Source organism: Nitrososphaerota archaeon (genome assembly GCA_027887005.1).
Lineage (GTDB): Archaea > Thermoproteota > Nitrososphaeria > Nitrososphaerales > Gagatemarchaeaceae > UBA183.
The window spans coordinates 1-57,671 of the sequence record JAPCJI010000001.1; the positions used below are offsets into that span (position 1 = coordinate 1).

Here is a 57,671-nt window from a genome sequence, read left to right on the forward strand (position 1 = left end):
AACTCCGGGTCGGCCCCGGCCCCTATCGCGAAAGCTCTTGCCTTGGTGTCCAATCGCTCACCCTCCGTGCGAGAAGGGAATGAGCACTACGTTTTCACCGTCCCTGACGGTCCTGTGGCCTGAAGCTGGAACAAACGCCTCACCGTCTTCAATCATTATCAGAGTGTTATACTTCGTAAACCCAGGGTCGGGCTTCCCAGAGAGCACCCTCAACCTTTCTACGATTTCCGCGGCGTCCAGGTCCGAATCCTCAAGCTTGACCACCTTGGCGCCCAGGCTTGTGCCGATATGTCCTAGGCATCTCACCATGATCATGGCGAGTTGAGTAGGAGGAGCCTTTCCTTATACCTTCGACCTCCGTAAAGTGAATTCGCGGGGAGCAGCTTGCTCCTCGACGCCGCCAGTCTTCGACGGAGCTCTGTCCCGGTCAGGTCCTCCAGTTCCGCGAGCGGGAAGTTCATTGCCACCGGCCTGGGGTCGATCGTGTGCATCGATGTCTTGCACGGGAAGAACCGTCCTGTTCGAGCCGCTCGCACCACGTCGTCCTTGGTCAACCGCTGGACAAGGATAAGGACAGCTGTCGGATCCTGCAACGCTGAATCGATTTCGTCTTCAGGGACAAACTCCCTGGCCCATCCCGCGCTCAGTGCGAACGCATCGAATCTCCGGACGACTTCGAACGCTTCTGGGAGTCCGATGTGTGATTCAGGCAGGTAGACGCCCTCTGAGCTGAACGCCGCGAGCCCGCATGCGCGTCCTTCCAGCTCCAGGAACGCGTCGGCGATGGTAGTGACTTTCGTCAGTCCGAGGTCGGTCAGCAAACGTGATGTTTCGTCTCGAAGAGGGGAGGAGTAGACCCTGGCCCATCTGTTCAGTCTCACCGCCTTAGAGCTGTAGTCGATTGAGCAGCAAATGACGTTCCCGATCTTGAGCTTCTTGAACGCAGCCAGTCGGTGCATTCCGTCAAGGACAGTTCCGCTTTCCGCGTCAACCACGATTGGATCCTTCTGAAGGGCATCCTGCATCAGCTGTTTCGTAATTCGCTCTACGTGTGAGGGAATCGTTTCTTCATGCGGCAGCAGCGACGAGACGGGCCTTACATCTAACCTGACCCCAGTTCCTTCCAGGGCCAAGTGCTACTCCTCGGTCACTTCACCTTTGGTTTCTTCTTCAGGCCCTTCTTCCGTCGTCGTGTCTTCCTTGAGCGACTTTGTTATGTACCCGGCAATGTGGTTCCTCAACTGCTTCGAAGGAATCAGGGCGAGTTCAAAGAGGGCCTTCTTGTTCTTCTGGTAGTCGGAGCTGAAGGCCTCGGGATGTCTCTGTAGAATCAGCTCGGAAAGCCTTCTAGTCCTGTCCAATCGATTTCATCCCCAAGTTGGCAGGGTGATTAACCTTTGGTTCCTGAACCGAGGTAGGCGAGGCTGTTCGCCAGGACCGCTTGGGCGCATTCGTCGAACGTCGTTCCCCAAAGTTCCGAGATCCGGAACACCACGCTCGGGATGAGAGTGGGTCCGCTGGCCCTACCCAGTGCGGCAAAGGGAACGGGCCCGTCGGTCTCAACCAGTACCAGCCCTCGGGGGTAGGACTGGACCATCCGCTGCAGTCTCCCTGATGAGAGCAGGGCGGGACCGAAGGATACGAAATAGCCCCTTTCCTCCGTCTCTCGGAGCAGCTCCTCCCCCTGGAACCAGTGGAGCTGGACCGACCCAAGATGGAAGCTTGAGAGGACCTCCAGGCATTCCTTCTCGGCTCCCCTGGAGTGGACCTGGACAGGCTTCCTGGAGGCTTCGCCGGCTGAAAGCAGGTCGCTGAATGTGCTAAGCTGGGCTTCCATCGGCGATTCATTCTTGTATTTCGGGTCGAGACCTATCTCGCCCACTCCGTCTGCGCTAGAGATGTACTCGGAGACCCACGAAAGGCCCTCCCCCTTACCCGCCTCAGCAGGGTGGACGCCTATGAAGGGTCTGATAGTCTGGGGGAACTCCTTGGCTAGGGCCAGAGTTCGCATCGAACTCGCCTTCCCTATCCCTGACGAGACGAGAACCATGTCTAACGCGACCGCCGCCTCCACCACACTCTCTGGGTCTTCATACTCTCCCAGATGTAGATGGGAGTCGATGAAACGCACGCCCTGCCCTCCCGATGGTGGTATTTCAGACCACTCCTCGCACTACCGACGCAAAAGCGGGACGCAGAGGGTTCCAAGCACGATTTTCCCACCTCTTTTCCAAATAGGGGCGAGTTGAGCCTCCGGAGCGCCAAATAGGGCCTGCGGAGCTCGTTTTTCAGCCCAAAGGTTTTTAAATACACCCCTCCATTCTGAATAGACGATGTCCAGTTCGGAGTTCGGCCTAGCGGCTGTCTACAGGGTAATCAAGAAGGCAGGCGCAGACAGGGTTGGGGACGACGCGGCCATGGAACTTAGGACGGAGCTCGAGACAGTGGGCCTACAGATATCAAAGGCTGCGGTCGAGCTGGCGGCCCACGCTGGTAGAAAGACGGTCAAGCCTTCGGACATCAAGCTGGCCGCTAAATCTGTCCTCAAGCAGAACTCATAGGAACACCGCCTAGGCCGGCAGCAAGGTCTTCCTGCACACTTGTCTTGGGATAATGCGAGCAACAAGGATCTTCAGCCTGAGGTCCATGAGTTTGGGCCCCCTGAAGCTGCCGGGCTCTGATTTTCGCCGACCTAGACTTCGACCCCGCCATGACAACCCTCCGTGTAAGGCTTCTGACTTGAATTCCGAAGCCTTCGCCAGAACAGTGATCTCAAGTTAGGAGTGGGTCATCAGGGGTCTTTGACGATGGTTCACGCTTCAGACGATCTTGTCTGCATTGTGGCTTGATGGGAGTATCGCCGACGGTCATGGCTGAATGACGGTTCCGATGAAACGCTTGCGGTGGCTTCGGCTTCTTCTACTTGGAAACGACCGTCGTCCCGGCCATGGTGTCAGTGTACTTCTGCCGGGCGCCCTTCGACATGGCAAGGCCGCCTATGATATCCAGTAGGAGGAGCAACCAGTAAATCTTGCTGATGTTCCTGATGAACGCCTCTGTTATGTTCGGCTTTCCGCCACTTTTCGACACCACTTTCAGCCCCATCACTCCCTTTCCAATGGTGGCACCTCTACTCGACTCCATGAATGCGAAATACAGAAGGAACAGGAAGCCGAAGAGGAAAATGAACCCTCCGAAGAAGAGACCGTAGCCGAACACCCCCCCCAGGAGGAAGGAGGAGAGCGCGAATAACGCGATTATGTACAGGACCACGTACACTAGGATGCCGTCGATTATCAGTGCGGCAAAGCGCTTTACCCACAGCTGCTGGACAGCTTGGTCCTTCGCCAACGTGTCGAAACCTGTGGTGCTGGGCGCAGCTGATGCCGATGAAGATTGAGTTGCCACGCCTACGGGGGCCCCACAATTCGGGCAGAATGCGACGCCCGCAGGAACTTCCTTTCCACAGCTCGCACAGAAAGCCAAGTCTCGCCGTCAATGTGTTTTGTTAGGGTATTTAACGGATTTTCAAATGTCACGGGGGCCATGATTTCGTGGCAGCCGAGACACGGTACCGACAAACCCCAGCCTAGGGCCCGGATGCTGGTAATCCCCGGGGCAAGGTAGGGGGCAGGTGTTCAAAACTCGCGGCCCCTAAACGGTGCTGTCTGTGACCCTTGCAACATCACAGTAATCTCCAGAACGACGCTAAACAACTCCTCTTTGAATACTGGCCAATCCATGGTGGGGCACACAGGAAGACTGGAGCCCTTCATGGCTTCCTCCTCCGCGAATGGCCAACGTTGACGTGCAAAATCACTTTAACCACACGTCTTGATGCCCTCGCCGAGCCCCGGTGGTGTAGCCCGGTCAAGCATGTTACCCTCTCGAGGTAGCGACGCGAGTTCAAATCTCGCCCGGGGCACTTGAGGATCCATTGTCTGATTCCGGCATTTCTTCGGGCTAGATTTCCAAAGGTTCCATGGGTTTCCCAAGTCCGATTGGTTTCAAGGAACCATTCTCACAGCCTCCGGACGGGCAACCTTCAAAAGCCGCTCAAACCTGTTCCACCTCGTGGTGGCAGAAGGTGTCAAGGGGTCAGTCGATGCGCGAGAAGTGCTAGTGAAGATTACGGTAAGCGACCCCACGAAGTCGCGAGATTGGTATTCGCGACTCTTTGGGAGAGGCCCTGACCTGGAACCCTTTCCCGGAAACGTTGAGTACAAGGTCGGGGGTGCATGGGTGCAAATCGTGGGCGGCAGGGTGCAGGCTTCGAGTTGGGCCCTTGAGTTGGAGGTCGGAGACCTATCTCGCGAGCGAGAGCGGCTCCGGGAGGGCGGGATCGCAGCGACAGAGATCAACACCGTTCCTGAGGTGATCAGTTATTTTGATCTCAGCGACCCAGATGGCAATCGGATGAGGTGGTTCGAGGTGTTGACCTCCGACCCCAAGGTCACTGGCGCCCGTGGGTAGAAACAGGAATCTGTTCCTGAAGCGGAAGTCCACGTTTCCCAGTTTCGAAACTCACGATAGAGAGACCGTCTGTCATCCAATTTCTGGGAGACCCTAGTTTGTTCAGACGCATGTGGAATGTGTCGAGACTACCGGCGGAGGAGCTCGAAGAATTCCTGCCTCGATTTCGCGTCCTGGAATTGGCCCCTTATCTCGGAAGTGATTATCTTGCTTCCGTTCTTCACCCCCCTCATCCTCATGCAGAGGTGTTCGGCTTCGACCACAACTATCACTCCCAAAGGCGAGAGGGTCGAGTCTATCGCTTCCGCCAGCTGCTTGGTCATTCGCTCCTGGAGCTGGAGCCTCTTCGAGTACCCGTCCACGAGTCTGACAAGCTTCGAAAGCCCCACGACCTTTCCTCTGGGGATGTAGCCGATGTGGACCTTGCCGAAGAAGGGCAGCAGATGATGCTCGCAGAGACTGAAGAATTCCACGTCCTTGCAGATTACGATTCCTGTTGTTTCGTTGAACTCAACTTGGAGCACCTTCTTCGGGTCCATCGAATACCCCTCCGTAAGTTCCTCCAGGGCCTCTGCCACCCTCCTCGGAGTGCCCCTGAGGCCTTCCCTCTGGGGGTCCTGCCCCAGCGAGTCAAGTATCGACCTCACAGAGGCTTCAATTCGCCCTTTGTTCTTCATCTATCCTGACCGCCGCCTGATTCCCAGTTATAGAATTGTCCCTGGAGCACGGCTGAACTGCGGTGCCGGGGCCCGCCTTCTAAGAGCCGCCCGCGAACGCGAGCAGGATTCCACTGGCAAAGAAGTATGTCCCGAAGGTCAGCAGTACGCACCCAGCCAGCAGGTCGAGTGCCCACCTCGGGAACCTGATCAGGTAGTCATAGGACACCGCCGAGATCAAGACTATGAGTATCAGGCTCACCGCAGCTCCGGTGAGCGTCCACTGCAGGTTGATGGTCCCCGCGGCTGCGAGGACGAGGCTCGCCTCGAAACCTTCCGTCAACGTTATCGTGAACACGGGAAGTGCATTCAGCGGGGAAAAGGGTAGGACGTCCGGCCTCTTGTCGCCGTAGTGTTCCATATCCTTCTCCACGACCTCGGATTCGACCTTCTCCATTTTTGCCCGGAACGACTTCTTCCCAAAGTAGTATCGCTTGAACCCCCGAAGGAACCTGTAGGAAAAGTACAGGATGACCGTCCCCGTGGCGACATCGATGACCGCTTCGGGGAAGAACAGGAAGACCTGGCGCACCCCGACGAAGAGAAAGACAGAGGCGGCGCCCCCGGCGAGGACCCCAAGGAGGACGTTGTTCTTACCGAGCTGCTTCACTGTTGCCAATGAAAGTATGGCGACCTCGCTCCCCTCGACAAGGATAGCCTTGAAGGCGAGGAGGAAAGACGCGACGATTACAACAGTGTCGGTCAAGGCGATTCCGCCTCCCGCCTTGGCGATTTAGCTCTTGTCGCGAGAGCAAGACATAAGATTGCGAGTGCCGAAACTGACCCGTGGCGCGTGCCGTCGCGGTCTCAGATTTCACGCTGTATTCGATGCTCTCGGAACCCAGCCTTTCGCCGGACGGCAATAAGGTGGCCTTCTCCGCAAGGCGGGCCAACCTGAAGGAGGACGGCTATGATTCAGAGGTGTACGTGGCCGATACCAAGAGGGGGAATCCAGAACTCTTCACCACCGGGAAGAAGGACTATGACCCCAGGTGGTCCCCAGACGGGAAATCAATCCTGTTTCTCTCGAGGCGCCTCTTCGAGAAGGAGGACAAGGGGAACGCGCTCTACGTGATAGGGGTCAAGGGGGGCGAGGCCAGGCTGGTCTTCAAGTCGAAGGACGGCATCGACAACCCACAGTGGTCCCCGGATTGCCGGACCATCTACTTCCTTTCCTTCGTTTCGAAGAAGCAGAAGGAGGACGTCAAGGTGATCAGGAGGCTGACCTTCTGGTTCAACGGTATCGGGTTCATCTACAATCGAAGGAAGCACCTTTTCAAGGCCGACATCAGGACCGGAAAGGTCAAGCAGCTGACCAAGGGCCAATTCGACGTCGCAGATTTCGCCCTCTCTAACGACGGCAAGAGAATCGCCTATCTTTCATCCTCGGACGACCTGAAGCCGTACATCGCCGACGTGTATGTGGCCGACCTCTCCTCGGGCAATAGGAAGAAGCTCACGCGGTCCGACATGGAGATCACAGCTCTTGCCTGGGCCCCAGACGACAACTCGATTGCCATCTGTGGGGACGAGCTCCCAGCGGGGTTCGCCTCTCACGTCCGCATCTGGACTCTCGAAGTGAGGACCCGAAAGCTCTCGAAGGCCGAGTCCGTGGACAGGAACAAGGCGAATGCTCTGAACAGTGACGCGCGGGCGAAGGCCCACGGCCCTGGCAACATCATCTGGTCCAAGGAAGGCATCTACTACCTCCAGGCGGACGCAGGCTCGGTACACGTCTACAGGGCGAGGCCGGGGGGAGAGCCAGAACTCGTCGTGGGCGGCAAGAGGAGCGTAGAGGGATACGATGTCAGAGACGGAAAGATCGCCTTCGTCGCCATGGACGACAGCCACCTCGAGGAGCTCTACCTGAAGTCGGGGAGGGAACGGGCTCTCTCTGCCCTCAACCAGAAGGTCTACGAGGAGTTGAACATACTTCAGCCGCGGCAGGTCTCCTTCAAGGCGAGCGACGGCGAATCCATAGACGGCTGGGTCCTGATGCCTGAGCGGAAAGGAAAGGTACCGGGGCTATTGTATGTGCACGGAGGACCGAAGACCGCGTTCGGGGACGCCTACATGCACGAATTCCAGGCCTTCGCTGCGGCTGGCTATGCAGTCGTCTACTTCAACCCTAGGGGGAGCGACGGTTACTCTGAGAAGTTTGCAGACATTCGAGGTAGGTACGGCACCAGGGACTACGACGACCTCATGGAGGGTCTTGACTGGGTCCTGAAGAAGTTCCCCCAGATTGACGGACGGCGGCTCGCAATCGCGGGAGGTTCATATGGCGGATTCATGACCAACTGGGCAATCGGGCACACCAAGAGGTTCAGGGCTGCCGTGGCGGACAGGAGCATCGCGAACTGGATCAGCTTCTGGGGGACTTCGGACATCGGGCCCCACTTCACAGAGGACCAGGTGGGCGGAGACCCATGGAGCGCCGAAGAGAAGCTGCTCAACGATTCGCCGCTCAGATACGCCCCCAACGTGGTAACGCCCCTGCTCTTGGTCCACTCCATGGAGGACTACAGATGCTGGATGGTTGAAGGGCTCGAGTTCTTCACCGCACTCAAGAAACTGGGGAAGGAGGCAGAACTGGTGCTCTTCCCAGGCGAGAGCCATGACCTCTCAAGGGTGGGCAAGCCGAAGCACCGGGTCTCGAGGCTGAACCACTACATCCGCTGGTTAGACGAACACCTGAAGCGCAACAATTAGGCGATTCAAGGTTGGACGGGATCACCATCGGGGTTTTCGGGAGCGAACCTGAAGCTCGGACCGCCTTCGCGTCCTCCGTCGGGAAGAAGAGTGAGGCCGAGGGGATAATCGTCTATCACAGGACTGAGGGGGGGAGAAGGGTGTCGTTCCTAGATACTGCCGACTTCCCCGACCGGATCCAGGGGTACGCTCGGATAGGCTCGATCGTCGACCGCGCCTTGTACCTCTTCCCGAAGTCTGGGAAGCTAACCGCGCCTGACGGGGAGCTCGCGATCCTGCTGGGGTCCATGGGGCTGAAAGGGACCCTGGAACTCCTGGATGCGTCGGCCAGCCCCGAGATGGCTAGAGGCGCACTGCAGGGCACGTCAGTTTCAGAGTTCCCCATCGAGGAGCGGAACTCTTCTTCGTCGGTCATCGACCTCTCAAACGCTACGCCACGCGGAGGCCAGCCTCGTAAAGGGACCCTGGTCTATGTCGACCGGGTCTTCAGCGTCAAGGGCGTCGGGACGGTTGCCCTTGGTTTCGTCCTTTGCGGGAGCGTATCAATCCACGACCAGCTTCGACCCATCCCAGGCCCAGAAGAGTTGCGGCTCGATGTGAGGGGAATCCAGATCAACGACCAGGACTTCGATAGCGCAGGCAGGGGAATCCGCGTTGGACTCTCACTGCGCGGAGCGGAAGCCAAGGACCTTGACAGGAGCCATTGGCTTGACGACGGCTCCTTCGGACTTGCGGATACCATGAACCTGGACTTCCTGAAGTCCCCGTTCTACCGCCTCGGGGTTGAGGACCGAGACATGCACCTGCAACTTCCGGGAGAGCTCGTGACAGCAGGGCTCCGTTCCGCGGCGGGTGGGCTCCTCCAAGCCAAACTGCCCATCCAAGTGCCGGTCTGGGAAGGGATGAGAGCTACAGTACTCGACCTGAATGGGAAAGGGCTCCGAATTGCAGGCGGGTCAACCCTCAAGCTTTAATGGAGCCGATTCGATATGGATCCAATGACTGAAAGAGAGACCGCGACATTCGGGAGCGGCTGCTTCTGGTGCTCGGAGGCGGTGTTCAGCGAACTCGAAGGAGTCGTGAAGGTGGAGCCTGGGTACGCAGGAGGGAGTCAGCCCAACCCCACCTATGAGCAGGTCTGCACCGACGAGACAGGCCACGCCGAGGTCGCCCAGGTCACCTTCGACCCAGGCTCGATTTCCTACCGGGAGCTGCTCGAAGTCTTCTTCTCTACTCACGACCCGACCACACTCAACCGCCAGGGAGCAGACGAAGGGTCGCAATACAGGTCGGTCATCTTCTACACCGACGATTCCCAGAAGCTCGAGGCTCACAACATGATAACCGAACTCGGCGAAGAAAAGGTCTTCCGAAAGCCAATTGTCACGGAGGTTTCGCCATTGGAGAAGTTCTACCCAGCAGAGGGCTACCACAGAGAGTACTACAAGCTGAACCAGAACAAGCCCTACTGCCAGGTGGTCATAGCACCCAAGCTCTCGAAGTTCAGGGCGCACTTCCAGTTCAAGCTGAAGAAGCAATTGGCCAGGCAGACCTGAAGCGCGTAATGGGTACGCGTCGCGTTGGAAAACTTCTTGGGATCACTGGAACTCCCGGGACTGGCAAGAAGTCCGTAGCTCCACTCGTTGCGACGAGGTTAGGTCTTACCTGCTACTCTCTCAATGATCTTGCTGGGGCGAATGGCCTGGCATCCCCGGAATCGGGGACGGGTGAAGTGGACACCGGAGTCTTGAGGCGGATCGTGTCCAACACCATCCTTGAACCCGCGGTGATCTACGGGCACCTCCTGCCCTACGTAGTCGATAGGACATGGATCTCAAAAGTGGTCGTCCTGCGGTGCGACCCTCTGGCCCTGAAGTCGCGTCTTCGCGCCCGGGGGTACCCGCTGAACAAGGTGTTCGAAAACGTCGAAGCGGAGCTCATCGGCCTGATCTCGGTTGACACTCTCAAGGCATTCGGGAGAGAGAAGACCTTCGAGTTCGACACGACAGTGTCTCGTCCAGGCCCTTCCTCGGCCTCGATAGCTGCAGCACTGTCGGGCCCCTATCGATCTCCCCAGGTGATAGATTGGCTCGAGAACTACGGCTCGGAGTCAAAGCTCCGCTCTTTGCTCTCAGGCAGGACCGGCGAGTCTGCCCTTACTCTTCCTACGCCCAAGAGTTAAAACAACAGAACGGACAAGCTTGAGTTCCCTTGAGACGGATATCAGGCCTCGTAAAGGTGCAGGACATACACGCCCGAGCCTCCGATGACATCGTTTCTATCGTCCATTCTATGGGGAGAGGCGGCGGGTTCATGGCGAAGAACCTTGCCGATACCGCAAGCATCCTGGATTCGATGGTCGCCCGCGAGAGCTGCACGAAGTTCCTCTCGTTCCCTGCAGCCTTGGTCGCGACCGGGACCCGGGGGCTCCTCATCGACCTGGTCAAGGCAGGCATGGTCGACGTGATCATAACCGCGAGCGGGACCCTCGACCACGACATCTCGAGGACCCTCGCAGATTACTACCACGGGGACTTCGATATGGACGACGTGAAGCTCCACAAGGACGGATACCATCGCCTCGGGAACGTCCTTGTCCCACTCGACGACTACGGCCCGCTGATAGAGAGGAGAATGCAGGCGCTCCTCGAGAAGTTGTACGGCCGAGGCGAAAAGGCCCCGACCACCGAGGAGCTTTGCAAAGAGATCGGCCGCGACCTCGGTTCGGAGAAATCACTGCTCTATTGGGCCTACAAGAAGCACGTCCCAGTCTTCGTCCCAGGGATAACCGACGGGGCAGTTGGGAGCCAGCTCTGGCTCTTCGCCGAGCGTCACAGGGACTTTCGGGTCGACCTGATTGGCGACGAGAGGAGGCTTTCGGACATTACCTCGGAGGCCAAGTCGACCGGGGCACTGGTGCTGGGGGGCGGCATCTCCAAGCATCACGTGCTATGGTGGAACCAGTTCCGAGGAGGCCTGGACTACGCGTGCTACATCACTACCGCTTCAGAGTTCGATGGTTCGCTTAGCGGGGCCCAGGTGAGAGAGGCCGTCTCTTGGGGCAAGGTGAAGGAAAGAGCGAAGCGCTCCAACCTCTATGCTGACGTGACTGCGGTTCTCCCCTTCCTGGTCTCCTACCTCCTCACCAAGCGGCACCGACGTTCGCGTTAGGCTCTCATCGTTCGAAGTCCTTATAAAACGAAAACCGAGGCGCCATGAAACGTTTGGTCTTAGACTACGGTTTCCTTGCCCTCGGCGTCTCCGTCGTAGCGCTGTTATACGCCCTCGCCCTCTGGGCCTACCTCAGGCGTCAGAGCAAGGGCACTCAGAAGATGACCGAAATCTCCGACGCAGTAAGACAGGGCGCAGTCGCGTTCCTTGGGAAGGAGTACAAGGTGATCTCGCCCATTGCCATTGTGATAACCATCCTGATCTTCGGGCTAATTGACCTGCCCAACGGGACCGGGGGTGCAACGGCGGCTGGGTTCGCCCTCGGGGCGACACTGTCAGCAGTCGCCGGCTACGTCGGCATGGCTGTAACCGTCAGAACGAGCTCGCGGGCGGCCGAAGCTGCGAAGCAGGGCCTTGGAAGCGCCCTGGCCCTGGCATTCAAGGGCGGTGGAGTCATGGGAATGACCGTCGTCGGGCTAGACTTGCTCGGTCTGTCCGTGTACTATCTCGCTTTCTCCAGCGCAATCCTCAAGACGCCGGTAATCCTGGCGGGATTGGGATTCGGCGCCTCTCTTATCGCCATGTTCATGAGGGTGTCAGGAGGAATCTACACCAAGGCCGCGGACGTTGGTGCCGACCTTGTTGGAAAGGTCGAGGCGGGCATCCCAGAAGACGACCCTCGTAACCCTGCAGTGATAGCGGACAACGTGGGCGACAATGTGGGAGACTGCGCTGGAATGGGGGCAGACGTCTACGAGTCGTACGTGGTCACGGCCATAGCTGTGATGATACTGGGCGCTCTGCTGTCCGCGGGAGGGGCGCTGACCCTCTTGGTGTACCCCCTGCTGCTCGGGGCATCAGGCATCGTCGGAGCGATAGTCGCGAGCTTCTATGTGAGGAAAACTGTAAGGTCGAACCCGCTCAGAGTGCTGAACATCACCTTGCTGATCGCGGCAGCCATCACTGTGGTCTTGGATTACTTCCTTGGCCAGGCCCTCTTCGGGGGTTCGTCCCTTTCTAACTATCTGCTCGCGAGTGCCATCGTCGGGGTTGCGGTGGTCGTGGCAATTGAGAATGTCGCGAACTACTTCACTTCTTACAACTACTCGCCAGTGCGAGAGATCGCAGAATCAAGTAAGACGGGAGCGGCCACCAACTTCCTTTCAGGGTTCTCGAACGGGCTTTCGAGCACCGCCCCTTCTGCGGTCGTTCTGGTCTTGGCGATAATCGTGTCCTACTTCCTGGGGTACGCCGGGTCAGGAGGGAATCAGCTGACCGGGGTCTACAGCACTGCAGTCGCTACGATGTCGATGCTCTCCCTGACCGGGGTTATCATGTCAATTGACTCGTTCGGCCCCATCACCGACAACGCCAACGGCATTGTTGAGATGGCCGGGCTGGAGTCCAGCGTCAGGACGGTGACCGACGAACTCGACGCGGTCGGAAACACGACCAAGGCCACGACCAAGGCCTTCGCAGTGACTTCTGCCGCGCTCGCGGCCGTCGCGATCTTCGAGGCGTTCCAGAACGAGGTCAGCAACATAATCAGGAACGGTGGCTCGGCACTTGCAAGCAGGTACTCCTCGCACCTAGTAAACGGCCAGCTGAACTTCAGCCTGTCGGACCCCTACGTAGTCATTGGGCTACTGATCGGAGGCCTTCTCCCGTTCTACTTCTCGAGCTTCCTGATCAAAGCGGTGGGAAGAACTGCCTACACCATCGTGAACGAGGTCAGACGGCAGTTCAAGGAAATACCCGGCATTATGGAGGGGACCGCCAAGCCTGACTACGCAAAGTGCGTCGGCATATGCACCAGCGCGGCAATAAAGGAGCTTGCGAAGCCAGGGGCCCTGGCCGTCGCGACTCCCCTCGTAGTCGGCCTCGTGCTTGGACCGCTAGCTCTCGGCGGCCTCCTGATCGGCACTGTGGTCTCGGGAGTCTTCCTCGCGTTCACCATGACCAACGGCGGAGCTGCCTGGGACAACGCAAAGAAGTATATCGAAACAGGCCAACTGGGGGGCAAGGGCTCAGACGCCCACAAGGCCGCAGTGATGGGGGACACGGTGGGGGACCCCTTCAAGGACACCGCCGGACCGGCGATCAACTCCTTGATCAAGGTCGTGAACACGATTTCGATAGTTTTCGTCTCCGCGATAGTATTGTATGCGCTCTTCGTGTGAACTTTTACTCTAATGAGGTGGGGGTGGGAGACCCGGCTGCCGGGCTGCGTGCCCGGCGGCACTCGGACCCACGTGAATGCGCTCACTGACGGGTTCCACTGCAGGCGCACGCGTAACCGCTCCGCCACCCCACCGCAATCGGGCCTCGAAGGTCTGAACTAATTATGCGTTCCAGAGTCGCCGAAAACCACGACCAATCGGCGAACGTCGTTTCCATAAAATCGTCCAACTTTCCTTCAGAAGTCCCAAAGCTTATAACCGCAATTTGGGCTGGTTTCCTGCGCACGACCTAATGTATTCGGGTATCCTGTCATCCCTGCCCTCGACGGTGGCAACCTATGACTTCCTCTTCAACTGGTACCTCTTCTTCGGCGTGGGCGCAGCGGTTGTCGTAATCTCGCTCCTCGTGTTCTTCATGTACAGGTACCGATACAGGGGCGAAAGCGGACCTCCCCCGGTGCACAAGACCGAGGGGTGGAAGATAGTCCTGGTGACGGTCCTGATCAGCATCTCCGTCCTCACTGCGGCCGAGTATCAGACCTTCGCTAGCTTCGGAAACATCGAGATGCCCAGCCAGTGCTCCGCCATCCCCGACCCCTGCGTGACCATCCGCCTCTCCGCATTCCAGTGGGGCTGGAACTTCACCTACCCCGACGGCAAGTTCGCGGTATCGACCCAGAACCAGCCTCTGACGGTCCCGGCAGGTACGATTGTGATCATGAACATCACGAGCAAGGACGTGTTCCATTCGTTCGGGATCCCCATGCTGGACGTGAAGGAGGACGCTGTCCCCGGCAAGGTGAACCAGCTCTGGTTCATGGCTTCGAACACTGGATTCTACACCGACGCCATCAGATGCTTCGAGCTCTGCGGCGTGGGCCATGCGTTCATGCTGGGCAACGTCAGCGTCATCGACGCTGCGACCTGGCAGACCCAGTTCGGCGGAGTGAAACCCTAGTTGGTTTCGTGGCTCAACCGCTGGCTCTACACCACGAACCACAAGGACGTCGGCATGCTCTACTTCTTCACCTCCCTCTACTTCGGTTTCGTAGGTGCCATCCTGGCCCTTCTCATGAGGGTCCAGCTGTCCGTTCCCAACAACAACTTCCTCTCGGCAGTCTACTACAACCAGGCTCTGACCATGCACGGTCTGATCATGATCTTCTGGTTCCTTTCACCGGTAGCACTCGGCCTCGCGAACTACTTCGTGCCCCTGCAGATAGGCGCCGACGACCTCGCCTTCCCCCGACTCAACGCCATGAGCTACTGGCTCTACCTCGCCGGTGGCGTCCTTGCGGTGCTGAGCTTCTTCGTTCCCGGCGGGACTGCGAACGCAGGGTGGACAACCTACCAGCCCCTGGCCGTGCTCACCCCCGGCACCGGGCCAACCCTCGCCTACCTCGGCATGGTCCTCCTCGCCGCTTCGGTCACCCTCGGCAGCGTCAACTTCCTCGTCTCGATTATCTGGCTCAGGGCCCCGGGAATGACCCTGTCCAAGCTGCCCATGTTCACCTGGTTCATGCTCTTCACGATAATCGCCATGCTCTTCGCATTCCCCACCCTTATCGCGGCCTTCGTTCTCGCTTCCTCGGACAGAATCCTGGGGACGGTCTTCTTCACATCTACGGGCATACAGCCTTCGATCCTCTGGGACAACCTGTTCTGGTTCTTCGGCCACCCTGAGGTCTACATCGTGCTCCTCCCCGGCTTCGGGATAATCGCCAACATCCTCCCCTCGTTCACCGGCCGCCCCCTCGCTGCGAAGAACGCAATCCTGATCGCAACGGGTCTGATCGTTATCCCTCTGAGCTTCGGAGTCTGGATGCACCACATGTTCCTCACAGGCATCCCCGTGGCCTTGCAGGGAGCCTTCAGCGTGGCCACCATAGCCATCTCGATACCCTTCGACGTGATCACCCTCTCCTTCATCGAGTCCCTCATCCGCGGCAGGGTGAAGTTCGCCACCCCCATGCTCTTCGCTCTGGGGGCGATCATCCTCTTCATCATCGGGGGAATCACGGGCGTCTTCCTCTCTTCGCCGGTCCTCGACAGGGCCTTCAGAGGGTCATACTTCGTCGTGGCCCACTTCCACTACGTCATGGTCGGCGCAGCGATCTTCGGGATCATCGCCGGCATCTACTACTGGCTCCCCCGGATGACCGGCAAGATGTACAACGAAAGGCTCGGCAAGGTCCACTTCCTCATCTCCTTCGTGGGGTTCAACATCCTGTACTTCCCGATGAACCTGCTCGTCGACATGCCTCGGAGGATTTTCACCTACCAGAACGTCAGCGACTGGGCGACCCTGAACGGGATCGCCTCGGTGGGCGCGTTCATCTTCGCCGGGGCCCAGATTCTCCTGGCCTACAATCTCCTCTTCACCTGGTACCGGGGCCCCATAGCTCCGGCGAACCCCTGGGGCTCCCCCGACCTGGAATGGACTTCGCAGGCCGAAGGAATCGCCCCGGCCGTAGAGTCCGGGGCCACACCGCCTGTCGGAGGCTGGATCGGGCAGCTCGCGGCCGCACCTTCTCCCGCAGCCGAAGCGCACGGTCACTACGCTCACCTGAGCTCGAGGCCAATCCAGATATCCCTTGGAGCCATGCTCTTCCTAATCGGAGCCGCCTTCTATCCGGACATCCTGGGGCTGGGCCTCCTTGGCCTGGGGGGGATCGTAGTGGTCTATTCCTTCTACGGCTGGGCCCGGGACGACCTCCGCGGCAGGTTCCAGATTCCCCCTGAGCCAGAGGGGGACCGCTGGCCCTTCTCTGCCGTCCCCAAGATGAAGCTGGGCATGTGGGTCTTCCTCTCATCGGAGGTCGTGCTCTTCGGGAGTTTCCTCGGAGCCTACATCTTCATCCGAGCTGCGTCCGGCATCTGGCCCATCGCAGGGAGCATCCACGAAGTCCCCCTCGGCACCTTCAACACTCTGGTGCTCGTGACCAGCGGCCTGACCATGTTCATGTCGCTTCAGGCCATACGAAACGGGGACCAGCGCGGGTCCATCAGCTGGATGGCAGTCACATTCGTCCTCGGGGCGGTGTTCATGGGCGTAAAGGTCTCTGAATGGACCAACCTCGGGGCCACCGGCTTCGCCCTGACCTCCGCCAACCCCGGGATAGGCCTCGCAGCCAGCGCCTACTACATAATCGTCGGCCTCCACGGCGCCCACGTGACCGCGGGGCTCCTGATGATGGTCTACCTGATGAAAAAGTCCGCGAGCGGCTTCTACACCAAAGACTCCCATGAGGCGATCGAGAACTTCGGGCTCTACTGGGCCTTCGTCGACATCGTCTGGTGCTTCGTCTTCCCGCTCTTCTACCTCCTGTGAGATTGAGAAAATGAGAACCTGGGTCGCGTTCGGAGTCTGGGCGTACATGATGGCGGCCGTGCTGGCAGAGGTGGAGACGTTCTACCTGATCGGCAGCTTCTCCACCGTCGCTGCGATCGTCCTGATCCTCGCCGCAAGCCAGGCGGTGGCGATCGTCACGTTTTACATGAACCTGAAGGACGAGCCAGGCTCCCTCCGGCTCTTCGCGCTAATCCCCATCATGTTCCTCGCGGCCCTCGTAATCGCCATGCTGGCGTCCCTAGGGTGAGCTAGATGGAGACAGAAGAGCCGACCAAGCCGGGCAATGGATTCCTGTGGGCCCTTGGCATAGTAGCCATCCTGCTGGGTGCGCTCGTCGCTGCCGAGCTGGCCATCCCGCTCCAGCCGGGGCTCGGTGCGGGGGGCGCTTGCCCCTCAGTGTCCTCCTGCGTCGCCATGCCTCCGAACGCTGCGTCGGCCGGGTTTTCGTCGGACAACATCACGGTCATCGTGGGGGTCAACAACACGGTCATCTGGACGAACCAGGACACCGTGGCCCACACCGTGGTCTCGACTCAGGTCCCCCAGGGGGCCTCCACCTTCGCATCGGTCGTCCTTGCCAAGGGGGACACCTTCAGCCAGTCCTTCACGACCCCGGGGGTCTACAGCTACGAGTGCAGCATCCATCCGCTCACGATGAAGGGGACGGTCGTCGTCAAGCCCGCCTAGCCCCTTACCGCAACTTATTTACCCACGGACGCCGCGCTCCGCCCTAGCTCTCCCCCTTGGACAACAAAGAAGAGCCGAACGTCTTCCCCGGAAACTGGGACATAGTGTCGGAGACGCTCCTCAAGACCTACGAACTCTGGTTCCCCCAGAACTGGAGCCCGGTCGACCTTCCCTGGGAGGAGTGCGACGCCAAGAACTTCTCCTCCGACGAGGCAGTCGCCCAGGCGTACTGGCTCTCCAAGCTGGCGCTCTTCGAGAAGTCTGGAATCGGCGCCTTCGGCATGGCAGCCGTCCAGGCAGCCACCCACGGCTACGAGGACCCGACGAAGAAGTTCCTCTCCGCGGTGGCCTTCGACGAATGCAGACACGACGAGGTCTGCAGGCGCGCCTGCGCCCGGGTCTGCCCCAACTTCCCCTACAGGTTCAAGCCCCAGAACACCCTCGAGGCCAAGGCCCACGCCAACATCATGGCTCTCTATGACAACGGCAAGAGGTACTGGAGCGCGTTCAACCAGGCCTGGGGCAAGTACCCTCTCGAGCTCATATTCTCCAGCTTCTTCTTCGCAGAGATCGGCGCCCAGCTCATCTTCAAGGAAGTGGGCGAACGGTCGTCGAACAAGGTCTACGCCTCCGCCTTCAGGAACATAACCAGGGACGAATCGAGGCATCTCACGGGAACCCTGGCCATGCTCGAGAGGGTGGCCGAACGCATGACCGATGAGCAGAAGCTGATGGTCTCGCGCCAGCTCAAGCACGGCTTCATCTACCTCTCCCCACTGCTCTTCAAGCCCATGACCGACTTTTGGAAGCTCCCCAACGACTTCTTCGAGTACGACCAGAAGCTCGAGTACCTTGCCGCCAAGTCCGGACTGGGCGTCCCCAAGGTCGAGGACCGGAGCGACGCCTGGATGAAGGCGATAACCCGGCACAGGTCGAAGATCGAGGAGCTTGGAATCCCGGTCCCGGAGATCAAGGAGATCGGCGTGGCGGGGCTGGAAGTCAGCGTGAAAAAGGGGGACGAGATCATCGCTACGCCGCTCTAGTCGCCGACCCCTTCCTTCAAGGCCAGCAGCGGGACCGTGAAGAGGAGCGCGAGGAGCGCGCCCCCCAACCAGGCATAGGAGTACCCGGAGACCCCGACCAGATAGGCGAAGACCAGTGGCGGCCAGAACGAGCCGAAGAGCCCGATGCAGTTGACCCAGGCTATCGCAAGCGAATCGTACTCCGGGCCCGCCCGGTTGATGTCTCTGGCGGCGGCGAAGGCCACGGTGAAGCTGATGCTCGCGGCGATCCCCAACGCTACGGTGCATACCAAGGCGGCGAGGATGCTCGGCACCGAGCAGACGACGAGCGCCGCCACCACTCCCAGATTGCCAAGGAGCATTAGCAGCCTGGGCCTCGGGAGCCTATCGTAGACCCTCCCTCCCCAGAGCGTGGAGAAGATTGCGACTGCGAAGACCATCCCACCGACCAGCCCCGCCACAGCGGGCTGCACGCCTAGAGAATTGACCAAGTAGTAGACGACGAACCCGGCGACGAGGTTCATCCCAATGTCCGTTCCGAGGACCCCCAGCCCTATGAGGATCAGCCTCTTCTCCTTCAGCACCCCCACGAGTTTCGGAAGGATAACGCCTCCGTCTCCCTGGGGTGTATCCCCAGGCACAGTTAGCAGGACCAAAGCACCGGTGCCAATGCCGATGGCGCCGCTAAGGAAGAGGCTCGGCCTCCACCCTTCGTAGCCTGCGACCACGATCCAGGCGAAGGTCCCGAGGATCCCCCCTATGTCGAAGGCCGAATTGTACAGTCCTGCCGCCATCCCGGACCTCCTCCCCGACATGAACCTCGCCACGAGCACCACCGCCGGCGCGAAGACGAAAGCCATGCCTGCGCCTACCACGAACCTGAAGACCGCCGCCTCGAGAAGAAACCCGGATGCAGACGTCCCCAGGACCGCAAAGGAGGACATCATTATCCCGAGAGTGACCACTCGCCGGGGCCCCCAGCGGGCGGCCAGCACTCCCCCCGGCACTTGGAAGATTCCTAGGCCCATGAAGAACGCGGCCGTCAGGACCCCGAGGCCGCCGACCCCTGCGTGGAGGTCCGGCTCCATCAGAGTGTAGATCGGTCCGAGGTTTACCCAGTTGACCGCGTAGATTATCCGGGCAGCGACGAGGGAGGCTACCGAGTAAAGACTCCGCCTCGACTCGAACAAATCCGCTCCACGACCTGCGCCCCTGGCTCTATAATTCAATCGCCCCCACGCGGGACGACAACAAGTTGAATTCAAGCCGCTAGGCACCGTCCAAGCGTTTTTCTCACCCATTCTGACCGAATCGGACATCTCGCAAGGTCGAGTCGGACGGGGGTTCTCTTGGGGCCCTGCCTGGATTGTGCAACGAGGGGATGACAGACGGTCGAAGCCTTCAATCGCTGGCGATTCTGGAAGCATCGGGGGCTCCCCAACCTTGACCTCGAGCCTGCGCATACCAGAATCGCCCTCGGACTAGCGTCCTGGCCCTAAAACCCCCAATTCGAGCCGTTTAGGTCATGTTTATATATCAAATCGAGCGAATTGGAGCCGAGGAAACCAGCAATGGTAACCGGATACTGTGTGTACGAAAAGAAGAAGAACAGGGAGATCAAGAATCCCAAGCAAATCAAACTGAAGAACGGCAGGCCGGCAATCAAGGGGACATGCGCCTCTTGCGGCAAGCAGATCTTCAGGATAGGTAAGCTCAAGTAATTCCATCTCCCGTTCCTTTTATTTTCCATCTTGTCACAGGGTAGGTGCTAGCATTTGCTCAGATTGTACAACAGCATGGGTCGGACGGTGCAGCCCTTCAGACCGATCAGGGATGGCGAGGTCCGGATGTACACCTGCGGTCCCACCGTCTGGAACTACGCCCACATCGGGAACTTCAGGACCTACGCCTTCGAGGATCTGCTGAGGAGGTTCCTGCTCTTCAAGGGCTTCAGGGTGACCCAGGTGATGAACATCACCGACGTCGAAGACAACATCATCAAGGGGATCAAGCTCTCCGGCAAACCCCTGGGCGCGCTGACGTCATTCTACACAACCGCGTTCATGGAGGACCTGTCAGCCCTCGGGATCCAGAAAGCCGAGGTCTATCCCAGAGCCACCGAGCACATCAAGGAAATGGTCGCCCTGGTCCTACGACTCCTCGCGAAGGGCGACGCCTACAGGGCTCCCGACGGGTCCGTGTACTTCGACGTCTCCAAGTTCAAGGAATACGGCGCCCTCTCCGGCGTAAAGCCTGGCGCAGGGAAGGCGGCAGGAAGGGTGGCCCAGGACCACTACGAGGAGAAGATGGAGGCCGCCGACTTCGCCCTCTGGAAGGCCTGGGACGCGGACGACGGCGAGGTATTCTGGGAGACCGAGCTAGGCAAAGGACGGCCCGGCTGGCACATCGAATGCTCGGCCATGTCGATGAAGTACCTGGGTGACACCTTCGACATCCACACCGGCGGGCTTGACAACAAGTTCCCCCACCACGAGAACGAGATAGCACAGTCGGAGGCCGCGACCGGGAAGAAGTTCGTCAACTACTGGCTCCACTCGGCCTTCCTGACGGTTGGTGGAGAGGCGATGCACAAGTCGGTGGGGAACGTCGTCTATCTCCGCGACCTGATGAAGAAGGGCTGGGACCCGCTGACCGTCCGTCTATTCCTGCTCTCCTCGAGGTACAGGGACCCGGTCGACCTTACCGACAAGGCCCTCAAGCAGTCCCGGGCCCAGCGGGAACGCCTTCAGGATTTCATCGATCGGCTCAAGCGGGTCAAAGGAGGGCCCAGGGCGAAGGGGGACCTGGCCGCTGGTCTTCTCTCGAGATTTGAAGGAGCGATGGACGACGACCTGAACGCGCCTCAGGCGCTGGCCGTGCTGTTCACCTTCGTCAAGAGCGTCAACGGGAAGATCGACTCTTCCAGCCTAGGCAGGAGTGGAGCGTCGGAAATACTGGCCGCCCTTGAACGAGTCAACTCGGTCCTAGGGGTCATGAAGTTCGAGGGGGAGGGTGAGCTGCCCCCGGAGCTTTCCAACCTCCTCGACCAGAGGAACGAAGCAAAGAAGCGGAAGGACTTCGCAGAGGCGGACAGGCTGAGGGAGGCCCTGCTGGCAAATGGGATCCTCCTGGAGGACACGCCCTCGGGGACGCGGTGGAAGCGGGCGAAAAGTGGTTAACACTCCGAACGTAGTAGCTCAAGTTCAGTGAATCCTCCCGATATTATGCGATGAAGGACACCTCAGGATGGCTTGGGAGTCACCGAAGAGGCGGTCCAAGGCAGAGGTCAGGGCATAAGGTCGTCCGCGATCAGGAAGGCCATCTCGCTGAAGTCGAACGGCCTCAGGATAGCTGTCGAACCGGACAGCTCGGTCCGGTCCTTCGATTCCCTTGAGGAGGGAAGGTCCCTGTTCGGCTGGGACCACCTATGGATCTACAAAGTCAAGTCTGGGATAGTGATACCGTCGGGAAGGACCGACTGGTCGCTCAGGCCCGCTCCCAGGTCCGTTCAGTTCAGTGGGAAGGTCTTCGATTCCATAGAGGTCTCGCAGTCCATCGACTTCTACCAGGGCACTTCCGCCGGCTACCTGAGGCGGGTCAGCATGAAGAATTCAGGGACCGCCCCGGCCACCATACGCCTGATTTCGATGCTCGACCCGACCGCAGCCCAGCTCGGAGTCGAGGCGGACACCCGGGGCTCCCTGGGCATAAACGCCTTCAATCGGGGGAGCCACATCGCCATGGACGAGATATCAGACCCTCCCTCGGCGAGGGTCATCGGCTCGGTGCCTGAGCCCAGGAAGTTCTTCATGACCGCCGACAAGACCAGAGCCCTCGACCTGCTCCAGTCAGGCGAGCTCCCAGATTCCACCGCCGGGATGTCAGGCCAGGTGGTCATAATGTCGTTGCACGAGCTGGAGCTCTCCCCTTCAGAGGCCAAGGAAGTCATGTTCGCAGCGCTTTACAACAAGTCGAGACTCGAGGAGGCCCTGGCTGCCTTCGGTCGGCTCCAGTCGGGTCTGAAGACGCCGGCACCCAGGGTTCCTGGCTTCGCCTGCTCCAGCCAGGCCGTGACAGACGCAGCTGGATGGGCCATTTCCGCCCTCGACGGACTCGGTTTCGTCTCCGACCACCTCGACAGGTACGAAGCGCTGAAGGCCGCCGCCCTAGTCGACCCAGAGGGGACGAAGTCGATTCTCCAGTCAGCGAAGTCGAAGCTGCGACGGGACGGCTCCGTACCTCACTCCCTCAATCAGACCACCCCCGGCGTGCTGGAATCGGCACTCTTCCTGGAAGGGGAATCGGCGTTCTTGCTCCGGTCAGGGGACAAGAAGCTGGCCCGTTCGCTCTACCCGCAGCTGAGAAAAGTCTCGTCCTACCTGCTCGGGGCCTCCAAGGAAGCTACCGTGCTGACCGACCCAGCGCTCCCCCAGGGCTGGCGTCGACTCACCGGGAGGGGATATCCCACAGGGGAGATCCCAGAGGTTTCCCTCGCCACCGCGGCAGGCCTTTCCAGCGCCGCCAAGGTGGCCAGGATGCTGTCGAAGTCAGGGGACTCAGGGAGCTTCCGGGAGCGCTCTGACATGATCGTCGACCGGGTGAGGAAGCATCTCCTAGACGAGAGGGGATTCCTGTGCCACAGCCTCGACTCCTCTGGGCGACTGAGGATCGACGAGACCATCGACATGGCCGTCGCCGCGGCACGACACCCGTTCATGGAGTCGGCGGAGCAGGCGGCAGCCCACAGGCTCCTCGAGAGGGACTTCGAGACCCCCTACGGCCCGAGGACGGTCCCGCAGTCAAACAAACTCTACTTCAACCCTAGCTACGGCCAGGGACAGCTCGGAGGGTTCTGGACCAGGGCTGCCCTTGCCCACGCCCTGCTCTGCTACAGAGTGGGGTTGGCGGGGATTGGAAGCCTCGCCATAGAACGGGTCGCCAAGCTCGTCATGGAGGATTCGGTCAAGCTCGGCTCCTCTCCAGGGGACTTCCCCACCTGGGTGAACGTCGAGGCGAAGGAGGCCCACGGCAAGGACAGCGACGTCGTCGCCGCCTCCCGGTTCATCGAATGCCTCGCGGAAGGAGAGCTGGGCATGAAGCTCGAAGACGGCCAGACGACCTTCTCCCCCGCGCTGACGTCGAGTCTCAAGTGGGCCCTCGCCGCAGAGATCTGGACCGAGGGGAAGACGACGGTCTTCGCGGGAAGGGGAGGAGGGAAGGTCCACGCGTTCGCCGGGGGGAGCCGGGTCTCCGTGGAAAAAGGGGCTGGATACTCGAACGCGGAACAGCTCGACCCCCCCGCGAGGGGCCTCCACGCCGTCTCCCTCTTTGGGCCAGGCCAGGTAATCTGCGTCGGCAGCTCCTCGGCCCTGCCCGTCCGAGGTGCGCTGAGATTCACCCCGCGGGCGCCTGAGCTCGCGAAGCGGCTCAGCACTCCCCTGGAGGAATATGACCGGACTAAGAGCTCCTGGGTCAAGGTCGCGAGCCTTCGGGTGTTCCCGACGATGACCTTCGACGTCGCCGTGCAGCCAGGCGATTGGAAAGCGTTCAGGGTCTCGACAGCTTAAAAATCCAGCCCGCAATCTGCTGACAAGACTTGGGAGGCGCAAAGGTCTCTTCCAACGGCGGCATTCAGGTCGACGCCGACGGGACTAGGTTCATCCTCGACCCCCGGGGCGCCGTCAGGGCAGACTACGCCTTCGTCTCGCACGCCCACCTCGACCACATGCACAACCCTTCGAGGACCGAGCGTGTAATCGCATCAGACGCAACCAGGGACCTCGCCAAGGCGAGAGGGTACGACCTGGGCCAGACTGTCGAAGAGGTCGAAGGGGTGGAGCTCCTGGACTCTGGGCACATCCTGGGCTCCAGGGCCATCCGCATAGCCGACGAAGTCTACTACACTGGCGACGCTTCGGGAAGAGAAAGGGCCTTCCTCGGCAAGTGCAAGACGAGGCGGGCGCGCATCCTCATCATGGAGACAACCTACGGGAGCCCCGAGTACCACTTCCCTCAGACCGCGAAGCTCGTCAAGGAGGTCAACAGCGTTATCGGAGGGGCATACGACAGAGGAAAGCCGGTGGTCCTGATGGGCTATCCCCTAGGCAAGGCCCAGCTCCTCTCCTACTACTTCTCCAGCTGGGAGCCGCTCTTCTTCCACGAGAAGGTGGCTGCGATGAACAAGGTGCACGTCGACTACGGGGTCCCACTGAAGGAGGGGTCGGTCTTCGACCCCCTGAAGGACTCCGACTCCCTCCCCGACGGACCCTGGCTGATGGTATCGCCCATGTCCAGCGGGAGGAGCAGGCTGATGTCGCACCTGAAGAAGCGCCACGGGGCCGTTCTCATCGCCTTCAGCGGCTGGGCTGTCGGGGGAGGCTACAGCTTCTCCATGGGGGCGGACTACGCCTTCCCCCTGAGCGACCACTGCGACTATCCTGAGCTCATCAGATTGGTCGAGGCGGTCTCCCCGGAGCTGGTCTATACCACCCACGGGTTCGCTGCCGAGTTCGCCTCAGACCTCCGAAAGATGGGATTCTCCGCCCGCACCCTCTCCGCCTACCAGTCCTCCCTGTCAGACTACCCGTAGAGCTGCTGCACCGACTTTATAGCCCGACCTTCTTGGCATGGACGCTTCCTCAATGGATAGCGCAGCAAAGGTAGCCAGGGGAGTGGCCGCCCTCTACCTCGCCAACATCCTCACCTTCCTTCTCAACACACTCTTCCTCGTGCTCCTGACGAACTTCTCGGCCGCTGCCCTGGTGGGGCAGTTCTCCCTCCTGAACGTCTTCGTTGTCTCCGCCGCCACCCTCGCAGTCCTGGCGCTCCCGATGACCGGGGCAGGTGCCTCTGCCACCCCTCCCGCCGTGACGCGTTTTCTTGCCGGGACAGAGGAGCCAGGGGAGGCGTCCCCGAGGCGCATCCTCGCGATCTCCGCTTCTGTCTGCGGCCTCGTTTCTCTCCTGATCCTGACCGCGACCGCGCTGCAGGGAGGCGCTTCCGTGCTGTGGGCGGGGGCGGATGCGGTGGCCTTCTCCTTCGTACAGCTTGGGGGCTACTCGCTTCTCGGAGCGCACCGGCCCACGCTCGCTGGGAAGGTCATGATCTCCTCCGGCTTGCTGAGGTACTTCCTCGCGGCCCTGTTCCTCCTCGGCAACTTCGGGCTCCCCGGGGTCTTCTTCGGCTTCGCCCTGGGGGACGGGGTGGTGGCTGTCTACGCGAACCTCGAAGCGTCCAGGCAGGTGGTATCCACGAAGGCGACGGTGGGGTCCCTGAGGCCGGTCTTCGGGTACATGGCATCCGTCTTCGTCGCCGCCCTGGTCGGACTCGGGGTCACCCAGACGGACAAGCTGCTGGCCTTCTTCCAGCAGGGCTTCGCCAACCTGGCGCTCTACAACGTGGCCACGGTAGGGGCGGCCCTGGCGGCCTTCGCCCCCGCCGCAGCTACCAACGTCCTCGTGCCGGCCCTGAGCTCCTTCGGAACGGACAGCGTCAAGGTCCGCGAGACCATGAACAACTACACTCGATACGTCAGCCACATTTCTCTGCCGATAGGGTTCGGGCTGGCTGCCATATCACCCGCCCTGCTCAGGATCTTCGGGGATTACTACGTCTCCGCCTCCCCCCTCCTGGCCCTCGTAGCGGTCGCTGTCGCCCTGACGGCCATGGGGTCGGTGTACACTTCGAGCCTCCTCGCCTACGGGCGGGCCCTCCAGTACACGGTGAGCAGCGTCCTGGGGCTGGCGGCACTTCTGGTGGTCGCCCTGGGGACTGTGCCGTATCTCGGCCTTCTCGGGATTGCCCTGGGGAGGGCGTCGATGCTCTTCGTCATGCTTGGCGCACAGGCGTACTTCGTCCACCGGAGCGGCAGGTTCGTCCTCGACGTCAGGGCCTACGTCAACTCCCTTGCAGCCTCGGCCGCCATGGCAGTCTTCGTCTACGGCGTGATGACCGGGGTCAGCGTCCTCCTCCCCCTGAGCCGGGCGGGAACGGTCGCCGCCTCTCTGGGTGTCTTCGCCTTCGGGCTCGTCCTCTACCTTGTGATGATGAAGAACCTTGGCGGCTTCAACGAGTCCGACATCGACTTCATAGAGGCCCTCCTGCCCAAGAGGCTGGCCTGGGTGGGGGAGCTGGCGAGGAAGTTCCTCTAGCCGACGTCCAGGAAAATGGGCCTTCCGTCCAGGTCGTCCTCAAACCACCTCTGCTCCGCAGTCTTTTCCTTGCCCAGGGAGACTTCCTTCACCCGGACGAGGAATGCGATCTCCTTCTTAATGGAGGCAAGCAGCTCCAGGTCTTCGTCCTCCAACCCAGCGACCGCAGCTCTCCCAAGCATGGCGGTGGGCTTGAAGCCCCTGGCCTTCCTGAGCGCCTGAAGCCTCCTCGCGACGTCCCTTACGAGCCCTTCGGCCATCATGGCTCTGTCCCTGACTTTGCTGGCAGCCACGAACACCCCCTCTTTCTCGCCGACCTCGTACCCCTCGCGTGGGGAGACATCCAGGATGTAGGCCGACACGGGCACCTCAAACACCCCCGTGCCCGTGGTGACCCTGACGGGCCTAGCGGAGAAGTAGGCGCCGACCGCACGGTCTCCCTCGAGGGCCTTGGCCGCGGAGAGCACCTCTCTCGTCCTTTCCTTGAAGAGGGCCCCGAACTTCGAGGGGTTAGGCTTCAGGACGAACGAGGCCGGGAACTTCGATGCGGAAGTCATGAGGGTCACAGCCTTGACGTTGCAGAGGGACGCGGCTGTCCTCCTGGAGCTCCTGGCGACCTTCGCCGAGCGAGCCGGCACCAGCACCTCCAAGTCCTTCAGGGGCCACCTCCTCTTCAAACGTGCCTTGGTCCGGGCGGAGTTGCAGGCCTCCTCGATCGTAAGGGCGAATTCCACCGTCCCCTCCGCTGCCGCCCCGGCCCTGACCCCGACCGCCTTCGAAGTCCCCCCGGCAAGGAGGGGCGAAGTCCATCCCTTCGCTGCGAAGAGCTCCTGATGCAGGAACTCCGTGCAGAATGGGGTTATGGGATGCATCATCTCGTCCAGCGACCTGAGGGCGTACCCGAGGACGGCGTAGATCGCAAGCCGCCTCCCCCTTTCCTTCGGTGCGTCGTTCCATAGCTCGCTCCTGACCAGTCGTACGTAGGTCTGGCTTACGTGGATGATGACCAGCCCCTCCAGCACCTTGGCAGCCTCGTTGTACCTTCCCGAATCGTAGGCATCTTGGACTCGCTTCCGCGCCGACGAGAGCTTCGAGAGGAGCCATCGGTCGACCAGGGTGAGGTGGCCACGGGCAGATGCCCACCCCACAGTGTGTTTCTGGCTGTCGTATCCGTCGACAGCGCCGTTCTGTGACAGGTAGACGTGGAGGTGGTAGAGGGTGTTGAGCACCTGGTAGGGCCTCCCAGTCATTTCGCTGAGGTCCAGGCTGACCGAATCCTCAGGAGAGCTCTTCCAGGTGATATAGAATCTCGAGACGTCAGCCGAGTTGTTCCGGAGGAGTTCCAACCCCTGGATGACGTTGCCCAGGCTCTTGCTCATCTTGGTTCCCTCCTTGTCCAGCACGTGGCCCTGGAAGAGGAACGACCTGTAGGGCGCGACCGGCTTCCCCGAAAGTATGACGTTCAGGACGAGGAGGGTGTAGGCCCAGCCCCTGGTCTGGTCGATCCCCTCGGTGAGGAACTCGACAGGGACAAGCCTCCGGTATTCCTCGTCGCTGTAGGAAGCATAAGGTGAGGAACCGCTGTTGTGCCAGGTATCAAGCACGAAGGGCTCCCGCATCGCCCTTCCCCCGCATTCGGGACACCTCAGGACCACCCTGTCCACCCAGGGCCTGTGGAGCTCGAAGTCCTTTCCGTCGGGAAGTTCCAGAGCGAGCTCGACTATCTTCTTTCTCGAAAATGCCCCCACCTTCTTGCCGCACTCCTGGCAGACCCAGATAGGAAGCGGGGTCCCCCAGATCCTCTCCCTGGTGATGCACCAGGCAGGCGATTCACCTATCGAGGAGAGGAACCTGTTGCGCGGGGACTCGAAGAAGTATTCGACCTTCTCCGCAGCCTTCAGCAGCCTATCCCGGAGCCGGTCTACCCAGTAGAAGTATTCGCGGCGGGCCAGCCAGATGAGCCTGTGCCCCGAGCGCCAGCAGACGGGGTAGTCGTGGACCAGGCGACCTGCCTTGAGCAGCGCCCCCTTCTCCCCGAGGGCCTCGATCACTTTCTCGTCCGCATCCCTGGCGAACATACCTGCGAACCTTCCAGCCTCCTCGGTGAAGTTCACCCGGTCGTCGAACGGAGCGAAGACGGGTACCCCTCGCCTCGTCGCTACGCCGAAGTCCTCCTCGCCGTTCGCCGGCGAGATGTGGACGACGCCCGTGCCCGTGGTCGTGTCCACGTATTCTTCTGCCACGACCCGGTGGATCTTCCCGCTGTACTCGGGCTTCGAGAAACCCGGTATCATGTCCGAGAGGGGATGGGCGTACTCGAACCCCTCCAAATCGCTGCCCTTGACCTTCTTGACCGTCTCCCCGAACTCGACGTCGAGCTCCTTCGAAAGGGCCTCCTTCCTCTCCGAACAGACCACCCAGGTCTCGCCACCGACCCGGACATACTCGTAATCGGACTCTGGCTTCACCCCGACCAGCTCGTCGGTCACCACTGTGAAGGGCATGGTCGTCCAGAGGGCGAGGTACGCCCCGTCGGGCATCCTCACCTTGTAGTAGAGGCTCGGGTCGTCCAGCTTTTCGTAGCCTCCGAGCGCCACCTCCCCCGCGCTCAATGCAGTCTGGCAGCTGGGGCAGTAGGGCACGACCTTGAACCCTTCTCCCAGGATTCCCGCCTTCCAGGCTGTCTGGAGGTACTTCCATTCCCTCTCGATGTACGAGTCCAGGTAGGTCACGTAGGCCCTCTCGTGGTCTATCATGACCCCGAGGAGCTCGTCCGCCTCGACCCAATCCTTCTTGTACTTCTCAACGAGACTCTTGCACCCTTCGACCAGCCTCTCGACCCCGACCGCTTTGAGGTCCTCCCACTTGTTTCCGGAGAGCCCCATCTCCTTCTCGGCCTGGAGCTCCACCGGGAGGCCCTGGGTGTCCCACCCTCCTCTGAATACTATGTTCGCTCCCTGGAGGGTCCTGTGCCTGTACCACAGGTCCTTCATCATCCTCCCGCGTATGTGACCGACGTGAGGCTGGTTGTTGAGGGTCGGGGGCCCGTCGACGTACCCCACGGGTTTCGTGCCAGACAGGCTTCGGGCGATCTTCTTGGTGACGTCCGGGTCGGCGTAGAACTTGCGGACTCTGGATTCGATCTTCTTCCAGTCGTATTCGGAGCTGAGTGAGTCCTTTTCCTTAGAACGGGGCGCTAATTTTGTAACCACTCAACGCTCCCCTTGCTCCCCCTTCGGTATTTTAATCCTATCAGGTTCCTTTCGAAAGCCGAGAAGCGTTTTGCTCGGGGAGGCCTTTCTCCCTGATTTTCGCAGCTGCCCTTTCGTAGTCGTACTCGACCCGGCGGACCTGCACCGACACCGACTCTCCTTCCGTCCGAACGACCGCGAACGACGCCCTCCTGTCCCCGTCCCTCGGCTGCCCCACCGACCCCGGGTTGAAGACCGTCCCCTCCTTCCCCTTCCAGACGAAGGGGATGTGGGTGTGCCCCAGGCCGAGGAGCCCTGCCTCGAGCTTCGACAGGTAGTAGCCGAAGAGCTGCGAGTGGGTGACCGGGTGGACGTACTCCCACAGCGCATCGTCGGGGCTCCCGTGGGTCAACACTGCGCGGACCCCTCCGACTTCGAGGGTCACCTGCCGTGGAAGAGTCCGGAGGTATCCCAGGCTGCGCCCCGTGAGCTCCCTGGTGGTCCAGTTGGCCGCCATGGCTGCCCTCGCATTGAACATCCCGGTGTCGGCGGTCACGGCTGCGTAGTCGTGGTTCCCCATGACCGAAACCGCCGTCTTCCTCCTCAGCAGCTCCACAACCTCGTTGGGGTTCGCCCCGTAGCCGACGATGTCCCCGAGGCAGTAGAGAGGGAGGTCCCCCGCTTCGGATAGTACTTCCTCCAGTGCCTCTAGGTTCGAATGGACGTCGGAGACCACCGCCACTTCATCCAAGGCGGCTACTTCCCGTCGAATAGGCGGACCCTGACCCCCCGGTTCTCGAGCATCGGATTGGTTTGTCAACGCAAGGAACAATTCTTAATGCGGTGGTGAAGTAATTTTAACTTTCCACCACTTAGAGAATTTCGGCTCGCATGATATTCGAAGCTACCGATGAGTACGTTCGCAGGAAAGTGGGAAAAGCAGAACAACCAGAGTTTCGGAACAAAGGTCAAGGACTCCGTAAGGAATCCAGGTCCTCTGAAGCCGAGGCTCGATCTAGCAGTCCGACAAATCCAAGTCCAAGTCGCCAAACTCGACTCAACAACCAACAAACTCAGAGAGAGAGACAACTCGATCTTCGGTAAGGTCGTAGCCTCTCTACAGAAACACGACACACAGCACGCGTCTGTCTTCGCGAACGAGCTTGCCGAGATCAGAAAGATGAACAAGATGGTCACACAGGCAAAGCTCGCTCTGGAGCAGATAGTGCTCAGACTCAACACAATCACAGAACTCGGTGACATAGTAGTCACCTTGACTCCGGCGATGGCAGTCATACGCAACGTCAAGCAAGGCTTGGTGGGCGTGCTGCCTGAGGCGGAAAGCGAGATTGGAGAAATCTCTGGTTTGCTGAGTAGCATCCTGGTGGACGCAGGGACGGTCGGTGGGTACTCACTGAACTTCGAAGCTGCAAACGAGGACGCGGAGAAGATCCTATCCGAGGCATCCGCGGTCGCGGAGCAGCGCATGAAGGACAAGTTCCCCGAAATACCCTCGACGCTGCCCTCTGCCGAAGCCGGGACTGAGACCAGCGCATATTAGAGACGGGAACCAAAAGTTCCCGCACTCTTTTTCTTTTGTTTTGTGAAAAGAAAACCTGACGCCCTGCTCGGAGATTCAGTATTCGGGCTCGATTTGGAATCCTTTCGAGCAAATTCGTCGACAAAGAACAAAGATTCACTTGTTGGTATTGATGTTGTTGACTTAGCCTGTGATTATGGAGATGCGAGTTTGGAGCCTTGTATTTGTCCGCTCGCGTTCCTCTGAAGTTTTTTGGGCTGAAAAGGGAAGATAGCGTCAAACCAAAGATCGCCTCCACCATCAAGGAGATAGAACTTCATCGCAGGGAGCTGGAGAACCTGAGAGTGAAGCTTGAGCAGAGGCGGAAATCGCTCTTCGAGACTACAATCAAGGCAATGATGGCCAAAGACAAGTCTAAAGCCTCAGTGTACGCCAACGAGTGGGCAGAGCTTCGGAAAGTGGGCAAGGTCGTCTACGCCAGCGAGCTCGCCCTCACCCAGGTCGTCCTGAGGCTGGAGAGCATCGTAGACGTGGGCGATGTGATGTCGCACATGAGCATGGCATTCAAGGTCCTCCGAAGGGTGAACAAGACAGTCCAGGGCCTCGTCCCGTCCCTCGACCAGGCATCGGACGAGATTAACACTGCCCTCACCGAGACCATGGCGGAGATGGGCAACGTCTCTCCCTCGATTTCCCTGAACATACAGACCGAGAGCGGCGAAGAGCTTATCGAACAGGCAAGAAAGCTCGCAGAAGAGAGGGCCGAGGAGATGAAGCGCACGCTGGTCGTTTCCCCGCGGCAGATTCAGAGGCAGGCTGAGGAACTCGAAAGGAAGGTCCCCCTGTTGGCCACCGGCGAGGAGCAGGACGAGGAGGCGGCGCTTCTCGGGACTCTCTACCGAACTCCTGACGGCCAGGAGGTCGAGGAGCAGGTCCTGCAGTACGCCGCGATCCACAACGGCAACGTGGACATCACCGACGCCTCGACGGTGCTAAAGATGCCCTCCGACGACGTGGAGCAGGCGATGCTCAAGCTCCTCTCTGAAGGCAAAGTCAAGGTCAACCAGACAGGAGGCCCAGAGAAATGAGCGTGGTCGCGGCCAAGGAACTGGAAGACGACGCAAAGAAATACGCCTCCGAGGCGATCAGGCTCGACTCCCAGGGGGCCCACGGGATGGCGATCCAGATGTATCAGAAGGCAATCTCGACCCTCGTCAAACTGGTCCATCTTTACCCCGACTACCGGCTGAACAAGCAGTACACCGAACGCGCGATGGCATATCAGGAGCGGGTCAGGGCGATACAGGCGGCCCACGGCCTGCTCCCTCAGGAGCAGGGGGCGACCTTCGACCTCCCCGACAGGAGCAAGGGGGGAGGGGACGCGGCCCTGACCAACGGCAAGGGGCCACAGGTGGTCCAGCAGCTCAAAGCCACCTTCAGCGAACTCGTGATCACAGAGAAGCCTGACGTCAAGTGGGACGACGTGGTGGGGCTTGAAGACTGCAAGGCAGCCATACGCGAATCGATCGTCTTCCCCTTCCTCAGGCCGGACCTGTTCAAGCTCGGGTGGCCCCGGGGAATCCTCCTCTACGGACCTCCCGGATGCGGGAAGACCATGATCGCCGCAGCCACCGCTGCGGAAATTGACGGGTACTTCATCTCGGTCGATGCAGCATCGATCATGAGCAAGTGGCTCGGCGAAGGGGAGAAGAACGTGGCGAAGCTCTTCAACAACGCCCGGAAGATGCTCTCGGACAACAAGCCGGTCATCATCTTCGTCGACGAGATCGACTCCCTGCTGGGGACCCGGGGCCAGGAGGTCGGCGGGGAGGTCAGGGTCAGGGACCAATTCCTGAGGGAGACAGACGGCATCAACGACAAGGGAAAGAACCTCCACCTGTACGTGATCGGGGCGACCAACAAGCCCTGGACCCTCGACCCGCCATTCCTGCGCAGGTTCGCCAAGAGGATATTCGTTCCGCTCCCGGACGCCGAAGCCCGGACCTCACAGTTCAGGAACTACACCGCGCCCCTCACTCTCTCCGAGGACGTGGTCCTCGAGACCCTGATGAAACTCAGCGAGGGTTACTCGGGAAGCGACATCAAAGACATCTGCCAGGGAGTCCAGCTCAGAGTCGTTAGGGAGCTTTTCCAGAGCGGCAAGGCCCTGGACAAGGAGACCACGACCAGGCCGATCACCGTGTCGGACTTCAAGGAAGTCATGCGGTCGCGCAGGCCCTCGGTGTCCCCCCAGATGGTGTCCGCCTACACCCAGTGGTCCGAGAACTTCAAGGCCCTCTAACCTAATATCATCGCCAGGTCGACCCGCTGCCATTGCACGAGCTCCTCTCACCAGACCAGGTCAAGGACAGGGTCGGCAAGGATGTCCTCCTGGCAGGTTGGGTACATGACGTTCGGGTCCTCGGCGGGATCAGCTTCGTGCTTCTCAGGAATTCCAAGGGCATAGTCCAGGTGGCGGCCCCCAAGAAGGAAGTCGGTCCGGAGGTCCTCGAGGCCATCGCAGGTCTCCACCAGGAGGACGTCATCACCTGCACCGGCCGGGTCAAGGAGAGCAAGGCCGCCCGGCTCGGGTTCGAGATAATCCCTACTTCCGTGAAGCTAGTGAGCAAGGCGGCTTCCCCCCTGCCCCTCGACCCGCGAGGGGTGACACCCGCCGCCCTGGACACCCGGCTGCAATGGCGCTCCCTCGAGCTTCGACGCCCCGAGTCTTCAGCCATTTTCAAGATCGAAAACGCCATCGTCCAGGGGTTCGAGGAGTACCTCAGAGCCGAGGGTTTCATCCGTGCGTTCACCCCCAGCATACTCGGTGGTGTATCCGAAGGCGGGTCGGAGGTCTTCAGGGTCGATTACTACGGGAAGCCGGCCTTCCTCAGGCAGGACCCCCAGCTCCACAGGCAGCTGACCATCGCGGGGGGCTTCGACCGGGTCTACGACCTGGGAACGAACTGGCGGGCCGAACTCTCCCACACGCCGCGCCACCTGAGCGAACACAGGACGATCGCCCCGGAGATGGCCTTCATCGAAGACGAGCGGGACACGATGCGGGTCCAGGAGCGGATGGTGGCCCAGGGCATCCGGGAGGCCCTCGAGGACTGCACCGGCGAGTTCTCTACCCTGAAGGTGGAAATGACCGTGCCGAAGACCCCCTTCCCCGAGGTAGCCTTCCCTGCGGCCTACGAAGCTCTGGCGAAGCTGGGGAAGAAGCTTCCGCGGAACCAGGACATCGACGAGGCCTCCCAGAGGGCCCTGGCGGAGCAGATCAAGAAAGAGACAGGTTCGGACTTCTTCTTCCTTAACAGGTTCCCGTCGGCTGCGAAGCCCTTCTACGTCATGAGGGTGGACGACGAACCCGAGTTCGCAAGGTCGGTCGACCTCGTCTACAGGGGACTGGAGCTGTCTTCGGGTGGCCAGAGGGAGCACAGGCACGACAGGATCGTCGCCCAGATCAGGGAGAAGGGCTTCGACCCTGCGAACCTGAAGTGGTTCACAGAGCCGTTCAGGTACGGGGTCCCGCCCCACGGGGGCTACTCCTTCGGCATCGAAAGGTTCGTCGCCTACCTCCTCGGAATCCAGAACATCAAGGAAGCGGCCCTCTTCCCCCGGGACCCGGATACGCTGCAGCCCTAGTAGGCCTTGTACGACGCCTCGCGTTCTGTCTCGACGAGGAGCTCGATGCCCCTGGCCTGCTTCACCGCGTTCCGAAGCTTGTCGAAGTCTCCGATACGCCTCTCGCTCCGCCGCTCTGGGACTATGACCTTGGTCCTCTTCCCGCCGTCCGGAAGCCAGACAGTGTTGACGGTCAGGACCTTGGCCGGAAAGAAGACGTCCTCGAGGAACTTCCTGTCGGACCCCCCGGCTCCGACCAGCCACACCTTTCCCTTCAGGGCCTCCTCGAGGTCGGCCTGGACCCTGGGGTTGGACCTCATGGCCTGGACGTCCTGCTGCTCGAACTCCAGGACGTAGGAACCGCCTGCCTCGGAAGCCCGTCTAAGTGTCACCTTGTTCAGTTCGGGGTGCGCGTCGGCGAGCCTGATGACCACCTTGGAAGCCTCGACGTCGGCCTTGCCTATCTCCCCGCGACCGAGCCGCGCTTCGCAGTTCGCGCAGAGAATCCCCGTCTTTGCGTCGAAGTTGCATATCGGGAGCTTCAGAGGCAAGTTCAGAAATTCCCGAATTCAGCCCACGGATAAGATTATCGCAGGATTCCTCCGGTACTGCTCACGCTGGGAGACCCAGAGTCAAAGCGGAAAAGAGGCGTTCTGCCCTACTTCTGGAGTTGGATTTCTATTGACGAGACGTTGCTCATTCCGCCCGTCACCGTGCTCTTCACCTGCTCGGTGTTGATGGCGACGCTCTTCACCTTGATGTCAGTGGAGAATCTCTTTGTGAGGATCTGAGCCACGTCGACTGCCCGGGAAATGGCGTTCCCCCTGGCCTTCACAGTGACGAGGTCCGAGCCGTTTTGGATCTGAGTTAGGCAGGCCAGCACGTAGTTCATGACTGGTTTCTTCCCTACGAAGACCGTGTTTGGCTCTCGAGGTGGTCGGTTCTCTTGCTCTGGTTGTGTGTCCATGGGGGGCGCGACCGCCTTTGATTATATTAGTATGACGGACTGATTGTCCATTTTCCCACAAAGTCGTTTTACGAGAATCAGAGTCGTTGGCGGAGTGGGAATGCGTAACCCTTATTCAGAGTCGGAGGCCGGCCGAGTTGTGCGACTTTTCGAGTACCAGGCCAAGGAACTTTTCAATAAGTACGGAATCCCTATCCCAAGGTCGGTCCTGGCCCACGACGTCAAGGAGGTCGCAACGGCGTTCAAGGCGCTCAACCATCCAGTGGTCCTGAAATCGCAGGTCCTGGCAGGGGGGAGGGGAAAGGCCGGGGGCGTCGTCGTGGTAGACGACTCTGCGAAGGCTGAAAGCGAGGCTGCCCGGATCTTCGACCTGCCAATCGGCGGGGAGAAGCCCGCAGTACTGCTCGTGGAGGAGGCAAGTCCCCATGACTTGGAAATGTACCTCTCCGTGACCCTCGACAGGGGGGAGAGGTCCTTCGTTGCAATCGCTGCCTCCGCCGGAGGCATCAACGTCGAATCGCTTGCCGGGAAGGTTGTCAAGAAGATTCCCCTCAACGGGATCGACGGGAAGTTCGCGGAGGAAGTGGAGAAGCAGCTCGGCCTGGACGCGGGCCTGTCCGTTCAGTATTCTTCGATACTGCTCGCCCTTGAGAAGCTTGCGCGCGAAAAGGAGTGCGAGCTCGCTGAAATAAACCCCCTCGCGGTCAGTGTGGGTTCGCTCATTGCTCTCGACGCCAAGGTCATAGTCGACGACAACGCACTTTTCAGGCACCCTGAGTTCGCCAAGCTCCACCCGGAGGACGAGTTCGAGGGGGAGGCCTCGAGGCAGGGGTTCGCCTTCGTGAGGCTCGGAGGGAACATCGCCGTGGTCGGGAACGGGGCCGGCCTGGTGCTCTCGACCCTCGACCTGGTGGGGGACGCAGGGGGCAGGCCCGCTTGCTTCCTCGACCTCGGAGGAGGGGCGCAGCAGGAGAGGATCGAAGCTGCATTGAGACTGGTCAACCGTCTCCCAGGAGTCGAAAGGATACTCGTCAACATCTACGGAGGGATAACAAGGACCACGGACGTCGCGGAGGGGATTAGGGTGGTGCTTTCGGAGGGGCCGGTGAAGCCTTTGTTCGCGCGCGTCAGCGGAGCCGAGGAGGAGGAGGCGCGGAAGTTGCTCGCAGGGTCCCCGGTCAAGCTCTACCAAGACGCACTTTCGGCCGTGAACGCGGCGGTGAGCCCCTGATGATGCTCCCTAGGCAGGGTGAACCTGTTCTGGTCCAGAACATCACCGGGCGGTATGGGCGCCTCCACACGAAGCTCATGCTCGAGTACGGAACCAACATCGCAGGGGGCGCGGCCCCTGGAAAGGGCGGTCAGCAGGTCGAGGGGGTCCCGGTGTTCGGCTCGGTCGCAGAGGCGGTGCAGAAGACGGGAGCGAAGTCTTCAATCTGTTTCGTTCCCGCAGAATTCACCTTCGCCGCAGGCCAGGAGGCGCTCGAGGCAGGGATCAAACTGCTGGTCATCATCACCGAGCACGTCCCGATTCGTGACGAACTCAGGCTGGTTCAGCTGGCCCAGAGCAAAGGGGCGTCGATAATCGGGCCCAACTGCCCGGGGGTCATAGTTCCCTCGCAGAGGGTGAAACTCGGGATAATGCCGGCTCCCTCCTACGCAGCAGGGAGCGTCGCCCTTTACTCCAGGAGCGGGACGCTCATGTACGAGATCGCGGGCCAGCTCACCGGCCACGGTTTCGGACAGTCGGTAGCAGTCGGCATAGGCGGGGACCCAATCAACGGCACCACCGCCATCGACTGGATGGACTTCACCCAGGCGATGGAGGAGACCGAGGCCGTGGTGGTCGTCGGAGAGATTGGGGGGGATGCCGAAGAGAGGCTCGCGAGGCACATCGAAAAGTCAGGCTACAGGAAACCGATTGTGGCATACATAGCTGGCAGGCACGCCCCCAAGGAGAAGAAGATGGGACATGCTGGGGCCATAATCTACGGCGATTACGGTACAGCGGATTCCAAGATCAGGGCTCTCTCAGGCGCTGGGGTTAAGGTCGCCATGACGCCCATGGAAGTCCCGAAGCTCGTCGCCGAATCGCTCAGATGAATTATCGCAGGACGACGCCACTTTCCGCCGATTACGGGGCCCTGCGCCACCGAAAGCTTCATAGTCGGCGGGTCAAGGGCGTTTTCTTCAACAGGTCAAATTTCGTATGCCAATCGCAGATGCCGCCAAGAAGCAGATAGCCCAGAAGCGGCGCCTCTTTCTGCAGGTCTGCCTCCGCTGCGGGGCTAGGAACCCATTGGACGCCAGCAGGTGCAGGAAGTGCAAGTCCTCCGACCTGAGGCTCAAGAACAGGTCCGTCGGCCTGAAGAAGTAGGAACACAAATATCCTCATCCTGGGTTGGTCCGAACTAGGGCCCGTGGTCTAGTCTGGTTAGGACGTCAGGTCTCTACCCGTCAGGCTCTCACACGGCGAACTGAGTGCCTCGAAGGCGCTCACGCCAGAATCCCCGGTCCAATTCCGGGCGGGCCCACCAATGATTAGTTCGGGATGGTCTCCATTCGACCGGATGCGCAAGATTCCCGCTACTCATTTGACTTATTCTGACGTCCGGATCCTACTTCCATGCGGTCTCTGTCATCTTCGTGCTCGTCCCAAAATGGCTTTAACGTAGACACCAATCCGGGAAAAAGCAATGTCTCAAGGCGAGCGCAGACTCGCGGCGATAATGTTCACAGATATCGTCGGTTATACCGCGCTGACTCAGACCAACGAACAACTGGCCATGAAACTCCTCGAGAAGCACAGGGAGCTGGTCCGCCCAATCTTCCCGAAGCACTCGGGGCGCGAAGTAAAGACAATCGGGGACTCGTTCTTGGTCGAGTTCGCAAGCGCCCTGGAAGCCACCGAGTGCTCTGTGGAGATGCAGAAAATCCTCCACGACTTCAACGAGAGCGCCAGTGAAAAGCTGCGCGTCAGGGTCGGAATACATGTGGGGGATGTGATCCATAGGGACGACGACGTCTACGGCGACGCTGTGAATATCGCCTCGAGGATCGAGCCCTTGGCAGAGGCCGGAGGCATCTGCATCTCCGAACAGGTCTACGACCAGGTAAGGAACAAGGTCCGATACAAACTCGTGAAGCTTGAGCCGCTTGCGCTCAAGAACGTCTCGTTCTCGATAGACGTCTATAAGCTGGAGCTGCCCTGGCTGGCGTCGAACATGGAATCGGAGGTGCGATCGGCCCCCCGGACGAGGATCGCCATTCTCCCCTTCTCTAACATCAGCCCAGACCAGAGCGACGCTTATTTCGCAGACGGAATGACGGAGGAGCTAATCAACACTATCTCACACAATCACCAACTCAAGGTCATAGCTAGAACCTCGGTCAGTCGGTACAAGGGGAGCCAAAAGTCAATCTCCGAAATAGGGAAGGAGATCGGAGTCGGCTCCATACTGGAAGGGAGCGTTCGGAAGGCGGGGAACAAGATACGGGTCACGGCCCAACTAATCGACGCTGCGACCGAAGACCACATGTGGTCGGACAACTACGACAGGCAACTTGACGACGTCTTCTCCATACAGAGCGAGATAGCGGAGAGCGTTTCCGCCGCTTTGATGGTCAGGCTAGTCCCGGAGGAGAAGAGGACCGTCGAGAAAAAAGCGACGAGAAGCCCGGCGGCATACGTCCGCTGCCTGAGGGGACGAACGGCGTTGCGCGACAGGACTGAGAACGGGATGAAGGAAGCCAAGAGGCTCTTCGAGGAAGCCATCGCAGAGGACGGAGATTATGCTGAGGCCTACGCCGGATTGGCCGATGCATACTTTTTGCTCGGTAACTACGAACACATGCCGAAGGGAGAGGCCAACGAGAAGGGGAAGAAGGCTTTGGACAAAGCGTTATCCCTGGACGGCGGATTGGCAGATGCGCACAACACGCTCGCGATCTACCTGCAGGACGACTATCGGTTCGGTGAGGCCGACGGAGAGTACAGGCGTGCAATTGAGCTGAACCCCAACTATTCGCTGGCGCACCACTGGTACGCAATTTGCCTTCATGAAATGGGGAGATTGACCGATGCGGTCGAAGAGACGCGTCGAGCGCAAGAGCTGGACCCACTTTCGCCAACGCTCGCAGTCAACATGGCATGGGGTTATGCCGTAATGGGCGACGGGGCTGAAGCCCAGAAATGGGTGCAGAGACTGAAGGAGGTCGATTCGGTTCGCCAGTTCTTCGACACCACACTGGCGCTGGTCCTGGAACAAAGCGGAGACTTCGAAGGAGCAGCCGCGCACATGGAGGATGCCATGAAGCTGCACCCTACCATCTCTGGGTATGCTTCCTCACTTGGTTTCTACTACGCAATGCTAGGGAAGCGCAAGGAAGCGGCCGTGATGCTGGAGAGGCTCAATGCACTTTCCAACGACAAGTTCGGAAAGCCGTTCGACATTGCGATGGTCCATGCAGGGCTTGGAGAGAAGGACGAGATGTTCAGGTACTTGGAACTAGCCTTCGCCGAACGCTCTATACTTTTCCGCGCACTCAGGTACGCCCGATTCGACCCGAGCATACGGGAGGACCCGAGGTACGTTTCGCTCTTTCAAAGGGCGAACCTGAGTTCCTAGTGAGGAGGCAACTGTAATGCTGCCCGATTCGCACACTAGACGGGTTGGTTCCGGGCGGGACCATCGGAGCCAAGAATCGAACCGCACATGCGTCAAGGTTCCTTCGGCTGCTGGCATTGAGCTTGGATGCTGTCAGCGTGTCGCCTTGGACCCCGGGCGCTGCCGCCACCGGTGTCAGAAGAGGACTTTTAGAAGTGCCAATTAGGACCCCTCGTGACGTGAACCTGGTCCCGAAGTACTACTTCCTCACCAAGGGCGTCGGGAGAGACCGCGAGAACCTCGCCTCCTTCGAGGCGGCGCTCCGGGACGCCGGCATAAGCAAGTACAATCTCGTGACTGTCTCGAGCATAATCCCTCCGAACTGCGTCAAGATAGCCCGCGAGCAGGGGGTGTCCATGCTCAAGCCGGGGGAGATAGTCTTCCTCGTCCTTGCCCGCAACTCCACCAACGAAGACCACCGCCTCGTCGCGGCGACCATAGGCTTGGCGTTACCCTCGCACCCGGATGAAGTAGGCTACCTCTCTGAACACCACTCTTTCGGCGAGACCGACGAAGTCGCTGGGGACTACTCTGAGGACCTCGCGGCTTCGATGCTCGCGACCACCATGGGGATACCCTTCGACATCAACGCGGCCTGGAACGAGAAGGAGCAGGTCTTCAAGGCCTCGGGGAAGATCATCAGGACCACTAACATCACACAGTCGGCGGTGGGAGACAAAGGGGTCTGGACTTCGGTGGTCGCCGCAGCGGTGTTCATCATGGACGCGGGAGATATCGCGGCCCCTTGAATCCGCTCGGGGTTCTTGGACTATCTCTGTGACTTGCCGCAGCTCGGGCAGTACACGCTGCTCGGAGACAGGGCGTGGCCGCAGAACTTGCATGGCTGTCCCCCGGCATATGCGGTTGAGCTGTAGCCCATCGAAGCTGGCTCGAGGGGACTTTCACTCCCCGTGACTACGAACTCCGAAATGCCGACGACCCTGCTTAGTGGCACCTGCATCTCAGTTCCGTCCTTCTTGTCGACCACTAGGACGACCCTTCCGTCGAGGCTGAATGCTAGGTCCTTGACCTTGCCCGTCGTCTGACCGGTTGAATCAATGACAGTCTTTCCCACGACTTCCTCCCTGGTGAATAGGTGCGACGAGGGCATCGAAAACTTCCGAAATGGCATTGGTATTTATCGGTTCGGAGAACACTGACCTTGGATTCGGAAGCCTAATGGTCCTTCCAAGTCGGACTACTGACCAATTCCCCGGCTAACGCTTGAATTTCTCATATGCTACTCTTGAGAGGAGGTCGGCTTCCTGGTTCCTTTCGCGTGGAACCCACTCAAATGAAATCGACCCGAACTCCCGCAGGAGGTCCCGCGCCTCCTTCAGCTTCTGTATGTACCCTCCCCCCTTGACATCCCAACCCTTGGACATCTGGCCCACCAGGAGCTGAGAATCAGATCTGATGTTCAAGTCCCCTTCTACTCGGAGCTCCTTCAGCTTCTTCAACGCCTCAACGAGCGCCGTGTATTCCGCATAGTTGTTCGTGACTTCGTACCCGGCGAGGCCGTTTCCCTCCGCCAGCCTCCTCTCCCCGTCATAGATCACGAAGCCGTAGGTGCCGGTGCCCGGGTTCCGAGGCTCTGCAAGACCATCGATGTACGCCACCACGCTCAAGCAGAGAACACCCTCCTAGGCCTGTGGGGCGTGCAGTTTGCTTATCTGGGAGGAGACCTTGTCAACATATTCTTCCAGTCGGGCGAGCATCGTCTTGGCAGTGATGAACCCTACCACCTTGTCCCCTTCCTTCACGATCAATCGTCTGACTCCCTTTTGGGTCATGATCTGAGACACCTCGGAGATACCCATTCCTACGTCGACGGATATCAGATTCGTGGACATGATTTCTCCCAGAGTCACTTTTCTGATGTCGCGTCCTTCCGCCACCACCCTAGAGACGATATCCCACTCTGTGACTATCCCCTCTGGGTTGGAGGGGGCGCCTATGACTGCGAAGCCGTGCCTTGACCCCTTCATCGCCTTCGCCGCCTCCAGGACAGAAGTTCCGTCAGGCAGTGAGATGAAATCCTTCTCTAGGATGTCCCTCGCATAAAGAACCAAGGTTCGGTTGATGGGAGCATCGATGATAAATTCTTTCTGGGTTCCCCCCTGGTTCCGGGTAGAAACACCGCCACTGGCTATTTGAATAGAAAACGGAGCGGCCGTCTCTTGAGATGGCCGCCAGAACGGAAGAAGGTCCCGGGGACCTACATTCCTGCGTCGTCGCTTGTGGGGGCGTCGCCGCTGCTTGCCGTGGACATGCCCTCAGAACCACCAACAACTGCGCCCGTGGCGAACCTGTTGGCTACCTGAGTGACCTTGATCTTGCCCTGCCAGCCCTGCTTGGCTCCGGCCACGAAGATGACGAAACCGTCAACCTTCGCAATGCCGTCTCCACGCCTGCTGATCTCGGAAATGGTGACGTCGTACTCCTTTCCTACTTCAACCGGCTTTGGCTTAAAGGACCTGAATCCACCGCTGCTTCCGCCGCTGCTTCCGCCGCGGTTGTAGCTCCCTCGTCCGAAACTCGTTCTTTCACATCCTAGCGCTCTTCGGTATCGCTGAAATATCGTCCACGAATTCGGGTTATTAAGCTTGATGGCGGATTTGCATTATTTCTGCAAACCCACCCGATTCCCCTAGGACTTCAACAGGCTTCATAAGGGGCTCACGGGGACGTGTGCCGATGCCCAAGGAGCTCAAGAACAAAGAGGAATTCGAGAAGGTCCTAGAATCTGCCCAGGAAGTCAGGGTCGTCAAAGCTGGGGACGGGGCCAAGGTCAAGCTCAGAACGAAGGACACACTTTACACCTTCAAGACCACTTCGGAGGAGGCGGACTCCCTCGTGAAGTCGACCAAGGTCCCTGTGGTCGAAGTCTAGAGCAGAAATGCGCCGAGGACGATCAGCCCCAGAAGCATTGGGATAGGCAGCCCAGGGAGCAGCCGCTTCCTCGAAAGCAGGAAGAGCGTAGCCACCACTCCCGCGTCGATGGCAACTATGGTAAGGCCCGATGCAAGAGGCGTCCTGTAGAAGAGCGCAAGCGACGGGAGCATGGTGTAGAATACGATGTCCCCCAGCCCCAGGGTGAACTCCCCCGCCTTGATTGACATCCCCACCAGGGCTATGTTCGGTGCCGTCCCGATGAGGGCCTTCAACGGCCCCTTGAACACAGCGTAGATGTCGTAGATCGAGAACGCGGCCGGCAGGATGAGGGCGGTGTACAGGGGGAGGCTCGACGCGAAGAAGCTCCCGACCTCGGCCCCGATGAAGGCGAGGAGGACCGTAGACAGCCACAGCCTGTCCTTCACGAAGATTGTGTACCCTACGAGGAGGACGACAGCCACCGCGCTGCCAAACGAGACGACCAGTTCTAGGCTGCGGGGGAGATAGGTGAACGCGAAGCTGTCCGCGGTTATCAGTGTCAGGATGAAGGACGACAGTGATACGGACCCAAAGACCAGGACCTTGAACGAGCCGACCATCTTCCTCCTCAGCAGCCAGACCAGACCCAGCGTCAGGCCGAACGCCAGGGCCACGAGCAGGATCGCGTTCCCGGCAGAGCCCTGCGGCGTCGATCCGAGCGGATTGTAGCTGTAGTTACCCGCCGCGACTATGGGCTGATAGACGGGCAGGTTCTGGTTCGTGATTGCCAGGGCAACTAGTTGAATGGCTGCGACGATTCCGATGGCAACTGCTAGGTTGAGCGGGGTTACTCGCTTGTGTTCGGGGGGCTTTTCGCTCAAACCACGAATTCTTCGCCGGCCATCGCGGCCGTAGCCTCGACGCCCATGGTCGCGTGGAGCTCGTCCGCCAAAGCCAGGCAGGAGGCCTCTTCGCCGTGTACAGTGAGGAATTTGGGAGAACCGCCCACCCCCTTCAGGTCGCTGAGGAGCGCCGACTTGCCGCTGTGGGAGGAGAAGTCGAAGCGCCTCACCTCGGCCTTGACCGGGGTCGGTTTTCCTCTGTAGATCGTGAGCCCCTTATCGATGAGGGTCCTACCGGGGGTCCCTGGGACCTGGAAGCTGACTATGGCCACCCCGTTCTTCGGGTCCATCGAAAGGTGCTCGTTGTAGAATATCGATGACCCCCCTACCAGCATGCCAGCGGGCGATACGATGACGCCTGGCCTCCTCACCAGCCGCCTTCTTTGAGTCCAGCTGGTCACTTCCTCGATCGTCTCAAGCATCCGCCTGAGGGCGGTCGGGTCCTTGAGGAACTCCTGGTGCTGGAGAAGGATTCCGTTCACCTTGAGGGCCATGCCGTCCATGGCGACGGGATGCCTGAACCCGTTCTTCACCAGAGTCATCGCAATCTCCTGGGCCCTCCCGACCGAGAACGCTGGCACGAGCAGAACCCCTCCCCTTTCGACCACTGCGTTGGCGAACTCCACTAGCTCCGCCTCAGCCTTGGACCTGTGCGGGTGGTCGGCGGTCGCGTAGGTGCTTTCCGTGATAACCATGTCGGCCTCCCCTAGGTTCTTCCACGACCCGGCGAGCAGGTTGGTCTCCTCGCCGTTGATGTCCCCAGTGTAGAGCAGCCTCTTCGACCCCGCCTCGACCGCGACGATGGCCGAGCCCGGGATGTGCCCGGCGTCGTAGAATGTGATGGTGAAGTCCCCCACCTGGAAGGGCTCCATGTACCCGTGATTCACAGTGTTCGAGTTCATGGCCATCAGGTCAAGGAACTCGAAGGGGAGGTACTGGCCCGAGATCTTGATGAAATCGTTGATGAGCAGGTTTGACAGGTCGGCCGTCACCGGGGTCGAGTGCAGCTTCATCTTCCCGCCGAGGAAGTGCAGGGGAGCGGCGCCCGAGTGGTCGAGGTGGGCGTGGCTGAGGACGATGGCCCGGATGTCCTTCGGCGGCACGTGCATCGGGAAGCCGGGGACCTTCGTGGTCATTGCCCCGTAGTCTAGCAGGATCTTGCTGTCATTGTGCGTGACCAGAAAAGCGGAGCGGCCGACCTGCCGGGCGGCTCCCAGAACTTTAACCTCCAATACTCTAACTCTTTCAATGAACAGCGATTTTTCATCGTCTTTAAGCCTTTCTGACAGTTAGTATGGTGAAAGGCTCGGCTCGGCGTCAGAAAAATAACGAGCTGCCCAGACCCGTTACCAGATCGTGGGCAGGTGTTCGGTCCACTTCGATACCTCCTCCAAAGAGCTTGTCATGTAGAACTCGAAATCGTTCCACGTGCTGAGCCCCGAGTCGTAGGCGAAGTCCCTGACCGCTTCGGCGCTAGGCGCATCCACGACCCACAGGACCTTGTGCCCTGGGTCGAGGTGCAGGAGTACCTGGGCGTTGACCTTGTGCTTCTGCATCATCGGGGGGAGGCTCTTCCCCAGGTTGTCCCCAATCACGCGGAGCGCCTTGTTGGCTGATGGGCAGCTGTTTGGAGGATGGTTTGAGATGACGACGTACTTCGGCATGTTCTCCCTTAGACCGACATAAGGACGGATAAGCTTTCCTGGGCAAATTTCAACACTCCTTCAAACAATCCTTATTACCCTGAAACTGTACTTCCCTCCGTTTGGGGCTCGGGCTGAAACTGGCAGTTCTTCTCGTCCTCGGCCTATTCGTCCTCTCCCCTGGTGCTTACCTCCTTTCGAACCCTAGCACGTCCGAAACTCTCCTGTCGTCGAAGATCGACGCTTCCCTCCTCTCGGCCAATGGGGGTTTGGAGCGTGTGGTCGTTCTCTCTTCAGGCACTCCACAATCGCTCGCCTCTCACATGACGCTGACCTTCTCACTGGGCTCCCCGGGGAACTACGTTGCGTTCGGTTCTGTGCCGCGGTCCGGACTCGATGGACTCGCATCACTGCCCCAGGTGACAAGGGTCTACCCTGACGTGGCGATCAGCTACAACGACAGCCGTGTGGACGCGACCGGCGGCGGCCTCTTGCAAACTGACACCTTCAGGATCAGAGATTTGACTGGCGTCAACTTAGTCAACTCGACGTTGCACCTGCAGGGCGATGGGGTAAAGGTGGCCATCGTCGACACCGGAACTGACTTCGCGAACCCGAACATGGCGACCTCCTACGCCCGGGACCTAAACGGTGCTCCGATAGCCATCGACCCGGACGGGGCGGGCATAGTCCTGACCAACTCGACGCTCAGAAGCTTCACCAACTCCACGGGAGTCTACCTGAACATGCTCCAGGGGGGCAAGGGCACAAGGGTCTCCGTCTACCTCGGGGCTGCCACATTCCCCCAAACCGTCGTCCCGCTCGGGTGGAACCTGACCAACTACAAGATCGGCGTCGACTCTTCACACTACATAACGTCGAAGAGCGGCATTTACCACTTCGGGATCGCGTTTGAGTGGGTTCCTCAGGGCTACTATTTCTTCCCGACTCTGGTCGTCGATTCGAAGACTGCGGGCCTCTACGACACTGTCTACATCGATTTCAACTCGGCCCCGCTCCTTTCAGAGCTGCTGGTCGCTCAGACTCTGCCGGGGGCGGACAAGGCCGACTGGAGTTTCTATGACGACTCCCCTCATCGCATCGGGGACGGCACGGAGGTACTCTCGGCGTCAATCGGCGGGAGCGGGGCACCCGACATCAGCGCAGGCCTTCTCGGGGCGCACGTGCTTGACGTCTTCGGGGCCGTGACCGGGGCCTCGAGCCGGTTCGACTTCGACCTGGGAGCCCTGAACGGAAGCCTCCTGGCTCCCATGGACCCCCGGGGGAACTACTATGGAGTGATGTACGACTTCCAAGGACACGGATCTCAGACGGCCGCAGACGTCGCGTCCTCGGGGTCCACCCCCTACGACATCTACGGGAACGCCACCCTGTACCATCTCCCTGGAATGGCCCCACACGCCAAGATCATCCCGGTGAAGGCCCTGTGGATAGGGGACGTACTCTACGGCTGGATGTGGACCAGCGGATTCGATTATTCTTCTTCCCTGGGGCAGTGGGTCTACAGCGGAGAACACAAGGCGGACGTCGTGAGCAACAGCTGGGGAATCTCCAGCTGGCCCCTGTTCCAGTCCGGTCTCGGCTACGACGTGCTCAGTTTGTTGGAGGACGCCCTTTCAATCCCGCACAGCTTCTCTACGAAGTACCCCGGGACCCTATTCGCCCAGGCCATGGGGAACGGCGGCCCCGGCTACGGCACGATAACCTCTCCCGCCTCGAGCTCATTCGCAATGAGCGTGGGCGCTTCGACAAGCTGGCACGTCGCGATCCAGTTCTCTTCCACCGGCCTGACCTACTACGGCGGCCAGTCCTCATATAGCGGGGATGTCATCGGATGGTCCGACCGGGGACCCGCCCTCACTGGGGAGACAAAGCCCGACGTAGTCAACATCGGCGCCTTTGGTTTCTCCCCCATCAGCGTGATGGCGTCCCACGGGAATACCAGTGCCCAGTGGGCCTACTTCGGTGGCACCAGCCAGGCGACCCCGCTGACTGCAGGCGTAGCCGCTCTTGTGTTTCAGGCCCTCCAGTCCAAAGGGGTCTCCGGTAACCCCTCGCTGGTCAAGCAGATTCTCATGGGCACCGCCACGGACCTGGGCAACGACCCCTTCGTCCAGGGGGCGGGGCAGGTCAACGCGTCTGCAGCGGTCTCCTTGGCCCTCGGAGGCTCGACCCTCTTGAACGGCGCATTCACCGTCGGTACACCAAGCACCTTCGACAAGCTGTCGTCCACAGTCTCGGGAGCGATGGCATCCCTGACGGGGCTTGTTGGCCAGCAGGTGGTCCTGCCCTCCACTCCGCTCCAGTCTGAGAATTGGTTCGCAGGGCAGGTCTCCCCAGGCACCACCGTGTCCACGACTTTCACTGTTGCCGACCCAACTTCGCAGAAGGTCGCGGTGAATGTGTCGTCGTCCTCCTACAAGCTGATGGGCTTCAAGACCTTCTCCAAGGTCAGCTCCCCCGGGAAAAGCGTCTACATTGACCTCACAAGGGAGGTGGGACAGATCCCCGCAGGGACCGACCTGATGGTAGTGCGTGAGTACTTTCCGTTAAGCACTTGGTACAACAGCACAGTCTCTCCGTACTTCGCGGACGCGCTCACCAGGCTTCGGCTCCAGGTCTTCAATTGGGTGGACGGCAATCACGACGGCGTCGTCCAGTCCAACGAAGTATCCCTCGTTAACACCAACTACGCCTGGGGAGATGCCGAAGAGGTGAGAGTCAGCCACCCGTTAGCGAAGTTCACCGGGACGCCGGTCCTCGGAGTCTATCAAAACCCGACCCTGGCCTCCTATTGGAACTTCAACAGTAACAGGACCGCCATTCAGGTCAATTTCTCCGTCACCGTCTACTTCTACCAGAAAGTCCAATGGTCCTTGGTCTCCTTTGGCGGCACCAAAGTACAGGTCAGCCCTAATGGGAACGCGACCTTCCGTGCCACTATCACTGTTCCGCGGAATGCGACTGCGGGCACCTACCAAGGCTACATCAATCTAAGGGGGTCCACCGGCCAGGTGACTCAGGTTCCCGTCTCCTACGTCGTGCCGCTTGCCCCTCCCGACAAGGGGGTCCCCTACGTGTTCGGAGGCAATTCCACTGGGGACGGGGTGATGTACGACAACGGAGCCGTCTTCGGCGCCTCTGATTTCTCCTGGCGGTACGAGTCGGGCAACTGGAGAGCGTACCAGCTGCAAGTCACAGACTCATCAGTGAACCAGGGGACCGTCAAAGTGGACTGGAATTCGTCGATGACCAGCATCAACCTGCTCATTTTGGACCCGCAGGGAAGGATCATCGGGTCCTCGGCGCCCCCAGGGCTCTACAAGTCGATAACACGGAGCTTCTTCCAGGGCCTTCCTCTCTCCCCCAGCCCGAGCAACGACTACCTCCAGTGCCCGGTATCATATGGGGGGTTCTTCATACCCTGCCCTGGCTGGGGAGGTGGCTTCGCTCCATCGCAGAACAATGGTCCCTCCTCCTCCATCTTGCAGTTCCCGGTCAACCAAACGGGCACCTACACGATCGTGGTCCACAACACGCTCTTCAGCGGTCTGACGCCCTACGAGCGGTTCGTCGGGACCGTCGAACTCAACACAGTGGCTCCAGTTACAATCCTCCCGTCGGTCTCTGTCACTGCCCCAGTCGCGCCTGTGAAGGGGACAGTGACTGTGCCAGTAGGAATCTCGGGACAGGAACTGTCAACCGTCACCTATTCCGTTGACCTGAATCCTCCGGTAGTGATCAATGTAACTCACAACTTGGGCGACATCAGGATCGACACCACGAAGTTGGCAGACGGGCCCCATTACTTCACGGTCACTGCGACCGACTCCGTCGGGTACGCGAACTCTTCCTCTTTCGAGATGGTGGTGCTCAACACGCCTCCCCAGGTCTTCATCGGTAACCCTGTTAACGGGACCACTATGAGTGGCAAGGTCACCCTTTCGTTCTTCGCCAAGACGAGTTACCTCGCCAACCTGACCGCAGAGCTCGACGGCAAGCCAATGCCCGTCTCCGGTGGCTCCTATGCTTGGGACTCTTCGGCCGTCCCAGACGGCAGCCACAGACTGACCGTGACCGCGACGGACCAGGCAGGGAACTCGAGGACGGTCACCTCACTGTTCGACACAGGCAACGGCGCCCAGGCAACATTCCGCACCTACATCATCGCAGCCGCAGCCGTTTCCGCGATCGCGGGCGCAGCCGCCACATATGCCATCGGGCGGGCTCGGCGGCCGAGATTGGCCGCTTCCCGGCCCACGCCTTAAAGACCTCTGACAAGAAGGGTCCCAGGATTGGTCTTGAAGGTAATTCCAAAGGATGCAAAGCTAGACGGCACGTCGCTGTTGGCGGGATTCCACGGGATTGGTGCGACGGGATACTGGACTGTGAAGTTCCTGATCACCGAACTGAAGGCCGAGAGGAAGCTGTTCATCGACTACGAGCATTCCCCGGCCGTAGCCTCCCAGGCCTCAGGGAGGATCGCCACCCCCTACGAGGTCTTTGTCTCAGGCGACCTCTCCCTCCTCAAGGCCGAGGTCTCTCCCACACGGGAGAATGAGAACGAGTTCTACAGAGAGCTGGCTGAGTGGATAATGAGCTCCGGGGTCAAGGAGGTCGCGCTTGTCGGGGGGCTGGACGAAGGACTGAGGACCGACCAGAGCCCCTACCGCGTCGCCATGACCAGCGAGTTCCTGTCGCGGGGCGGTCTTCCGGGCGAGCCTCTCTTCGAAGAGGACAGGATGATAGTCGGTCCCGTCGCCTCCCTCCTGAACGCCTTCGAGATGAACTCCTTCCCCGCGTTCGCCGTGCTCGCCTACTCCAGCACCGACAGGGTGGACCCAAGGGCGGCGGCATCGGCAGCAGATTTCCTGGCGAGGAGGTACGGTTTCTCGGCCAACACCGGTCCCCTAATCAAGGGCGCCGAGGTGATCGAGGGGGAGATGAAGCAGATCGAGGAGAAGGAGAAGGGCCCCGCCGACTCCGTCTACTCCTGACTCGCTTCCTTCGGGCCGGAGGCTCCGGCTTCCCGACCTTGACTAACCTGTACCCCATGGCCTTCAGGGAGGCTAAGGCCTCCTTCAGGCTGGGTGGATTCGCTGTTCCCTGGCTTGTTGTGGACTGGGTGAAGGGGAAGACGAAGTCAAGCTCCGAGGGGTAGAGGCCAAGGGCCGGGTGCAGGCGGTAGACGTCCGACTTCTTCCCCGAGCCCCTGTGAGGCCCCTTCTTCCCCACCGGGTTGGTCGGGTCCGAAAGCAGAACGGTCGCCCTCTGTGAATCCCTCCTAGTGGCCTGCTTGAGCCTCCACACCGCGGACAGCACCTCAGGCCTCGATAGGTCCTCGGCCGAGCGGATGAACAGCCCGCGCTCCTTCAGGAGGGGAGTGCCACCTGCAAGCAGCTCATAGTGCCTGGGCAGAACCGCGAACGCTTCGCGGAGCCTCGGGTGCGCCATCGACTTCTCTTCGACCAGGTCCCAGAGCCTCCCCTCTGCGATCGCTTGCTTGCACGCCTCCATCTCCTCCCGGAGGACCCACAGGTTGTGCTCGGCGAGATTCTTCGTGCGTTCTTTGAACTCAAGGTCAAGCAGCCCTCGCACGCTCGTCCTCGAACAGACCGGGCAACTGCACGGCAGGAACTTCATCGCATCGAGGGTCATCACGACCGACCGGGTCATGTAGCGCCCGCTCCTCGCAAACAGGATGTAGCTCGCAGAGTCGAAGGTGTCGCACCCAAGCGCCACCGCGAGCGCCATGGTCAGGGGATGGCCGGCCCCGAACAGGTGGAGCGGGACTGAGTAGGGCATCGAGGACCTCGCAGCCACCACCATGCTCACAAGGTCGGCGAACATGTAATTCTGCATCACCTGCACAGGGCTCCCCAGTGCGAGGAACTCGAACCTCGACTTCACCAGGGCCTTCGCAGACTTCCTGACCAAATCCTGGTAGAGTCCCCCCTGGACTGGCCCGACCCAGGTGGTCGCCTTGGCGCCGAACTCCTTCAAGGTCGCGACCGCGTTCTCCAGGCTGTATTCGACCGTCTCCTTCGCGTAGGCCCTCGACTGGGGATACCCTGTGGGCCTGTCGAGAGTCACCGCAAGCTCCGACCCTATGCCCGCTTGGAACTCCGCCACCTGGTCGTAGCTCAGCTCCAGTCCTCCATACTCGAGGACCTGGTACCCCCCCGAGTCTGTCATGAAGACACCGTCGAAGCCGAGCATCTGGTGTATCCCCTTCTCGATTGCCTCCTCCCGCCTCCTCGAGTAGATGATGTACGAATTGGTCATGAGGGCCTTGAACCCCATGGCCCTCAGGTCCCCTACTGGGACCGCCTGGCTCACAGGGTGGATCACCGGCATCAGGCAGGGCGTCTCCAGGGTCTTCCCCCCCACCCTCAGGGTGCCTATCCTTCCAAGCAGGTCGGACTCCCTCACTTCGAACGAGAACGACAACTTCGCGGCACCTGTCTAAGTTTCATTCTTAAATCCCGTTGCGCGGAGCGACCCCCGTGCTTCCGTGGGCGCCGGTCAAGCTCACTGCGATCCTTTCCCTTCTGCTGGTGACAGTGCTTGTAGCCCTCCTTACGGCCAACGTCTTCGGCCTGGGCACCGCATACCTCGGCCTAGCCCAGTTCGTGGCGCTCGGAGCCCTCGCGTCCGGGCTTGTGGCCCTTGTCCTGGGCCTGGTCCAGCTCGAAAGGTCCAGGCCTGAGCTCCGGAGGCCCCTCGTCGTCCTCGGGGCCATCACACTTGCCGTCCTCGTCCTCCACCTTTACATCATCAACTCACCCCCCACTTCATCCGACTCGTCCATCGAGGGAGGGGTGAACACCAGCTTCCACGACGCCTACATCCAGGTCTCCTCGACTCTGGCCGGGTCCCAACTTACCGTCAGCGTCTCCGACTCGGGCTCCAACGCTATCTCCCAGGTGGTAGTTTCCTTGAACGAGGAGCCGCTCCCGACCTCGGGCCTCTTCCACACCCCCACGGTGTCGAACCCCCTGGAGCCGGTCAATGCCTCCAACTACGGATACATGTCCTCGGTCAGCGGCAACTGGGTGGTCAACGCAGCCCCTTCCGCTTCGCTCAGGGTTGACTACACCTACCTCTCCTGCTTCCACGTCCCCAATCCGAACGGCACCCGGGCAGCCTACGGCTGCATAATGGACGAGGTGTACTACGTCCCGGCCGCTCTGAGCATCCTCTCGAGCACTCGTTGCCCACTCCCTCCGATGCTCGACCCCTGCAACTACGAGCACCCTCCTCTGGCCAAGGCCCTCATCGCTGGGGGCATTGCAGTCTTCGGCCTCAACGACCTTGGGTTCAGAGTATCCAACGCTGTCCTCGGGACGCTCAGCATCCCGCTCGTGTTCGTGCTCGCCTACGTCGCCACAGGTTCCAGGCGCCTCTCGTACTTCGCCACCCTGATCCTCGCTGCTGACACCCTCTTCTTCGTCCACTCCTCAGCCGCTCTTATCGACGTCCCTTCTGTCTTCTTCACCCTCCTCGCCTGCATCTTCTACTTCTGGCGAGCCTCGTGGTGGAAGCTGAACAACTACGCCCTCGCCGGGGCCTTCTTCGGGCTCGCCGCCCTCTCCAAGGAGACCGCGATATTCGTCCTTGCGGGGGTCGCGACCTACGAGCTCCTGTTCGGAGGCCAGGGACTCGGAGCGTCCGCGAAGAGGGTCGCCACGATGGCTGCTGTGGCGCTTCTCGTGTTCGTCGGGGTCGTCCAGCTCTATGACTCGACTCTGGCGTCCACAGTGCTCCCCTGGTTCTATCAGCACATCAGCTTCATGTTCACCTACGGGTCCACGCTGAAGGGCCTGGGGTGGACGGACCCATTTCTTCACGGGTACATTACCCCGCTGAACTGGCTCCTAGCCTACGCCCCCGTCCCCTACCTCGTTGTCAGGGTCACCGTAACATTCGCGGGGACGGCCATGTCCTATGTCTCCGTGGGCTACTATGGGATAGCCAACGAGGTAATCGTCTGGATGGTCTTCCTGTGGGTCCCACTTTCGTTCTACAGATACGTGAAGGGGAGGGCCCCCGAAACGGTGCTGAACAAGGAGGACAGGTTCGGCCTATTCCTCGCGGTGTGGTTCCTCTGGTCCTACATCCCATACATCGCCCTCTGGGCATACGGGAGGGCCACCTATCCGTTCTACATCCTCCCGGCCGTCCCTGCCCTGGCAGCGGGCGCTGCCTACTTCCTGACACGGGATTGGTTCCCGAGGAAGGTCGCCCTCGTATACGTCGCCGCCGCATTGATCATCTTCTTCCTCTACTTCCCCGTCAAGGATTTCCTGCCCGTCGTCGTCAGGGCCCTGCTTACCCGCTGAGCACTCCTCCCGTCGAATCCGCTGTTTGGGAGAAGACTAATACACACACCCGTGCAAAGACCCTCGATAGGAAAAGTGAGCAGGGTCTCGGACGTGAAGACGCGGATTTCGTCGGTAGAGCTCCTCGCTACCCTGAAGAAGACCTACAGCTACAAAGAGCTCTCCGCACTGCTCGACCTGTCCGCGCCAATCCTGAGCCGCTACGTCCGCGGCCACGTCCTGCCTAGCGCCGCTAGGTCGGAGAAGTTCATCGCCACCTTCCGCGAGAAGCTCCTAAGGAAGATGGTCATGGACGAGGTGAAGGTCAGCTCGGATGGTTCCTACGACATCAGCGCGGTCGTCTCGAACGTGGGCCTCCTCCGGCAGATCGCGAAGGTGGTCTTCAGCGAGTTCAGCCTTGTTTCAGTGGACAAGGTGATGACCATGGAGGTGGACGGAGTCCCTCTCGGGGCCGAGGTCGCAGGAGAGTTCAATGTCAACCTGGCGGTGGCTCGGGCTGAGCGGGACCTCGGGATAGAGGACTTCCTGGAGCAGAAGGCGGTCTACTCGCCATCCTCCGTGAAGTATCTTTACCTGCCCCGGTCCGCGCTGAAGAAGGGGGAGCACATACTCATCGTCGACGACATGGTGAGGTCGGGGACCACCATCGAGGCGCTCACACGAATCGCGGAAAAGGCCAGGGCGAAGATCGTGGGGGTGTTCGCCATCGCCTCGGTGGACCAGTCCATGCCCAAGCTGAAGGGGAGGCTGGGGCTCACCTGCCCGATCGAGTCCCTCGTCACCCTCGAACAGAAGTCGAGGCGCTACAACTACTAGGGGGTGCGGCATGAAGACAATAACCGTCGACGCGTCATTCGTTGCGAAGGCGGTCCCGCCGAGGAAGGCAGACTCGCACAAGCGGATGAACGGGACTGTCTGCGTCGTCGGGGGGAGCAGGCTGTACCACGGCGCACCCTTCCTCTGCGCCAGCGGAGCCATGCGGTCGGGGGTCGACCTCGTCTACATCGCAGTCCCGGCGACCATAGCCCCTTCCATCAGGGCCCTCTCCCCGGACTTCATCGTGATTCCTCTGCCGGACGGGAGGCTTACGCGTGGGAACGTTTCCAAGCTCATCTCCTGGGTCAGCGGGGTCGACGCGTTCGCCCTGGGACCAGGCCTGGGGCCGCAGAACCCTGCGGACCTGGCCCGTGCGGTGAATGAAATCAAGGGCGAGGGGAAGGGGGTCGTCCTGGACGCTGACGCCCTCCGAGCCCAGGTCCTCCCCTCGGTCAAGGGCACCAGGGCAGTTGTTACGCCCCACGCAAAGGAGTTCGAGAGGCTCTTCGCCACGACCCTCCCAGCCGACCTGGAGGGCCGGGTCGAGGCAGTCTCGTTCAGCGCCAGGGGGGCGGGGGTGACCGTACTCCTCAAGGGGCCCACGGACGTGATCAGCGACGGAGACCGCGTTGCCCTCAACGAGACCCACTCCCCAGCCATGACCGTCGGCGGGACGGGGGACGTGTTGACCGGGGTCACTGCCGGGCTCCTCGCGAAGGGGGTCGCTCCCTTCGAAGCCGCGGCGGCCGCTGCGTTCATCAACGGGTCTGCCGGGGTCGAGGCCGCACGACTCCTCGGCCTCCACATCACTGCGTCGGACGTTGCAAACCAGATTGCAAACGCGATGAAAAGGTTCGACCGGGTCGAATGAAGCAGAGAAGGCGGGGCCTGCAGACGAAGTGGGCCTACATCGTGAACTCTCTCCAGGAGATCATCCCCTCCTACGAGCAGGCCTCGAGCCTCATCTCTCTCCACGCAGACAGGCGCATGCGCCCCGAAGCCGTGTCCTTCGCCGTTTCTCCCGGCGGGCTCGTCCTCGACCTCGGCGCAGGCCCAGGGACCATGTCTTCGTTCGTAGTCCGCGCGGGAGGAGAGCCTGTCCTGCTCGACGCGTCCAGGCTGATGCTCCGCGCGTCGGATTTTCCGAACCGGGTCCAGGCGACCTTCGAGAACATGCCCTTCCGCGACGGGGTGTTCGACGGCGCAGTCTCCGGCTTCGCGCTCCGGGACGCCTACGACCTGAAGAAAGCCTTGGCCCAGCTCTCCCGAGTGCTCAAGGTTGGAGGTAGGTTCAGCCTCTGCGACCTCGGCAAGCCTGATTCGGCCGTCGGGACCATCCTCCTGGGGGCGTACATGCGGATCGTCCCCAATGTCGTGGGGCTGATCTCGGTGGGCAGGTCCGGGCTCCGCTACGGTTCGCTTTTCGACACCTTCGTCCTAACCCCTCACAACGGCGAGCTCGTCTCGCTCCTCTCGAGGTTCTTTCGGGAGGTCCACATACACGCGACCCAGCTGGGAGGGTCGATAGTAGTGAAGTGCGTCAGGTAGGCCCGGGGCCCTCCGCCTATACTCTTCGTGCCAGGGCCTGAAGCATCTCATCCGCCTTCGAAGTGGGGATGCGGCATCCGGCGGCCATCTTGTGCCCCCCTCCGTTGCCCCCGAGCCTGCTCGCTATCCTGACTATGGTCCTCCCAAGGTGGGCTTTGCACTCCGACGTGCACCGCAGGCTCACCTCGTACCAGCCTTCCTCCTTTTCCTTCAGGGAGACCCCGACGGGCACCTCGAACGCCCCGATGAGGAGCTTGGCGACGTTCCCCGTCGAATGCTGTGTCGTGACCATGTATGCCAGCCGTCCCAGCACCTTGCCTTCCCTCTTGACCTCCTCTCCGAGCCGGACCACGACCTCAAGCTGCTCCACCGCGAGCTCTGGGACCCCCTCAATCTCGTGGGGGTGCTTCATCTTGGAGAGCTCGCGGACCACCTTCTCTGGGAACCCGTCCTGGCCCCCCTTCCTGCCAAGGGCGTAGGCGAGCATCGAGGCCTCGAGGAGGACGAACTGCCTATCCGCCTGCTCCATCATCTTCTTCGCGGAGGGTGAGGTATCCATGTAGTCAGTGACGGCTCCGCAGAGCGCGATGAGCCGAGCCCTCTCTGGCAGGGCGGCCCTGAAGGTCAGATACGTAAGCATGCTTGAACATTCCGTGACGTCGTGGACCAGCTTCACCTTGGCAGCCCTCAGCCTCCTCTTCGTCGCTTCGGACATGTAATGGTGGTCCACGTAGGTCACCTCCGCGTAGGCCCGGATCTTCTTTAGCTGGTTGACGAATCCATCTAGGTTGGCGTTGTCCGCACCGATGTCGCAGAGGACGAAGGTATCCACGTCGTCGGGGACTCGGCGCAGGTTATCGATCAGGTCGTCGTAGTCGGAGAGGAGGACTTCAGCTCCAATTGCGGCGGAGACGAGGGCCGCCGACCCCAGCCCGTCCACGTCCTTGACATGGGAGATGCAGAAGGCCTTCATCGATATTCTGCGGCACTTCGTCGGTGATTTAAGCTGATGCGGGAGCCGGAGGCGCTGGGACTGGCGGCGGCGTCGGGGCCTGGACCGGGGGATACGG

The 57,671-nt window shown here is 60.4% G+C and carries 55 protein-coding genes, 3 tRNA genes and 1 pseudogene (1 of these 59 running past the window's edge); 36 read left to right on the forward strand and 23 right to left on the reverse strand.

Annotated elements, in window-relative coordinates; all coding sequences use genetic code 11:
- Positions 1-57: 57 nt before the first annotated feature.
- The 4 genes from OK438_00005 to OK438_00020 are packed head-to-tail and all read right to left on the reverse strand — an operon-like array spanning position 58 to position 2,131.
- Positions 58-315, reverse strand: coding sequence for a hypothetical protein (locus OK438_00005; GenBank protein ID MDA4123820.1), 258 nt, complete (start codon positions 313-315; stop codon positions 58-60).
- On the reverse strand, positions 312-1,133 hold the full coding sequence (locus OK438_00010) for a hypothetical protein (protein MDA4123821.1): 822 nt from the start codon (positions 1,131-1,133) through the stop codon (positions 312-314). Before OK438_00010 ends, OK438_00005 begins: the two co-directional genes overlap by 4 nt.
- A 3-nt stretch (positions 1,134-1,136) precedes the next feature.
- The gene (locus OK438_00015) at positions 1,137-1,361 is read right to left on the reverse strand and encodes a 30S ribosomal protein S17e (GenBank protein ID MDA4123822.1); all 225 of its coding nucleotides are present in this window, start codon (positions 1,359-1,361) and stop codon (positions 1,137-1,139) included.
- Positions 1,362-1,390: 29 nt separating this feature from the next.
- Positions 1,391-2,131, reverse strand: a complete 741-nt coding sequence (locus OK438_00020) for a TatD family hydrolase (GenBank protein MDA4123823.1) — start codon at positions 2,129-2,131, stop codon at positions 1,391-1,393.
- Between the two features lie 202 nt (positions 2,132-2,333).
- Between OK438_00020 and OK438_00025 the strand changes: the two genes are divergently transcribed.
- Positions 2,334-2,561 (forward strand): histone family protein, encoded by a 228-nt coding sequence (locus OK438_00025; protein ID MDA4123824.1) that lies wholly within the window; start codon positions 2,334-2,336, stop codon positions 2,559-2,561.
- A gap of 358 nt (positions 2,562-2,919) precedes the next feature.
- On the opposite strand, the gene OK438_00030 is transcribed toward OK438_00025, so the two are convergent.
- Positions 2,920-3,351 (reverse strand): RDD family protein, encoded by a 432-nt coding sequence (locus OK438_00030; GenBank protein ID MDA4123825.1) that lies wholly within the window; start codon positions 3,349-3,351, stop codon positions 2,920-2,922.
- Between the two features lie 499 nt (positions 3,352-3,850).
- Between OK438_00030 and OK438_00035 the strand changes: the two genes are divergently transcribed.
- Together OK438_00035 and OK438_00040 are read left to right on the forward strand one after the other, a co-directional pair.
- Positions 3,851-3,925: transfer RNA gene (locus OK438_00035), tRNA-Glu, on the forward strand.
- A 149-nt stretch (positions 3,926-4,074) separates the two neighbouring features.
- Positions 4,075-4,473 carry a VOC family protein gene (locus OK438_00040; protein MDA4123826.1) on the forward strand — a complete coding sequence of 133 codons (399 nt, stop codon included), beginning with the start codon at positions 4,075-4,077 and terminating at the stop codon, positions 4,471-4,473.
- Between the two features lie 128 nt (positions 4,474-4,601).
- On the opposite strand, the gene folE is transcribed toward OK438_00040, so the two are convergent.
- Both folE and OK438_00050 read right to left on the reverse strand, forming a co-directional pair.
- Positions 4,602-5,150, reverse strand: coding sequence for a GTP cyclohydrolase I FolE (gene folE / locus OK438_00045; GenBank protein MDA4123827.1), 549 nt, complete (start codon positions 5,148-5,150; stop codon positions 4,602-4,604).
- Between the two features lie 79 nt (positions 5,151-5,229).
- Positions 5,230-5,895 carry a hypothetical protein gene (locus OK438_00050; protein ID MDA4123828.1) on the reverse strand — a complete coding sequence of 222 codons (666 nt, stop codon included), beginning with the start codon at positions 5,893-5,895 and terminating at the stop codon, positions 5,230-5,232.
- Positions 5,896-6,017: 122 nt separating this feature from the next.
- On the opposite strand from OK438_00050, the gene OK438_00055 reads away from it, so the two are divergent.
- The 6 genes from OK438_00055 to OK438_00080 are packed head-to-tail and all read left to right on the forward strand — an operon-like array spanning position 6,018 to position 13,252.
- Positions 6,018-7,901: a S9 family peptidase gene (locus OK438_00055; GenBank protein ID MDA4123829.1), complete on the forward strand. Its 1,884-nt coding sequence runs from the start codon at positions 6,018-6,020 to the stop codon at positions 7,899-7,901.
- An 11-nt stretch (positions 7,902-7,912) separates the two neighbouring features.
- A complete protein-coding gene (locus tag OK438_00060; protein MDA4123830.1) occupies positions 7,913-8,875 on the forward strand; it encodes a hypothetical protein in 963 nt (320 codons plus the stop codon).
- Between the two features lie 24 nt (positions 8,876-8,899).
- The gene (gene msrA / locus OK438_00065; GenBank protein MDA4123831.1) at positions 8,900-9,457 is read left to right on the forward strand and encodes a peptide-methionine (S)-S-oxide reductase MsrA; all 558 of its coding nucleotides are present in this window, start codon (positions 8,900-8,902) and stop codon (positions 9,455-9,457) included.
- A gap of 8 nt (positions 9,458-9,465) precedes the next feature.
- A complete protein-coding gene (locus OK438_00070; GenBank protein MDA4123832.1) occupies positions 9,466-10,083 on the forward strand; it encodes an AAA family ATPase in 618 nt (205 codons plus the stop codon).
- 29 nt (positions 10,084-10,112) lie between these two features.
- Positions 10,113-11,072 carry a deoxyhypusine synthase gene (locus tag OK438_00075; protein MDA4123833.1) on the forward strand — a complete coding sequence of 320 codons (960 nt, stop codon included), beginning with the start codon at positions 10,113-10,115 and terminating at the stop codon, positions 11,070-11,072.
- A 44-nt stretch (positions 11,073-11,116) separates the two neighbouring features.
- A complete protein-coding gene (locus tag OK438_00080) occupies positions 11,117-13,252 on the forward strand; it encodes a sodium-translocating pyrophosphatase (protein MDA4123834.1) in 2,136 nt (711 codons plus the stop codon).
- A gap of 15 nt (positions 13,253-13,267) precedes the next feature.
- On the opposite strand, the gene OK438_00085 is transcribed toward OK438_00080, so the two are convergent.
- Positions 13,268-13,386: transfer RNA gene (locus OK438_00085), tRNA-OTHER, on the reverse strand.
- A 158-nt stretch (positions 13,387-13,544) separates the two neighbouring features.
- On the opposite strand from OK438_00085, the gene coxB reads away from it, so the two are divergent.
- From coxB to OK438_00110, 5 genes are read left to right on the forward strand one after another with little or no spacing between them, the layout of a single operon-like run.
- Positions 13,545-14,210: a cytochrome c oxidase subunit II gene (coxB, locus tag OK438_00090; GenBank protein ID MDA4123835.1), complete on the forward strand. Its 666-nt coding sequence runs from the start codon at positions 13,545-13,547 to the stop codon at positions 14,208-14,210.
- Positions 14,211-16,583, forward strand: coding sequence for a cbb3-type cytochrome c oxidase subunit I (locus OK438_00095; GenBank protein MDA4123836.1), 2,373 nt, complete (start codon positions 14,211-14,213; stop codon positions 16,581-16,583).
- Between the two features lie 10 nt (positions 16,584-16,593).
- Positions 16,594-16,851, forward strand: a complete 258-nt coding sequence (locus OK438_00100) for a cytochrome C oxidase subunit IV family protein (GenBank protein ID MDA4123837.1) — start codon at positions 16,594-16,596, stop codon at positions 16,849-16,851.
- 5 nt (positions 16,852-16,856) lie between these two features.
- Positions 16,857-17,291 (forward strand): cupredoxin domain-containing protein, encoded by a 435-nt coding sequence (locus OK438_00105; GenBank protein ID MDA4123838.1) that lies wholly within the window; start codon positions 16,857-16,859, stop codon positions 17,289-17,291.
- Between the two features lie 56 nt (positions 17,292-17,347).
- Complete coding sequence (locus OK438_00110; protein MDA4123839.1) at positions 17,348-18,334, forward strand: hypothetical protein; 987 nt, start codon at positions 17,348-17,350, stop codon at positions 18,332-18,334.
- Here OK438_00110 and OK438_00115 read toward each other — a convergent pair.
- Positions 18,331-19,503 (reverse strand): MFS transporter, encoded by a 1,173-nt coding sequence (locus OK438_00115; GenBank protein ID MDA4123840.1) that lies wholly within the window; start codon positions 19,501-19,503, stop codon positions 18,331-18,333. The genes OK438_00110 and OK438_00115 overlap by 4 nt on opposite strands.
- 381 nt (positions 19,504-19,884) lie before the next feature.
- Here OK438_00115 and OK438_00120 point away from each other — a divergent pair, with 381 nt between their 5' ends.
- The 5 genes from OK438_00120 (at position 19,885) to OK438_00140 (ending at position 26,463) form a co-directional block, all read left to right on the forward strand.
- Positions 19,885-20,034, forward strand: coding sequence for a DUF5679 domain-containing protein (locus tag OK438_00120; protein MDA4123841.1), 150 nt, complete (start codon positions 19,885-19,887; stop codon positions 20,032-20,034).
- Between the two features lie 54 nt (positions 20,035-20,088).
- Positions 20,089-21,492: a cysteine--tRNA ligase gene (cysS, locus tag OK438_00125; GenBank protein ID MDA4123842.1), complete on the forward strand. Its 1,404-nt coding sequence runs from the start codon at positions 20,089-20,091 to the stop codon at positions 21,490-21,492.
- 72 nt (positions 21,493-21,564) lie between these two features.
- Positions 21,565-23,880 (forward strand): hypothetical protein, encoded by a 2,316-nt coding sequence (locus tag OK438_00130; protein ID MDA4123843.1) that lies wholly within the window; start codon positions 21,565-21,567, stop codon positions 23,878-23,880.
- Between the two features lie 29 nt (positions 23,881-23,909).
- Entirely contained in the window at positions 23,910-24,902 is a 993-nt protein-coding gene (locus tag OK438_00135; GenBank protein ID MDA4123844.1) for an exonuclease, read from the forward strand.
- Positions 24,903-24,954: 52 nt separating this feature from the next.
- On the forward strand, positions 24,955-26,463 hold the full coding sequence (locus tag OK438_00140; GenBank protein MDA4123845.1) for an oligosaccharide flippase family protein: 1,509 nt from the start codon (positions 24,955-24,957) through the stop codon (positions 26,461-26,463).
- Here the strand turns inward: OK438_00140 and OK438_00145 are convergent.
- Complete coding sequence (locus OK438_00145) at positions 26,460-29,675, reverse strand: class I tRNA ligase family protein (protein MDA4123846.1); 3,216 nt, start codon at positions 29,673-29,675, stop codon at positions 26,460-26,462. The genes OK438_00140 and OK438_00145 overlap by 4 nt on opposite strands.
- A 40-nt stretch (positions 29,676-29,715) precedes the next feature.
- Positions 29,716-30,396, reverse strand: a complete 681-nt coding sequence (locus OK438_00150) for a metallophosphatase family protein (GenBank protein MDA4123847.1) — start codon at positions 30,394-30,396, stop codon at positions 29,716-29,718.
- A 168-nt stretch (positions 30,397-30,564) separates the two neighbouring features.
- Between OK438_00150 and OK438_00155 the strand changes: the two genes are divergently transcribed.
- The 4 genes from OK438_00155 (at position 30,565) to aspS (ending at position 34,842) form a co-directional block, all read left to right on the forward strand.
- The gene (locus OK438_00155; protein ID MDA4123848.1) at positions 30,565-31,215 is read left to right on the forward strand and encodes a Snf7 family protein; all 651 of its coding nucleotides are present in this window, start codon (positions 30,565-30,567) and stop codon (positions 31,213-31,215) included.
- A 203-nt stretch (positions 31,216-31,418) separates the two neighbouring features.
- Positions 31,419-32,282, forward strand: coding sequence for a hypothetical protein (locus tag OK438_00160; protein MDA4123849.1), 864 nt, complete (start codon positions 31,419-31,421; stop codon positions 32,280-32,282).
- Positions 32,279-33,496: an AAA family ATPase gene (locus OK438_00165; protein ID MDA4123850.1), complete on the forward strand. Its 1,218-nt coding sequence runs from the start codon at positions 32,279-32,281 to the stop codon at positions 33,494-33,496. Before OK438_00160 ends, OK438_00165 begins: the two co-directional genes overlap by 4 nt.
- Positions 33,497-33,528: 32 nt before the next feature.
- Complete coding sequence (gene aspS / locus OK438_00170; GenBank protein MDA4123851.1) at positions 33,529-34,842, forward strand: aspartate--tRNA(Asn) ligase; 1,314 nt, start codon at positions 33,529-33,531, stop codon at positions 34,840-34,842.
- On the opposite strand, the gene OK438_00175 is transcribed toward aspS, so the two are convergent.
- Entirely contained in the window at positions 34,839-35,372 is a 534-nt protein-coding gene (locus OK438_00175) for a hypothetical protein (protein MDA4123852.1), read from the reverse strand. The two genes, aspS and OK438_00175, sit on opposite strands and share 4 nt — an antisense overlap.
- A 107-nt stretch (positions 35,373-35,479) precedes the next feature.
- Positions 35,480-35,788: a DNA-binding protein Alba gene (gene albA, locus OK438_00180; GenBank protein MDA4123853.1), complete on the reverse strand. Its 309-nt coding sequence runs from the start codon at positions 35,786-35,788 to the stop codon at positions 35,480-35,482.
- A gap of 139 nt (positions 35,789-35,927) precedes the next feature.
- Here albA and OK438_00185 point away from each other — a divergent pair, with 139 nt between their 5' ends.
- The 6 genes from OK438_00185 (at position 35,928) to OK438_00210 (ending at position 41,204) form a co-directional block, all read left to right on the forward strand.
- Positions 35,928-37,019 carry a succinate--CoA ligase subunit beta gene (locus tag OK438_00185; protein MDA4123854.1) on the forward strand — a complete coding sequence of 364 codons (1,092 nt, stop codon included), beginning with the start codon at positions 35,928-35,930 and terminating at the stop codon, positions 37,017-37,019.
- The gene (sucD, locus tag OK438_00190) at positions 37,019-37,891 is read left to right on the forward strand and encodes a succinate--CoA ligase subunit alpha (GenBank protein MDA4123855.1); all 873 of its coding nucleotides are present in this window, start codon (positions 37,019-37,021) and stop codon (positions 37,889-37,891) included. The genes OK438_00185 and sucD overlap by 1 nt, the downstream gene beginning before the upstream one ends.
- 106 nt (positions 37,892-37,997) lie before the next feature.
- A complete protein-coding gene (locus OK438_00195) occupies positions 37,998-38,165 on the forward strand; it encodes a 50S ribosomal protein L40e (GenBank protein ID MDA4123856.1) in 168 nt (55 codons plus the stop codon).
- Positions 38,166-38,202: 37 nt separating this feature from the next.
- Positions 38,203-38,325: transfer RNA gene (locus OK438_00200), tRNA-Val, on the forward strand.
- 159 nt (positions 38,326-38,484) lie between these two features.
- Positions 38,485-40,416, forward strand: coding sequence for a tetratricopeptide repeat protein (locus tag OK438_00205; GenBank protein ID MDA4123857.1), 1,932 nt, complete (start codon positions 38,485-38,487; stop codon positions 40,414-40,416).
- 224 nt (positions 40,417-40,640) lie between these two features.
- Positions 40,641-41,204 (forward strand): pyruvoyl-dependent arginine decarboxylase, encoded by a 564-nt coding sequence (locus OK438_00210; GenBank protein MDA4123858.1) that lies wholly within the window; start codon positions 40,641-40,643, stop codon positions 41,202-41,204.
- Positions 41,205-41,224: 20 nt separating this feature from the next.
- Here the strand turns inward: OK438_00210 and OK438_00215 are convergent, their stop codons facing one another.
- The 4 genes and pseudogenes from OK438_00215 to OK438_00230 form a co-directional block, all read right to left on the reverse strand.
- Positions 41,225-41,566, reverse strand: coding sequence for a PRC-barrel domain-containing protein (locus OK438_00215; GenBank protein ID MDA4123859.1), 342 nt, complete (start codon positions 41,564-41,566; stop codon positions 41,225-41,227).
- A gap of 106 nt (positions 41,567-41,672) precedes the next feature.
- Entirely contained in the window at positions 41,673-42,077 is a 405-nt protein-coding gene (locus tag OK438_00220; GenBank protein ID MDA4123860.1) for a ribonuclease HI family protein, read from the reverse strand.
- A 21-nt stretch (positions 42,078-42,098) separates the two neighbouring features.
- Positions 42,099-42,527 (reverse strand): CBS domain-containing protein, encoded by a 429-nt coding sequence (locus OK438_00225; GenBank protein MDA4123861.1) that lies wholly within the window; start codon positions 42,525-42,527, stop codon positions 42,099-42,101.
- A 146-nt stretch (positions 42,528-42,673) separates the two neighbouring features.
- A pseudogene (locus tag OK438_00230) lies at positions 42,674-42,916 on the reverse strand (TRAM domain-containing protein).
- A 236-nt stretch (positions 42,917-43,152) separates the two neighbouring features.
- On the opposite strand from OK438_00230, the gene OK438_00235 reads away from it, so the two are divergent.
- On the forward strand, positions 43,153-43,347 hold the full coding sequence (locus tag OK438_00235) for a hypothetical protein (GenBank protein MDA4123862.1): 195 nt from the start codon (positions 43,153-43,155) through the stop codon (positions 43,345-43,347).
- On the opposite strand, the gene OK438_00240 is transcribed toward OK438_00235, so the two are convergent.
- From OK438_00240 to OK438_00250, 3 genes are all read right to left on the reverse strand, one after another.
- Complete coding sequence (locus OK438_00240) at positions 43,344-44,210, reverse strand: presenilin (GenBank protein MDA4123863.1); 867 nt, start codon at positions 44,208-44,210, stop codon at positions 43,344-43,346. The genes OK438_00235 and OK438_00240 overlap by 4 nt on opposite strands.
- The gene (locus tag OK438_00245) at positions 44,207-45,463 is read right to left on the reverse strand and encodes an MBL fold metallo-hydrolase (GenBank protein ID MDA4123864.1); all 1,257 of its coding nucleotides are present in this window, start codon (positions 45,461-45,463) and stop codon (positions 44,207-44,209) included. The genes OK438_00240 and OK438_00245 overlap by 4 nt, the downstream gene beginning before the upstream one ends.
- A 114-nt stretch (positions 45,464-45,577) precedes the next feature.
- Positions 45,578-45,895, reverse strand: coding sequence for a hypothetical protein (locus OK438_00250; GenBank protein MDA4123865.1), 318 nt, complete (start codon positions 45,893-45,895; stop codon positions 45,578-45,580).
- A 101-nt stretch (positions 45,896-45,996) separates the two neighbouring features.
- On the opposite strand from OK438_00250, the gene OK438_00255 reads away from it, so the two are divergent.
- Together OK438_00255 and OK438_00260 are read left to right on the forward strand one after the other, a co-directional pair.
- Entirely contained in the window at positions 45,997-50,163 is a 4,167-nt protein-coding gene (locus OK438_00255; GenBank protein ID MDA4123866.1) for a S8 family serine peptidase, read from the forward strand.
- 33 nt (positions 50,164-50,196) lie between these two features.
- Complete coding sequence (locus tag OK438_00260) at positions 50,197-50,892, forward strand: PAC2 family protein (protein MDA4123867.1); 696 nt, start codon at positions 50,197-50,199, stop codon at positions 50,890-50,892.
- Here the strand turns inward: OK438_00260 and tgtA are convergent.
- A complete protein-coding gene (tgtA, locus tag OK438_00265; protein MDA4123868.1) occupies positions 50,810-52,345 on the reverse strand; it encodes a tRNA guanosine(15) transglycosylase TgtA in 1,536 nt (511 codons plus the stop codon). The genes OK438_00260 and tgtA overlap by 83 nt on opposite strands.
- A gap of 56 nt (positions 52,346-52,401) precedes the next feature.
- Here tgtA and OK438_00270 point away from each other — a divergent pair, with 56 nt between their 5' ends.
- From OK438_00270 to OK438_00285, 4 genes are all read left to right on the forward strand, one after another.
- On the forward strand, positions 52,402-54,237 hold the full coding sequence (locus tag OK438_00270; GenBank protein ID MDA4123869.1) for a glycosyltransferase family 39 protein: 1,836 nt from the start codon (positions 52,402-52,404) through the stop codon (positions 54,235-54,237).
- 75 nt (positions 54,238-54,312) lie between these two features.
- Positions 54,313-55,053: a phosphoribosyltransferase family protein gene (locus OK438_00275; GenBank protein MDA4123870.1), complete on the forward strand. Its 741-nt coding sequence runs from the start codon at positions 54,313-54,315 to the stop codon at positions 55,051-55,053.
- Between the two features lie 10 nt (positions 55,054-55,063).
- The gene (locus tag OK438_00280) at positions 55,064-55,924 is read left to right on the forward strand and encodes an NAD(P)H-hydrate dehydratase (GenBank protein ID MDA4123871.1); all 861 of its coding nucleotides are present in this window, start codon (positions 55,064-55,066) and stop codon (positions 55,922-55,924) included.
- Positions 55,921-56,601, forward strand: coding sequence for a methyltransferase domain-containing protein (locus OK438_00285; GenBank protein MDA4123872.1), 681 nt, complete (start codon positions 55,921-55,923; stop codon positions 56,599-56,601). Before OK438_00280 ends, OK438_00285 begins: the two co-directional genes overlap by 4 nt.
- A gap of 16 nt (positions 56,602-56,617) precedes the next feature.
- On the opposite strand, the gene OK438_00290 is transcribed toward OK438_00285, so the two are convergent.
- Positions 56,618-57,574: a DHHA1 domain-containing protein gene (locus tag OK438_00290; GenBank protein ID MDA4123873.1), complete on the reverse strand. Its 957-nt coding sequence runs from the start codon at positions 57,572-57,574 to the stop codon at positions 56,618-56,620.
- A gap of 28 nt (positions 57,575-57,602) precedes the next feature.
- Positions 57,603-57,671 carry the end of a Vps62-related protein gene (locus tag OK438_00295; protein ID MDA4123874.1) on the reverse strand. It continues 1,668 nt past the right edge of the window, so only the last 69 of its 1,737 coding nucleotides appear in the window; its start codon lies beyond the right edge, outside the window — the gene reads right to left on this strand; the stop codon is at positions 57,603-57,605.

What these genes read in the sequence shown, in the direction of transcription:
- OK438_00005 (MDA4123820.1), bottom strand. Translation starts at nt 315, where the DNA reads ATGATCATGGTGAGATGCCTAGGACATATCGGCACAAGCCTGGGCGCC.
- OK438_00025 (MDA4123824.1), top strand. Translation starts at nt 2,334, where the DNA reads ATGTCCAGTTCGGAGTTCGGCCTAGCGGCTGTCTACAGGGTAATCAAG.
- folE (MDA4123827.1), bottom strand. Translation starts at nt 5,150, where the DNA reads ATGAAGAACAAAGGGCGAATTGAAGCCTCTGTGAGGTCGATACTTGAC.
- OK438_00055 (MDA4123829.1), top strand. Translation starts at nt 6,018, where the DNA reads ATGCTCTCGGAACCCAGCCTTTCGCCGGACGGCAATAAGGTGGCCTTC.
- msrA (MDA4123831.1), top strand. Translation starts at nt 8,900, where the DNA reads ATGACTGAAAGAGAGACCGCGACATTCGGGAGCGGCTGCTTCTGGTGC.
- OK438_00070 (MDA4123832.1), top strand. Translation starts at nt 9,466, where the DNA reads ATGGGTACGCGTCGCGTTGGAAAACTTCTTGGGATCACTGGAACTCCC.
- OK438_00080 (MDA4123834.1), top strand. Translation starts at nt 11,117, where the DNA reads ATGAAACGTTTGGTCTTAGACTACGGTTTCCTTGCCCTCGGCGTCTCC.
- coxB (MDA4123835.1), top strand. Translation starts at nt 13,545, where the DNA reads ATGTATTCGGGTATCCTGTCATCCCTGCCCTCGACGGTGGCAACCTAT.
- OK438_00100 (MDA4123837.1), top strand. Translation starts at nt 16,594, where the DNA reads ATGAGAACCTGGGTCGCGTTCGGAGTCTGGGCGTACATGATGGCGGCC.
- OK438_00105 (MDA4123838.1), top strand. Translation starts at nt 16,857, where the DNA reads ATGGAGACAGAAGAGCCGACCAAGCCGGGCAATGGATTCCTGTGGGCC.
- OK438_00120 (MDA4123841.1), top strand. Translation starts at nt 19,885, where the DNA reads ATGGTAACCGGATACTGTGTGTACGAAAAGAAGAAGAACAGGGAGATC.
- OK438_00140 (MDA4123845.1), top strand. Translation starts at nt 24,955, where the DNA reads ATGGATAGCGCAGCAAAGGTAGCCAGGGGAGTGGCCGCCCTCTACCTC.
- OK438_00155 (MDA4123848.1), top strand. Translation starts at nt 30,565, where the DNA reads ATGAGTACGTTCGCAGGAAAGTGGGAAAAGCAGAACAACCAGAGTTTC.
- OK438_00165 (MDA4123850.1), top strand. Translation starts at nt 32,279, where the DNA reads ATGAGCGTGGTCGCGGCCAAGGAACTGGAAGACGACGCAAAGAAATAC.
- albA (MDA4123853.1), bottom strand. Translation starts at nt 35,788, where the DNA reads ATGGACACACAACCAGAGCAAGAGAACCGACCACCTCGAGAGCCAAAC.
- sucD (MDA4123855.1), top strand. Translation starts at nt 37,019, where the DNA reads ATGATGCTCCCTAGGCAGGGTGAACCTGTTCTGGTCCAGAACATCACC.
- OK438_00195 (MDA4123856.1), top strand. Translation starts at nt 37,998, where the DNA reads ATGCCAATCGCAGATGCCGCCAAGAAGCAGATAGCCCAGAAGCGGCGC.
- OK438_00205 (MDA4123857.1), top strand. Translation starts at nt 38,485, where the DNA reads ATGTCTCAAGGCGAGCGCAGACTCGCGGCGATAATGTTCACAGATATC.
- OK438_00215 (MDA4123859.1), bottom strand. Translation starts at nt 41,566, where the DNA reads ATGCCCTCGTCGCACCTATTCACCAGGGAGGAAGTCGTGGGAAAGACT.
- OK438_00235 (MDA4123862.1), top strand. Translation starts at nt 43,153, where the DNA reads ATGCCCAAGGAGCTCAAGAACAAAGAGGAATTCGAGAAGGTCCTAGAA.
- OK438_00250 (MDA4123865.1), bottom strand. Translation starts at nt 45,895, where the DNA reads ATGCCGAAGTACGTCGTCATCTCAAACCATCCTCCAAACAGCTGCCCA.
- OK438_00280 (MDA4123871.1), top strand. Translation starts at nt 55,064, where the DNA reads ATGAAGACAATAACCGTCGACGCGTCATTCGTTGCGAAGGCGGTCCCG.
- OK438_00285 (MDA4123872.1), top strand. Translation starts at nt 55,921, where the DNA reads ATGAAGCAGAGAAGGCGGGGCCTGCAGACGAAGTGGGCCTACATCGTG.
- OK438_00290 (MDA4123873.1), bottom strand. Translation starts at nt 57,574, where the DNA reads ATGAAGGCCTTCTGCATCTCCCATGTCAAGGACGTGGACGGGCTGGGG.